Annotated in this window: 49 protein-coding genes (2 of these 49 running past the window's edge); 32 read left to right on the top strand and 17 right to left on the bottom strand. The window is 71.7% G+C overall.

Features of this window, described 5'->3' with window-relative positions; translation table 11 throughout:
• Positions 1-155, bottom strand: partial view of a hypothetical protein gene (locus ACWCQK_RS17340; protein WP_451155990.1) — the 5' portion only. Its footprint begins 250 nt before the window's first position; only the first 155 of its 405 coding nucleotides appear in the window; the start codon lies at positions 153-155; its stop codon lies off the left edge, out of view.
• A 112-nt stretch (positions 156-267) separates the two neighbouring features.
• Here ACWCQK_RS17340 and ACWCQK_RS17335 point away from each other — a divergent pair, with 112 nt between their 5' ends.
• The 3 genes from ACWCQK_RS17335 (at position 268) to pspAB (ending at position 2178) form a co-directional block, all read left to right on the top strand.
• On the top strand, positions 268-522 hold the full coding sequence (locus tag ACWCQK_RS17335) for an SCO2583/SCO2584 N-terminal domain-containing protein (protein WP_451155989.1): 255 nt from the start codon (positions 268-270) through the stop codon (positions 520-522).
• Positions 523-658: 136 nt separating this feature from the next.
• A complete protein-coding gene (gene htpX / locus ACWCQK_RS17330) occupies positions 659-1582 on the top strand; it encodes a zinc metalloprotease HtpX (protein WP_451155988.1) in 924 nt (307 codons plus the stop codon).
• Between the two features lie 2 nt (positions 1583-1584).
• Positions 1585-2178, top strand: coding sequence for a PspA-associated protein PspAB (gene pspAB, locus ACWCQK_RS17325; protein ID WP_451155987.1), 594 nt, complete (start codon positions 1585-1587; stop codon positions 2176-2178).
• Between the two features lie 37 nt (positions 2179-2215).
• Here the strand turns inward: pspAB and ACWCQK_RS17320 are convergent, their stop codons facing one another.
• Entirely contained in the window at positions 2216-2518 is a 303-nt protein-coding gene (locus tag ACWCQK_RS17320; protein WP_451155986.1) for a hypothetical protein, read from the bottom strand.
• A 132-nt stretch (positions 2519-2650) separates the two neighbouring features.
• Here ACWCQK_RS17320 and ACWCQK_RS17315 point away from each other — a divergent pair, with 132 nt between their 5' ends.
• The gene (locus ACWCQK_RS17315; protein ID WP_451155985.1) at positions 2651-3226 is read left to right on the top strand and encodes a DUF1269 domain-containing protein; all 576 of its coding nucleotides are present in this window, start codon (positions 2651-2653) and stop codon (positions 3224-3226) included.
• Positions 3227-3272: 46 nt separating this feature from the next.
• Positions 3273-4121: an alpha/beta hydrolase gene (locus ACWCQK_RS17310; RefSeq protein WP_451155984.1), complete on the top strand. Its 849-nt coding sequence runs from the start codon at positions 3273-3275 to the stop codon at positions 4119-4121.
• A 53-nt stretch (positions 4122-4174) separates the two neighbouring features.
• Here ACWCQK_RS17310 and ACWCQK_RS17305 read toward each other — a convergent pair whose 3' ends face one another.
• Positions 4175-5515, bottom strand: a complete 1341-nt coding sequence (locus ACWCQK_RS17305; RefSeq protein ID WP_451155983.1) for a DUF2252 domain-containing protein — start codon at positions 5513-5515, stop codon at positions 4175-4177.
• 263 nt (positions 5516-5778) lie between these two features.
• On the opposite strand from ACWCQK_RS17305, the gene ACWCQK_RS17300 reads away from it, so the two are divergent.
• Positions 5779-6978 carry a winged helix DNA-binding domain-containing protein gene (locus ACWCQK_RS17300; protein WP_451156038.1) on the top strand — a complete coding sequence of 400 codons (1200 nt, stop codon included), beginning with the start codon at positions 5779-5781 and terminating at the stop codon, positions 6976-6978.
• Positions 6979-7245: 267 nt separating this feature from the next.
• Here the strand turns inward: ACWCQK_RS17300 and ACWCQK_RS17295 are convergent, their stop codons facing one another.
• Positions 7246-7560, bottom strand: a complete 315-nt coding sequence (locus tag ACWCQK_RS17295) for a hypothetical protein (RefSeq protein WP_451155982.1) — start codon at positions 7558-7560, stop codon at positions 7246-7248.
• A 174-nt stretch (positions 7561-7734) separates the two neighbouring features.
• On the opposite strand from ACWCQK_RS17295, the gene ACWCQK_RS17290 reads away from it, so the two are divergent.
• The 8 genes from ACWCQK_RS17290 (at position 7735) to ACWCQK_RS17255 (ending at position 16309) form a co-directional block, all read left to right on the top strand.
• Positions 7735-8103, top strand: coding sequence for an arsenate reductase family protein (locus tag ACWCQK_RS17290; RefSeq protein ID WP_451155981.1), 369 nt, complete (start codon positions 7735-7737; stop codon positions 8101-8103).
• A 122-nt stretch (positions 8104-8225) separates the two neighbouring features.
• On the top strand, positions 8226-8936 hold the full coding sequence (locus ACWCQK_RS17285; RefSeq protein ID WP_451155980.1) for a hypothetical protein: 711 nt from the start codon (positions 8226-8228) through the stop codon (positions 8934-8936).
• Positions 8937-9413: 477 nt separating this feature from the next.
• The gene (gene glnII, locus ACWCQK_RS17280) at positions 9414-10451 is read left to right on the top strand and encodes a glutamine synthetase (protein ID WP_451155979.1); all 1038 of its coding nucleotides are present in this window, start codon (positions 9414-9416) and stop codon (positions 10449-10451) included.
• A 420-nt stretch (positions 10452-10871) separates the two neighbouring features.
• Positions 10872-11459 carry a winged helix-turn-helix domain-containing protein gene (locus ACWCQK_RS17275; protein ID WP_451155978.1) on the top strand — a complete coding sequence of 196 codons (588 nt, stop codon included), beginning with the start codon at positions 10872-10874 and terminating at the stop codon, positions 11457-11459.
• A 110-nt stretch (positions 11460-11569) separates the two neighbouring features.
• A complete protein-coding gene (locus tag ACWCQK_RS17270) occupies positions 11570-12589 on the top strand; it encodes an SDR family oxidoreductase (protein ID WP_451155977.1) in 1020 nt (339 codons plus the stop codon).
• 52 nt (positions 12590-12641) lie between these two features.
• On the top strand, positions 12642-13928 hold the full coding sequence (locus ACWCQK_RS17265; protein ID WP_451155976.1) for a sensor histidine kinase: 1287 nt from the start codon (positions 12642-12644) through the stop codon (positions 13926-13928).
• Positions 13913-14566, top strand: a complete 654-nt coding sequence (locus tag ACWCQK_RS17260) for a LuxR C-terminal-related transcriptional regulator (protein ID WP_451155975.1) — start codon at positions 13913-13915, stop codon at positions 14564-14566. Before ACWCQK_RS17265 ends, ACWCQK_RS17260 begins: the two co-directional genes overlap by 16 nt.
• Positions 14567-14737: 171 nt before the next feature.
• Positions 14738-16309: a DUF1996 domain-containing protein gene (locus ACWCQK_RS17255; protein WP_451155974.1), complete on the top strand. Its 1572-nt coding sequence runs from the start codon at positions 14738-14740 to the stop codon at positions 16307-16309.
• 94 nt (positions 16310-16403) lie between these two features.
• Here ACWCQK_RS17255 and ACWCQK_RS17250 read toward each other — a convergent pair whose 3' ends face one another.
• Entirely contained in the window at positions 16404-16811 is a 408-nt protein-coding gene (locus tag ACWCQK_RS17250; RefSeq protein WP_451155973.1) for a hypothetical protein, read from the bottom strand.
• A gap of 121 nt (positions 16812-16932) precedes the next feature.
• On the opposite strand from ACWCQK_RS17250, the gene ACWCQK_RS17245 reads away from it, so the two are divergent.
• The 5 genes from ACWCQK_RS17245 (at position 16933) to ACWCQK_RS17225 (ending at position 22291) form a co-directional block, all read left to right on the top strand.
• Positions 16933-17433: a tetratricopeptide repeat protein gene (locus ACWCQK_RS17245; RefSeq protein ID WP_451155972.1), complete on the top strand. Its 501-nt coding sequence runs from the start codon at positions 16933-16935 to the stop codon at positions 17431-17433.
• Positions 17434-17562: 129 nt separating this feature from the next.
• Positions 17563-19476: a hypothetical protein gene (locus ACWCQK_RS17240; RefSeq protein WP_451155971.1), complete on the top strand. Its 1914-nt coding sequence runs from the start codon at positions 17563-17565 to the stop codon at positions 19474-19476.
• A gap of 66 nt (positions 19477-19542) precedes the next feature.
• Positions 19543-20457, top strand: coding sequence for a metal-dependent hydrolase (locus ACWCQK_RS17235; protein ID WP_451155970.1), 915 nt, complete (start codon positions 19543-19545; stop codon positions 20455-20457).
• Positions 20457-21518, top strand: a complete 1062-nt coding sequence (locus ACWCQK_RS17230; RefSeq protein ID WP_451155969.1) for a PDR/VanB family oxidoreductase — start codon at positions 20457-20459, stop codon at positions 21516-21518. The genes ACWCQK_RS17235 and ACWCQK_RS17230 overlap by 1 nt, the downstream gene beginning before the upstream one ends.
• A 56-nt stretch (positions 21519-21574) precedes the next feature.
• A complete protein-coding gene (locus ACWCQK_RS17225) occupies positions 21575-22291 on the top strand; it encodes a TetR/AcrR family transcriptional regulator (RefSeq protein ID WP_451155968.1) in 717 nt (238 codons plus the stop codon).
• A gap of 9 nt (positions 22292-22300) precedes the next feature.
• Here the strand turns inward: ACWCQK_RS17225 and ACWCQK_RS17220 are convergent, their stop codons facing one another.
• The 8 genes from ACWCQK_RS17220 to ACWCQK_RS17185 form a co-directional block, all read right to left on the bottom strand.
• Positions 22301-22657, bottom strand: a complete 357-nt coding sequence (locus tag ACWCQK_RS17220) for a 5-carboxymethyl-2-hydroxymuconate Delta-isomerase (RefSeq protein ID WP_451155967.1) — start codon at positions 22655-22657, stop codon at positions 22301-22303.
• Between the two features lie 29 nt (positions 22658-22686).
• On the bottom strand, positions 22687-24312 hold the full coding sequence (locus ACWCQK_RS17215) for a SpoIIE family protein phosphatase (protein WP_451155966.1): 1626 nt from the start codon (positions 24310-24312) through the stop codon (positions 22687-22689).
• Positions 24313-24389: 77 nt separating this feature from the next.
• Positions 24390-29801 carry a pullulanase-type alpha-1,6-glucosidase gene (gene pulA, locus ACWCQK_RS17210; protein ID WP_451155965.1) on the bottom strand — a complete coding sequence of 1804 codons (5412 nt, stop codon included), beginning with the start codon at positions 29799-29801 and terminating at the stop codon, positions 24390-24392.
• 238 nt (positions 29802-30039) lie between these two features.
• On the bottom strand, positions 30040-31416 hold the full coding sequence (locus ACWCQK_RS17205) for an alpha-amylase (protein WP_451155964.1): 1377 nt from the start codon (positions 31414-31416) through the stop codon (positions 30040-30042).
• Positions 31417-31551: 135 nt separating this feature from the next.
• Positions 31552-33213 (bottom strand): glycoside hydrolase family 13 protein, encoded by a 1662-nt coding sequence (locus ACWCQK_RS17200; RefSeq protein ID WP_451155963.1) that lies wholly within the window; start codon positions 33211-33213, stop codon positions 31552-31554.
• Positions 33214-33395: 182 nt separating this feature from the next.
• Positions 33396-34304 carry a sugar ABC transporter permease gene (locus tag ACWCQK_RS17195; RefSeq protein ID WP_451155962.1) on the bottom strand — a complete coding sequence of 303 codons (909 nt, stop codon included), beginning with the start codon at positions 34302-34304 and terminating at the stop codon, positions 33396-33398.
• 13 nt (positions 34305-34317) lie between these two features.
• Entirely contained in the window at positions 34318-35322 is a 1005-nt protein-coding gene (locus ACWCQK_RS17190) for a carbohydrate ABC transporter permease (protein WP_451155961.1), read from the bottom strand.
• A 136-nt stretch (positions 35323-35458) separates the two neighbouring features.
• The gene (locus ACWCQK_RS17185; RefSeq protein WP_451155960.1) at positions 35459-36730 is read right to left on the bottom strand and encodes an extracellular solute-binding protein; all 1272 of its coding nucleotides are present in this window, start codon (positions 36728-36730) and stop codon (positions 35459-35461) included.
• Positions 36731-37153: 423 nt separating this feature from the next.
• On the opposite strand from ACWCQK_RS17185, the gene ACWCQK_RS17180 reads away from it, so the two are divergent.
• Both ACWCQK_RS17180 and ACWCQK_RS17175 read left to right on the top strand, forming a co-directional pair.
• On the top strand, positions 37154-38188 hold the full coding sequence (locus tag ACWCQK_RS17180; RefSeq protein ID WP_451155959.1) for a LacI family DNA-binding transcriptional regulator: 1035 nt from the start codon (positions 37154-37156) through the stop codon (positions 38186-38188).
• A gap of 131 nt (positions 38189-38319) precedes the next feature.
• Positions 38320-39186, top strand: coding sequence for a phosphatase PAP2 family protein (locus tag ACWCQK_RS17175; RefSeq protein WP_451155958.1), 867 nt, complete (start codon positions 38320-38322; stop codon positions 39184-39186).
• Between the two features lie 1305 nt (positions 39187-40491).
• On the opposite strand, the gene ACWCQK_RS17170 is transcribed toward ACWCQK_RS17175, so the two are convergent.
• A complete protein-coding gene (locus tag ACWCQK_RS17170) occupies positions 40492-43509 on the bottom strand; it encodes a bifunctional [glutamine synthetase] adenylyltransferase/[glutamine synthetase]-adenylyl-L-tyrosine phosphorylase (protein WP_451155957.1) in 3018 nt (1005 codons plus the stop codon).
• A 171-nt stretch (positions 43510-43680) separates the two neighbouring features.
• On the opposite strand from ACWCQK_RS17170, the gene ACWCQK_RS17165 reads away from it, so the two are divergent.
• The 5 genes from ACWCQK_RS17165 (at position 43681) to ACWCQK_RS17145 (ending at position 48069) form a co-directional block, all read left to right on the top strand.
• The gene (locus ACWCQK_RS17165) at positions 43681-44196 is read left to right on the top strand and encodes a pyridoxamine 5'-phosphate oxidase family protein (RefSeq protein WP_451155956.1); all 516 of its coding nucleotides are present in this window, start codon (positions 43681-43683) and stop codon (positions 44194-44196) included.
• A gap of 47 nt (positions 44197-44243) precedes the next feature.
• The gene (locus ACWCQK_RS17160; protein ID WP_451155955.1) at positions 44244-44684 is read left to right on the top strand and encodes a VOC family protein; all 441 of its coding nucleotides are present in this window, start codon (positions 44244-44246) and stop codon (positions 44682-44684) included.
• A 109-nt stretch (positions 44685-44793) separates the two neighbouring features.
• Positions 44794-45684, top strand: a complete 891-nt coding sequence (locus ACWCQK_RS17155; RefSeq protein ID WP_451155954.1) for an alkaline phosphatase family protein — start codon at positions 44794-44796, stop codon at positions 45682-45684.
• A 1-nt stretch (position 45685) separates the two neighbouring features.
• Positions 45686-47053: an MFS transporter gene (locus ACWCQK_RS17150; protein WP_451155953.1), complete on the top strand. Its 1368-nt coding sequence runs from the start codon at positions 45686-45688 to the stop codon at positions 47051-47053.
• Positions 47050-48069, top strand: a complete 1020-nt coding sequence (locus tag ACWCQK_RS17145) for a TolB family protein (RefSeq protein ID WP_451155952.1) — start codon at positions 47050-47052, stop codon at positions 48067-48069. Before ACWCQK_RS17150 ends, ACWCQK_RS17145 begins: the two co-directional genes overlap by 4 nt.
• Before the next feature lie 145 nt (positions 48070-48214).
• On the opposite strand, the gene glnA is transcribed toward ACWCQK_RS17145, so the two are convergent.
• Positions 48215-49576, bottom strand: a complete 1362-nt coding sequence (gene glnA, locus ACWCQK_RS17140; protein ID WP_385787051.1) for a type I glutamate--ammonia ligase — start codon at positions 49574-49576, stop codon at positions 48215-48217.
• A gap of 313 nt (positions 49577-49889) precedes the next feature.
• Between glnA and ACWCQK_RS17135 the strand changes: the two genes are divergently transcribed.
• Complete coding sequence (locus ACWCQK_RS17135) at positions 49890-51077, top strand: globin domain-containing protein (protein WP_451155951.1); 1188 nt, start codon at positions 49890-49892, stop codon at positions 51075-51077.
• 87 nt (positions 51078-51164) lie between these two features.
• On the opposite strand, the gene ACWCQK_RS17130 is transcribed toward ACWCQK_RS17135, so the two are convergent.
• The gene (locus tag ACWCQK_RS17130; RefSeq protein ID WP_451155950.1) at positions 51165-52121 is read right to left on the bottom strand and encodes a LysR family transcriptional regulator; all 957 of its coding nucleotides are present in this window, start codon (positions 52119-52121) and stop codon (positions 51165-51167) included.
• A gap of 123 nt (positions 52122-52244) precedes the next feature.
• On the opposite strand from ACWCQK_RS17130, the gene ACWCQK_RS17125 reads away from it, so the two are divergent.
• A complete protein-coding gene (locus tag ACWCQK_RS17125) occupies positions 52245-52739 on the top strand; it encodes a DUF2871 domain-containing protein (protein WP_451155949.1) in 495 nt (164 codons plus the stop codon).
• A 52-nt stretch (positions 52740-52791) separates the two neighbouring features.
• Here ACWCQK_RS17125 and ACWCQK_RS17120 read toward each other — a convergent pair whose 3' ends face one another.
• Positions 52792-53226, bottom strand: coding sequence for an RrF2 family transcriptional regulator (locus ACWCQK_RS17120; RefSeq protein ID WP_451155948.1), 435 nt, complete (start codon positions 53224-53226; stop codon positions 52792-52794).
• Between the two features lie 196 nt (positions 53227-53422).
• On the opposite strand from ACWCQK_RS17120, the gene ACWCQK_RS17115 reads away from it, so the two are divergent.
• The 4 genes from ACWCQK_RS17115 to ACWCQK_RS17100 all read left to right on the top strand — a co-directional run.
• The gene (locus tag ACWCQK_RS17115) at positions 53423-54082 is read left to right on the top strand and encodes a DUF3105 domain-containing protein (protein WP_451155947.1); all 660 of its coding nucleotides are present in this window, start codon (positions 53423-53425) and stop codon (positions 54080-54082) included.
• The gene (locus tag ACWCQK_RS17110) at positions 54079-54702 is read left to right on the top strand and encodes a DUF305 domain-containing protein (RefSeq protein WP_451155946.1); all 624 of its coding nucleotides are present in this window, start codon (positions 54079-54081) and stop codon (positions 54700-54702) included. The genes ACWCQK_RS17115 and ACWCQK_RS17110 overlap by 4 nt, the downstream gene beginning before the upstream one ends.
• A gap of 214 nt (positions 54703-54916) precedes the next feature.
• Positions 54917-56857 (top strand): S53 family peptidase, encoded by a 1941-nt coding sequence (locus ACWCQK_RS17105; RefSeq protein ID WP_451155945.1) that lies wholly within the window; start codon positions 54917-54919, stop codon positions 56855-56857.
• Positions 56858-56984: 127 nt separating this feature from the next.
• Positions 56985-57041: the beginning of an NAD(+) synthase gene (locus ACWCQK_RS17100; RefSeq protein ID WP_451156037.1), read on the top strand. Its footprint extends 1989 nt past the window's final position; the window shows 57 of its 2046 coding nt (coding positions 1-57); its start codon is at positions 56985-56987; its stop codon lies beyond the right edge, outside the window.

The following is a 57041-nucleotide window of genomic DNA, read 5'->3' as shown; positions in this document are numbered from 1 at the left end:
GCGAACTGGTCCGGTGACTCGATCTCGGCGGTGCCTCCGAAGCTGAGCGCAATCAGCAGCCCGGCGAGCAGGACCAGGACCCCAGCCAGGCAGCCCCCGGCGTGCTTCGAGGCCGGGGGCGCTGTCGGAGTTTCAGCCGAGTCGGTTCGCTTCACCCGCTCACTCAACCCGACATACGGTGTTCCGTACAACCTTTCGAGGCTCGCAGGCCTCCTACACAGGGGGGTCGATTCCCCGGATGCTTGCGGAAGGCGAGAGGTGACGGGGATGGCCGAACAGAACGACTCCGAGTACGAGTTCGACCACAGGTGGGCGAGCGCGGCCGAGCACAAGGAACCCTCGGCCCGGGCCCGGATGCTCGCCGCGCGCTGGAAGGACAACCCGCCGGGGCCGGTGCCGTTCCGCGCGGGCCCGGGGCCGGCCGGACCTCGCCGCTCGTCGTGGCTGTCGACGGTGCTGGTGCTCGGCTGTGTCGTCGGGGTGATCCTGCTCCTGGGGTACGCCGACCTGCGGTCGTACTGAGAGGCGGCAGCGGGCCTTCGCCGCTTCCGACGGGGGCGGGTCTTTGCGGCTCCTAGAGCCGCGCGCGACCGCTTCATGGGCCAGGTCAGGTGCACACTGGGCAGTGGGACGAGTGCCTGACTGCGGGGTGATGCAGATGCAGAGCCGATTCCGGAGCGACCGGCGGCTGACCGTGCGGATGACGGTCACGCTGTTCCTGCTCGGACTGCTGTACGTGGCGTTCGTGGCCGCGTTGATCGTGTTGCTGAAGTCGTGGGTCCTGGTCGTCGTCGTCGCGGTGGGCGCGCTCGCCGCCCAGTACTGGTTCTCCGACCGGATCGCGCTGTACGCGATGCACGGCCGGATCGTGGAGCGGGAGGAGCGTCCCGAGCTGCACGCCGTGGTCGACCGGTTGTGCGCGATCGCGGACATGCCGAAGCCGGTGGTCGCGGTGTCCGAGCTGGACATGCCGAACGCGTTCGCGACCGGGCGCAACCCCGACCACGCGGTGATCTGCGTGACCACCGGGCTGCTGCGCCGGCTGGAGCCCGCGGAGCTGGAGGGCGTGCTGGCGCACGAGCTGTCGCACGTGGCGCACAAGGATGTCGCCGTGATCACGGTGGCGTCGTTCCTCGGCGTGGTCGCGGGGCTGGTCGTGCGGTTCGCCTTCTACTCCGAGCTGTTCGGCGGGCGGGGCCGCAAGGACCAGAACACCCTGGCCGTGTTCGCCGTCGTGATGGGCGTCTCGGCGGCGGTGTACGCGATCAGCTTCCTGCTGATCAGGGCCCTGTCCCGGTACCGCGAGCTGGCCGCGGACCGGGCGGCGGCACAGCTGACCGGGCGGCCCTCGGCGCTGGCCTCCGCGCTGACGAAGGTCTCCGGCGACATCGCCCGGATCCCGACGAAGGACCTGCGCACGGCCCAGGCCTTCAACGCCTTCTACTTCACCCCGGCGCTGGGCGCCGAGCCCGGCCTCGCCAGGTTCTTCTCCACCCACCCGAGCCTGGAGCAGCGGCTCGACCAGCTGGGGCGGATCAGCGTGGAGCTGGGTGAGGCCGCGGCGCCCGGGAAGGCGATCTGAACATGGGGCTGTTGGACATCCTGCTCGGCCGTACGAAGCCGGTCGCCCCCGATCTCGACCAGTTGTTCGCGCTGCCCTCGGCGGCGGTGACGCTGGAGGCGGCGGCCGGTTTCACGCCGACCGGGCAGGGTGCGGTGTGCTTCGCCACGGTCGAGGGCTCGGCCTTCGAGCAGACACACCGCGAGGTCCAGGCGCTGCTCGACGCGGACGCCGACCGGACCGGCCCCCCGGTCGAGCTGACGCAGGACGAGTACGGCTACTCCTGGCTGATCTCCCGCCGGGCGCCCGACGAGCTGGCGCTCCTGGTCAACGACCTGCACGCGGTGAACACCTCGATGGAGGCCAACGGCTTCGGGCCGCAGCTGCTGTGCTCGCTGGCGGGGTTCGAGGGACGGGGTGGCGACGCGGGTCGCGGGCTGGCGCTGGTCTACCTCTACAAGCGCGGGACCTACTTCCCGTTCGCGCCGCTGCCCGGTCAGGGGCAGCGGCGCGACAACGCGCTGGAACTCCGGGTCAAGGCGGCGCTCGCGAACGATCTGCGCATCGAGGCGGACCTGAACCGCTGGTTCCCGGTGTGGGGCGCCCCCGGTCTGTGACCCCCGGGGGCGCGTGGACGACGGCCGGTCGGCCGGTTCATCGGTTGCCGCGGTCCTGACGGCGGGCCTCCAGGGGGCGCTCGCGACGGTAACGGCGCTCCCACTTGGCCTGCTGGTCACGGCGGGCACGGTACGCCCGGTAGGTGGCGGGCGCCGCTCCCGTCGGGGTGCCGGGGCCCGGCGTGGTCGCCGAGGTGGTGCCCTGCCCCTGCCCCTGCCCATTGGGCCGCGCGTGGCGCGCGTATCCGAGGAGCAGAGCGGCGGCGGCCAGCCACCAGACGTGGTTTCCGAACCCCAGGACCACCAGGACGACGGCTCCGGCCACGATGACGGTGCTCATGACTGGTGCCTCCTTGTCCATGGATGGATGAGCGTGTCGTGTGCTCAGCGTAGCGATGCGGTCACTCGGGGTGCATCCCCTTTTCCCTGGACCTAGAGTCGTAGCAAAGTGACTCAAAAGGGGTGTTTCGGGATGAGCAATCTCTTCGTTGTCGCGTACGACGACCTGGCCACCGCCAACCAGGTGCGCGAGAAGCTGTTCGAACTGTCCAAGCAGCATCTGGTCGAGCTGGAGGACGCCGTGGTCGTCGAGCGGCACGCCGACGGCAAGATCAAGCTCCACCAGGCCGTCAACCACACGACGATGGGAGCGGCGGGCGGCGCGGTGTGGGGCGGCGTGATCGGGCTGCTCTTCCTCGCTCCGCTGCTCGGCGCCGCGGTGGGCGCGGCGGCCGGCGCGGCCGGGGGCGCGTTCACCGACACGGGCATCAACGACAACTTCATGAAGGATCTCAGCCAGAACCTGCGCCCCGGCGCGGCCGCCCTCTTCGTCCTGGTCAAGCACGCGGCCGGGGACAAGGTGGTACCGCAGATCGCCTCCTACGGCGGCCAGTTGGTGCAGACCTCGCTCAGCAAGGCCGACGAGGAGGCGCTGCGCGAGGCGATCGAGGCGGCCCGGGCACCGCAGGCGAAGACCGCGCAGGAGCCGGCCGCACAGCAGCAGAAGCCCGCGCAACAGAAGGTTCCGCAGGAGAAGTTCTCGTCCTGAAGCCCCTGAACCGGGTGCGCCGGACGCGCCGTGAGTGAATGGGCGTATGAGCGCGCTCTCCCCCTTCAGGCACGACACCGACGGTGAACGACTGAGCGGCATGTACGGCGGCGGCGGTGCGCACGACGGCGACGGTGGTCCGGGCCGGACCACCGTCGTCCTGCTGCACGGCGCCGGCAACGGCAGCAAGGCACGGCTCCTGCCGCTCCTCGCGGAGTTCGCCGCCCGTGGCCGCCGCGCCCTCGCCTTCGACTTCTCGGGGCACGGCGAAAGCAGCGGAGCGCTGCGGGAGTCGAGCCTGCGCCGCCGTTTCGGGCAGGCGGTGTCCGTGATCGACGCGCACGCGCCGGACGGCCCCCTGGTGCTGGTGGGCTTCAGCATGAGCGGGCAGACGGTGGCCGACCTGACCGCGCACTACGGGGACCGGGTGGCGGCGCTGGGGCTGTGCGCCCCCGCGGTGTACGCGGCCGAGGCGTGGGGGGTGCCGTTCGGGGACGGCACCGGCCGGTTCAGCGAGATCATCCGTAGGCCCGGAAGCTGGCGCGGGGCGCCCGCGCTCGACGTGCTGCGCGCGTACCCGGGCCGGGCGGTGCTGGCGGTCCCGGGGAGCGACGCGGTCATCCCGCCGGCCGTGACCGAGGCCGTACAGGACGCCCTCTCGACCCGCGCTCGGTACACCCGCCTCGAACTCCCCGACGCCGAGCATCAATTGGGCCGATGGCTGCGCGATCACCCGGCGGACCGCGAGAAGTTGGCGACGGCCGTACTGACCGGCCCCGGCGACCACGGCCGGACGGAACCGGTGCCGGGGGCCCCGGCGACACCGGAAGTGCCCAAGGCGGCGGGCAGTCGGCCGGAGGCGTCCGTGCGGAGGTCGGCCGAGCGGGGCGGGTGAAGCGGGGCGGGGCGGGTGAGGCGGGGCGGGTGAGGCGGGGCGGGTGAGGCGGGTCAGCCGCCCGGGGCGGCCGACACCACTCCGGCGGCCACGGCCGCGCCGAGGGCCGCGTGGTCGGCGACGATCTGGCCGGCGTAGCTCAGCGCGAAGTCGGCGACGGCCTGGTCGAAGGTGTCGGCGCTGCCGAGGTAGGCGGCGATGGCGACCCGGTCGCCGGAGCGGGCGTGCCCGCGGGCCAGAGCGGTGCCGCACAGCCGGACGTAGGCGTGCAGGAGCGCCGGGCCCATCCCGGCGACGTCCGCGGAGCACTTCGTGTCGCGCAACTGCCGCCAGTAGAAGGCGCGGCCCTGCGGCCCGGTCGTCCAGCCCAGGAAGATGTCACCGGCGGCCTGGAGCAGCCGCTGCCCGGCGACGATCCGGTGGCCCGGGTGGACGTACGGTCCGCTCGGCAGATGCGCCTCCAGGACGGACTGTCTGGCCTCCTTGATCTGGAGGAGCAACGGGTCGTCGTCGTCCCGTCCGGCCAGCAGCACCAGGAAGCAGCGGGTGCCGACGCTGCCGACGCCGGCCATCTTGCGGGCGGCGTCGACGAAGCGGTAGCGGTCCAGCAGCAGCCGGCGCTCCTCGGTGAGCGTGGAGCGGTAGTCGCTGAAGATCTTGCGCAGCGCGGCGGTGTCGGAGGCACCGGCCGACTCCAGCAGCGGCGGATCCTGGATGATGCGCCGCCGGCCGTCGACGATCTCGGTCAGCTTGCCGACCGCCTGGAGGCTGGTGCGGCGGCGGGCGCGGGTGAGGCTGGACGCGGCACGGCGGCGTTGGCGCCCGGAGCGCACCAGGGGCAGCAGCAGGTCGGCCTCGATGCACTCGTACCAGACGGCGAGCTCTCCGAGCCGGGCCAGCCGTCGCATGCTGGTGCGGTACCCGGCCACCGCCGCGAGGACGCCCTCGCGCACCTTGGTCTCGGTGTAGCCGTTCTCCCGGGCGGCCACGGCGACGGAGACCGCCAGCCGTTTGACGTCCCACTCGAAGGGGCCGGGGAACGTCTCGTCGAAGTCGTTGAGGCCGAAGAGCAGGGTGCGTTCCGGGGAGGCGTGGAGACCGAAGTTGAGCAGATGGGCGTCCCCGCACAACTGCACGGTCAGTCCGGTGTGCGGCTGGGCGGCGAGGTCGGCCGCCAGTACGGCGGCGGACCCGCGCAGGAAGGCGTACGGGGAGGCGATCATGCGCCCGTAGCGGATCGGCAGCAGCTCCGGCAGCCGGTCCCGTCCCTGCCGCTCAAGGACGACGACGGGGTCGGGCCGTTCGACGGACGGCAGCCAGAGGCCGTGCGCGGAACGCGCCACGTATTTGCGGGCGTCCCTGCCGCGCTGGGCGCGGTCGACCGGGCTGGTCACGAGCCGGTGTCCGGCCGTGCCGTGCCCGCGAACCCGTTCCGTTCCCCGCGCCGCGCACCGTGCAGCCTCATCCGACCTCCCTGCCGAATCCACCCTCGGAAACCCGCCCGTCGAACTCACCCTCTGAGGGCAGTGAAAGCCCTGGGCGGGGGTGCCGCATGCCCAGGACGGCGATCGTGTGACGGTCCGCGGCGGCCCCGGTTGTCAGTGGCGTGGGCGAGGATGCCCCCAGGACGGTGGTGTGCGGGCGGGCGGAGGTCGGCATGGGCGGCGAGCGGTACATCGGCGTGACGGAACGGCGGGCGCGGCTGGCGCTGCGCCACCGGCTGGCCGGTTCGGCACGGGGGGCGGCTCCGGAGGACATCGCCCGCTCCCTGGTCGCCCTGCACGGCACGGACCCGGCGACGGTGTACCTGGCGCTGGGCGCGCGCCTGGCCGACCCGGCGACGACGGTCGCCGCGGCCGAGCGGGCGCTCTACACGGACCGCACGCTGGTCCGGATGCACGGCATGCGGCACACGGTGTTCGTCTTCCCCAGCGACCTGACCGCGGTCGTGCACGCCTCGACCGGCCTCGACGTCGCCGCCCGGGAGCGCGCCTCGCTGCTGAAGGACATGGGCAAGGCCGGAGCGCCGGACGCGGCCTGGCTGACGGAGGTCGAGGAGTCGGCCCTCGCCGCGCTGGCCCGGCGCGGACAGGCGACGGCGGCCGAACTGGCCCGGGACGAGCCCCGGTTGCGGGAGCAGTTCGTGTACGCGGCCGGGAAGAGCTACGAGGGCGTCCACACCGTCTCCACGCGGCTGCTGCGGGTGCTGGGCGTGGAGGGGAAGGTGGTCCGGGGCCGCCCGCTGGGCTCGTGGACGTCCAGCCAGTTCCGCTGGGCACCCGCCCCCGAGCACCCCGAACTGGACGCCGCCGAGGCCCGCGCGCGACTCCTGCGCCACTGGCTGGCGGCCTGCGGACCGGCGACCGAGGCGGACCTGAAGTGGTGGACGGGGTGGCGGGTGACGGACGTGCGCCGGGCGCTGGCCGCGATCGGGGCGCGGGAGGTGCTCCTGGACGAGGGCCCGGGTCACGTCACCGACGGCGACGTCGATCCCGTGACCGGACCCGAGGAGCCGTGGGCGGCGCTGCTGCCGGGGCTCGATCCGACGGCCATGGGCTGGCGCCAGCGGGACTGGTACCTGGCGCCGGAACTGCGTCCGTCGTTGTTCGACACGAACGGGAACGTGGGGCCGACGGTGTGGTGGAACGGGCGGGTGGTGGGGGGCTGGGCGCAGCGGCCGGACGGCGAGATCGTCTGGCGGGTGCTTGCGGGGGACGGCGTGGGCCGGGAGGCGCGGACGCTGATCTCGGCCGAGGCGGAGCGGCTGCGGGGGTGGTTGGGCACGACCAGGGTGACGCCACGGTTCCGGACGCCGCTGGAGCGGGAGTTGGCCGGACCCGTCCCGTCCGGCGCCTGAGGGCGCGGGCGATCAGGGGCGGGGACACGGGGGCGAGGGGGCACGGGGGCGGGGGGCACGGGGCGCCCGCACGGCGTACGGCACCTCCCACGACGGGACGGCCGGACGGCGGCACCTCCCCCGATGAACCGGTCGGCCACGGAACGCCAGCGGCAAAACGCCGGCCACGGAACAACAGAGCAGCCGCCCCGGTACGACGGACAGCAGCCGCGCGGAGCGGACCGGCGCCGGGCGCGGCCGGTGCGAGACCGTGCCCGGCGCCGCCGCTCACCTCGCGTAGCGCATCAGCGCGCGCACCATGTGGCACGTCGTGTCCGACGGCGGGTGGACGCCGATCTCTTCCGCCGTGCTCCGTATGGTCTCGTTGCGTGCCTGGTTCGGCACGTAGACACCGGAGTCGAGCAGGGCGATGGCGAGGCGCATCGCCTTGAGGCGGCGGTTGTGCGTGACGTACCACTCGCGCGGGCGCCCGGGGGGCAGCGGCCGCTTCTCGACCGGTGCGTAGGGCGTGTCGAGCAGGACGGCACGCTTGGCGGTGGACTGGGTGGGCAACGGCTTCGGCTTCAGTGCGGCAGCGGGCACAGGCATCCTCCTGTCGCGGTCAGGGTGTCTCCCCCGGGGTCCGACCACCCCGGCGACACCCTCGAACACTGCTTCTATTCTACCGCCCGGCACTGACAAAAGCCCCTGGCCACAAGGGCTTTCGGGGGCACAGTGACGCCTGAGGAACACGGGTTTTCGCGTACCGTGGGCGCCATGGAAATCTGGATCAATCCGGCCTGCTCCAAGTGCCGCGGCGCCGTCGCGCTGCTCGACGCCGAGGGCGCCGACTACACCGTCCGCCGCTATCTGGAGGACGTGCCGACGCGGGACGAGATCAGCGCCGTACTCGACCGTCTCGGCCTCGAGCCGTGGGACATCACGCGCACCCAGGAGGCCGCCGTCGAGGAGCTCGGCCTGAAGGAGTGGGCGCGGGAGCCCGGTTCGCGCGAGCGTTGGATCCGGGCGCTCGCCGAGCATCCGAAGCTCATCCAGCGTCCGATCATCACCGCGGACGACGGCACGGCGGTGGTGGCCCGCACCGACGAGGCCGTCCGGGACGCCATGTCCCGCACCGGATCGTGAACCCGCACGTCAACTGCGCTGTGACACAGGTTACTTGGGTGACTCCTGTAACCCACTGAGCAACTTCGTTCGGCATCTCGTACATAGCGGCGTACGCACCCCTACCTCTCAGGATGGCGCGCATGTCACGCAGGAAAACACTCAGCACGAAGAAGAAGCTCGCGGTGCTGGTCAGCGCAGCGGCGGTGGCGGGAGGGGGCGCCTTCGTCATGGCGAGCACCTCGAACGCCTCCCAGTCCCCCAAGACCCTGTCCGCGGGGAACTCGACCGTCTGTCTGGGACTGGCCACCGCCATCGGCAACAACCAGTCCTTCATCGACGGTCAACGGGCCAACCCGGACGCGCAGTCCGCGGCCCGGATCGCCAATCGCGAGGCGGTCATCGCGCAGATCAAGGTGCAGCAGAAGGCGTCCGGTTGTGCGGTTGGGGAATCGGCTCAGGGCTCCCAGACCACTCAGCCGGTTCAGACCGCTCCCGCACAGACCGCCCCCGCGGGTAACGCCGGTAACGCCGGTAACGCCGGTAACGCCGGTAACGCCGGTAACGCGGGAAACACCGGCAACAACGCCGGTGGTGCCGCTTCCGGTCAGCAGGTGTGCAACGGCTCGACGGTCACCCTCTCCGGAGAGGCCGGCGCTCCGGCCGCGTCCAGCAACCAGTTCCCGGCGGGCACCAAGCTGAAGGTCACCAACCTGGACAACAACAAGTCCACGACGGTGCAGGTCACCGGGGTCTCCGGCAGCTGTGCCCTGCTCAACAACGCGGCCTTCGAACAGGTCCGTGAGCCCGGCAAGTTCCTGATCCGCCGGGCACTGATCGAGAAGGTGGGGTGAGGCCCGACGCGGGACAAGATCCTTGAGGTGGCACCCCGGCCCGGGGACGCGGCACAGCGCGGCGTCCGACCGGACGTCCGGACGGGTTCGCCCCCTCGTACGTGTCACCGGTCCTGCTGCTCCCGGCCAGGGGCAGCAGGACCGGCATGTCCGGGTCCGGTACCGCGTCGGCCTGCCCGCGCGAGCGCCGCTCACACCCATCGCATACGAGCCGGCCCACCGGCCCGGCCCGCCGGCCCTTCTCGCCCGTCCTCGCGACCGCGACCGGCGACCGCGACCGGCGACCCGCCGCGGAACGGGCCCGCGCACACCGTGAACCGCGCCACAGCAGGCCCGGTAACACGGGGTTCACAGTCGGGCAATGATCGGGAAATCGCCTGTTGACAGGCTTGCGCGCATCAGGTGCGGCGCCCCGGTGCCGCAGCACCGCAGCACCCGCAAGTGCGCCTAGAGACCCACCCCCGAAGGATGTGGCCCGTGACCTTCAAGGCTGAGTACATCTGGATCGACGGCACCCAGCCGACGGCCAAGCTCCGTTCGAAGACGAAGATACTGGCGGACTCCGACAAGTCGGCGCAGGCTGCGGAACTGCCGATCTGGGGCTTCGACGGGTCCTCCACGAACCAGGCCGAGGGCCACGCCTCGGACCGCGTGCTCAAGCCGGTCTTCACCTGCCCCGACCCGATCCGCGGCGGCGACGACGTGCTCGTCCTGTGCGAGGTCCTCGACATCGACATGACGCCGCACGAGTCCAACACGCGTGCCGCGCTCACCGAGGTCGCCGAGAAGTTCGCCGGCCAGGAGCCGATCTTCGGCATCGAGCAGGAGTACACGTTCTTCGACGGTCCGCGCCCGCTGGGCTTCCCCGAGGGCGGCTTCCCCGCTCCCCAGGGCGGCTACTACTGCGGTGTCGGCGCCGACGAGATCTTCGGCCGCGAGATCGTCGAGGCCCACCTGGAGAACTGCCTGCAGGCGGGCCTGGGCATCTCCGGCATCAACGCCGAGGTCATGCCCGGCCAGTGGGAGTTCCAGGTCGGCCCGCTGTCCCCGCTGGAGGTCTCCGACCAGCTGTGGGTGGCCCGCTGGCTGCTCTACCGCACCGCCGAGGACTTCGGCGTCTCCGCCACCCTCGACCCCAAGCCGGTCAAGGGCGACTGGAACGGCGCGGGCGCGCACACCAACTTCTCCACCAAGGCGATGCGCGAGGGCTACGACGCGATCATCACCGCGTGCGAGTCGCTGGGCGAGGGCTCCAAGCCGCTCGACCACGTCAAGAACTACGGCGCCGGCATCGACGACCGGCTGACCGGTCTGCACGAGACCGCCCCCTGGAACGAGTACTCCTACGGGGTGTCGGACCGTGGCGCCTCGGTCCGTATCCCCTGGCAGGTCGAGAAGGACGGCAAGGGCTACATCGAGGACCGCCGCCCGAACGCCAACGTCGACCCGTACCTGGTGACGCGTCTGATCGTCGACACCTGCTGCACCGCGCTGGAGAAGGCCGGCCAGGTCTGATCCCCCGCCCACCCGTGAAGGGGCGTCCACCGATCCGGTGGGCGCCCCTTCGCGTCGGCCGCGTCGGCCGCGTCGCCCTGTCGTCCAGCGGGCACGCGCAGCGCGGCCGTGTGGCGCGAAGGCGTCCGGTCCTTGAGAGGAGTCTCCTGCCGGGCTCCGGCTTCTGCTTCAATGGGTTCATGGCCAGCTTCAGGAAGTGCACCGCGACGGGTCGCCATGACCTCGAGCCCTTCTGGCCTTCCCGTCAGCACCACGACTTCGACCGGGTGTGTTGCCGCGCGATGAACGCGCCGGCCCTCTAAAGCCGTACACCCCGGCCTTCGGCCAGCGCGCACGACGTACGTCCTCGGCGGACCCGACCACGAACTCGCGGTCGTCGAGCTTCCCGACGAACTTCTCGCGCGAAAGAGCTGATCTCTCATGGCGACCACTCGTTCCTTCTCCCCCGTCGCGACGACCGCCACCACCTCCCCCTCCCCCGGGCGGCACCGACTGCGTGCCGTCGACCGGGACGAGGTGGTGGACGTAGCCGGCCTCCTGCCGCCGGGTGCCACCTGGCTGCCCGCGCCGCAGCACACCCTGCCCGTCCTGCCCGGCCATCCGCCGATGATCGGCTACCTGGTGCTCGTCCCGGCCGACCAGCAGCCGCCGTTCCTGCCGGTGGCGGTGCCCGACCCGGCGCAGGCCGAGGAGCAGGCCGCCCCGGCCGGGGGCGAGCCGGTGGTACGCGTCGATCCCGTGCAGCGCACCGTCGCGGTGAGCGGGCGGGCGCTCGACCTCACATACCTGGAGTTCGAGCTGCTCGCGCACCTGGTCGCGCACCCTCACCGGGTGCACACCCGCGACCAGTTGGTCACCACGGTGTGGGGCTACGGCCACGTGGGCGACGGCCGTACCGTCGACGTCCACATCGCCCGGCTGCGGCGCAAGCTGGGCGCGGAGTACCGCGGCTCGATCCAGACGATCCGCCGCGTCGGCTACAAGTACTCCCCGCCGCTCACCCACTGAGCCCCCCACTCGCCCCTCCGCGCTCTCCGTCGTCTACCGCCCGCCGCCCGCCGTCTGCCGACAGCAGACGGGGGTTCCCCGCCGGGGCAGGACCGGGCAGAGTCACCGGCATGAGACTTCTGGTGCTGGGTGGTACGGAGTTCGTGGGGCGGGCCGTGGCCGAGGCGGCGCTCGGACGCGGCTGGGAGGTGACGGTGTTCAACCGGGGGCGGCACGCGGCCGTCCCCGGCGCCCGCTCCCTGGTCGGCGACCGCACCGCGCCCGACGGGCTCGCCGCCCTCGCGGACGGCGAGTGGGACGCCGTCGTCGACACCTGGTCCGCGGCACCGCGCGCGGTACGGGACACGGCGCGGCTGCTGCGGGACCGCGTTCGGCGCTACGTGTATGTGTCGAGCTGCTCGGTGTACGCGTGGGCGCCGCCCGCCGGGTACGCCGAGGACGCGCCCCTGGTCGAGGATGCCTCGGCCGACGCGGAGCGGACCGACTACGCGCGCGACAAACGGGGCGGTGAGCTGGCCGCGGTGGCGGAGTTCGGGGCCGAGCGGTCGGTGCTGGTGCGGTGCGGGCTGATCCTCGGCCCGTACGAGAACATCGGCCGGCTGCCCTGGTGGCTCACCCGGATGGCGCGGGGCGGGCCCGTCCTCGCGCCCGGGCCGCGGGATCTCGGGCTCCAGTACGTCGACGTCCGTGACCTCGCCGCGTGGGTGCTCGAAGCGGTCGAACGGGAGTCGAGCGGCCCGTACAACCTGGTGAGCGAGCAGGGTCAGGCCACCATGGGCGAGTTCCTCGACGCGTGCGCGGAGGTCACCGGCGGGTCGGCCGAACTGCGGTGGACCGAGCCGGACGTCGTCCTCGGCGCGGGCATCGAGCCGTGGACGCAGTTGCCGGTGTGGGTGCCGCCGGACAGCGAGCTGCACGGCGCCGTGTACCGCGTGGACGTCTCCCGGGCGCTGGCCACGGGCCTGGTGTGCCGGCCGGTCACCGAGACCGTGGCCGACACCTGGAAGTGGCTGCGGGACATCGGCGGCACCGCGCCCCTGCGTCCGGACCGCAGCTTCACGGGGCTCGATCCGGCGGTGGAGGCCAAGGTGCTGGCGGCCGGTACGGGTGTACCTGGCACCACCCCCTGAGCGGGGGCCTCGGCCCAGTGACCGCCGTCCGGCGGTCCACGAGACTGACGCCATGGACATCGACACGAAGAAGGACGCGGGGCGTCAGCGACTGCGGGACGTCACGCTCGCCGCGGTCCGGGGGCTCGTGCTGGCCCTGGCGATGCTCCCGGTCGCGGTGTTGTGCTTCACGCTCGCCTTGGTCTCCCTCGCACTCGTTCCGATCGGCGTCGGCCTGGTCACCACCCCCTGGATACTCGGTGGCGTACGGGACTTCGCGGACGTGCGGCGCAGGCTCGCGGCGAAGTGGTGCGGGGTGCACATACCGTCGGCGTACCGGCCGCCGCCGGAGAAGACCGATCCGTGGACGCGTACCTTCGCGCTGTTGCGGGATCCCGCGACCTGGCGGGACCTGCGCTGGCTGCCGGTCGACATGACGGCGGGGTTCGTGACCGCGCTGGCGCCCGCCGTCCTGCTGCTCTATCCCCTGGAGGGGTTCGCGCTGGCCGCCGGGCTGTGGCGGACCATGACGGGCGGCCCGTACGGCGAGTACGGCCCCTACTGGTACGGCTTCGTGCCGGTCAGCGACCAGACGACCGCCTTCGGAGCCGCCGCGCTGGCCGCCGTCCTGCTGGTCCTCGCCCACCGGTTCACCCCCCGGCTGCTGACCGCCCACTTCCGGCTCACCCGGGCCGTCCTCGCTCCCGGTCCCGCCGAACTGGCCGAGCGGGTCCGCGTCCTGACCGAGACCCGGCGGGACGCCGTGGACACCTCGGCCGCCGAACTGCGCCGCATCGAACGTGACCTGCACGACGGGGCGCAGGCCCGGCTGGTGGCGATGGGCATGGACCTGGGAACCATCGAGATGCTCCTGGACAAGAACCCGGAGAAGGCGAAGCTGCTGCTGGCGCAGGCCCGGCAGTCCTCCGCGGACGCGCTCGCCGAACTGCGCGACCTGGTGCGGGGCATTCATCCGCCGGTGCTGGCGGAGCGCGGGCTGGGCGACGCCGTACGGGCGCTGGCGCTGCGGTTGCCGATCGCGACGGAGGTGACGGTGGAGCCGGGCGGCCGGGCGGACGCTCCCGTGGAGTCGGCCGCGTACTTCGCCGTCAGCGAGGTCCTCACCAACGCCGTCAAGCACGCGGACGCCGACCGTGTCTGGGTGGACCTGCACCACGCCGACGGCATGCTGCGGATCTCGGTCACGGACAACGGCCGGGGCGGTGCCGCGATCGGGGCCGGCTCGGGCCTGACCGGGGTCGAACGACGGCTCGGTACATTCGACGGCGTCCTGGCCGTCAGCTCTCCCGCGGGCGGTCCCACCATGGTGACCATGGAGATCCCGTGCGAGTTGTCCTAGCCGAGGACCTGTTCCTGCTGCGTGACGGACTGGTCCGACTGCTGGAGGCCTACGACTTCGAGATCGCCGCCGCCGTCGAGTCCGGCCCCGAGCTGGACCGGGCGCTGGCCGAAGCGCGCCCCGACGTCGCGATGGTGGACGTACGCCTGCCGCCGACGCACACCGACGAGGGCCTCCAGTGCGCGCTGCGGGCCCGTCGGGACCGGCCCGGCCTGCCGGTGCTGGTCCTCTCGCAGCATGTGGAGCAGCTGTACGCGCGTGAGCTGCTCGCCGACGGCACCGGCGGGGTCGGCTATCTGCTCAAGGACCGGGTGTTCGACGCTGACCAGTTCGTGGACGCCGTACGACGGGTGGCGGCCGGCGGTACGGCGATGGACCCGCAGGTGATCCAGCAGCTGCTGGCGCGGCGGACGTCGGAGGACCGGCCGCTGGGGCGGCTGACCCCGCGGGAGCGGGAGGTGCTGGAGCTGATGGCACAGGGGCGGACCAACGCGGCGATCGCCGGCAAGCTGGTGGTGACGGAACGGGCGATCGCCAAACATACCGCCAACATCTTCGCCAAACTGGGACTCGAGGTGTCGGACGATGACAACCGTCGCGTCCTGGCGGTGCTCGCCTATCTGGACCAGGACCGCTGATCATCACAACCCGAGTGGCTGATGCGGGAGTTGGGGAGGGATTGTGTCCCGGCTCTCTCATCAATTTCTGAGACGTTTGAACACCCGTGGGACCGCCTCCGTATGGATGGGAGCCGCTTCACTCCTGTCGGGCGCCTCGAAGCTGCCCCTCAAGGAAGTCAGAGGAGTTCCATGGGACGCAATACACGTAAACGCCGTACGCCGTTGGCCAACAAGGCCATTGCAGCATCGGCGGCCCTAGCGCTCGGTGGGGGCGGGCTGATCTGGGCGAACTTCTACGCTTCGGCGCATGAGTCGAACAACAGCAACGGCTGGAACCAGACGAAGGCCGCCGCAGCTCAGGTCGCCACGGTCTCCTGCCCGGACATCGGTCAGAAGCTGACGGACGTGCCGGCCCAGGCCCGCGCCGACGTCGACGGCGAACTGGCCAACCTGGACCGCCAGATCACCGAGGCCTACCAGCGCCTGGCCACCACCCGCGACGCGCAGGCCAAGGATGCGAGTTTCGTTCAGAACTCCATCCTCCAGCCGCTCAAGGAGCGCCGGGCGAACATCATCGACCGGATCAAGCTGGAGATCACCAGGGTCGGCGGCACCACGCCCGCCGGTCTGGAGACCCTCGCCTCCTGCACCGCGACTCCCGCCAGCCAGACCAACGCGGGCGGCCAGAACGGCGGTCAGCAGAACAACGGCGGCCAGAACAACGGCCAGCAGAACGGCGGCCAGAACAATGGCGGCCAGAACAACAACGGCAACACCGCGAGCCCCAGCGCGGCCCCCGGCAACGGCCAGAACGGCGGTCAGACGGGCAACGGCGGTCAGGCCGGCAACGGCCCGAACGCGGCCGACTTCGTGGACATCACGAAGGTCAAGGCGAACGTCGCCGCCAAGCCCCGCAACAACCGCCAGGCGTCGACCGGTACGTTCGTCACCAAGTGCGGTGTCAACGCCAACGGCAACCACAACACGGACAACGTGATCGTGGCGCCCGGCGTGACCAACGGCGCGCACCACCTGCACGACTACGTGGGCAACCAGTCGAACGACGCCTTCGCGAACAACGACAAGTTCGCGGCGGCCGAGTCGACCTGCCAGAACCAGCAGGACAAGTCGTCGTACTACTGGCCGGTGATCCGTCTCCAGAACGGGACGCAGGACTTCGACCAGAACAACGACGGTGGTGGCAAGGAAGGCAACGTCGGCAAGATCCTCGTCCCCAAGCAGGCGGAGATCAAGTTCGTCGGCAGCCCGAAGGCCAAGGTCGTCGCGATGCCGCAGTTCCTGCGCATCATCACCGGTGACGCGAAGACCACCACCAACGGTCTGGCGAACGCCAACGCGCACTGGAGCTGCACCGGCTTCGAGAACAAGGTGCAGCTCACGCAGCAGTACCCGATCTGCCCGAGGGGCAGCAGCGTGGTGCGTACGTTCGCCTTCCAGAGCTGCTGGGACGGCCAGAACGTCGACAGCGCCAACCACCGCACGCACGTCGCCTTCGCCGACGCCAACGGCAACTGCGCCAATGGCTTCAAGGCGATCCCCCAGCTGACGATGCGCCTGGTGTACAACGTTCCGGCCCCGGTCCTGCAGAACGGACAGGTCAAGAACCCCTACGCGGTGGACGGCTTCCCGGAGCAGCTCCACAAGGCGGCGACCGATCACGACGACTTCATCAACGTGATGACGGGGAACCTGAACAACAAGATCGCCAACTGCATCAACCGGGGTCAGCGCTGCCAGTGACGGCAGCGGGCTAGCCCGACACGAAGAGAACCGGCGGTGGGAGATTCCCACCGCCGGTTCTTTTCGCGTGCCGTACGCGCCGTCCGCCGTCAGTTCAGTGACCGGTGTGCGCCGCGTGGTCGGTGCCCTGCTCGATGTCCCCGCCGAGCGTGGTGCGCAGCGCCGCCACGGTGCTGTCCTCGCCGACGGCCACCCACTTGCGGCCGACCAGGTAGTGGCCGCCGTAGTCCTTGGCCGAGTTGATCCACTCGCGCTGGCCGCGGTCGGTGGCGAAGGTCGCCAGGATGAACTTGCCGTCGGAGTTCTTGCACACCGCCTGGCGGATCTCGTCGGCGTCCGTCTGCATGTCCGGCGCGCACTTCACCTCGGCTGCCAGGTGTTCCAGGCTGCCGGTCGCCGTCACCGGCACCGCCGCCTTCGTGTCGGAGCCGGAGCCGCAGCCCGCCAGCGACAGCACCGCCACGGCGGCGGCCGCCGCGAGCATCGGTCGGGTCACCTTCATCTGTCCTCCCTGCAAGAGCCTCGTCCTGGATACGGCTCCGGCGCGCGGCACACTCAAACCGGGTGCGAGTGGCCCAGAATTCCACGTGCCACTGTAGGCACACACGTGCGAGGGTGGGCCGGTGAACCAAGACTGGGAAGATCGCGTGACCGCCGCCTGGGCGACCTTCGACGACTACGCCGAGGAGGACGCGGCCGCTTTCCGGTCCGTGATCGACGCGCTCGTCGCCGAACTGCCGAAGGACAGCCCGCTGGGGCCGTTCGAGCAGGCCTGCGCCTGGGACTCGACGGGGCACTCCGACCGGGCGGTTCCGCTGTACCGGGAGGCGCTGGCGCGCGGCCTCGACGGCTACAAGGGCCGGCGTACCAAGATCCAGCTGTCGAGCTCCCTGCGGAACGTGGGCCGGGCGCAGGAGGGCGTCGAGCTGCTGACACCCGAACTGGACGCCCCCTCGGACCCGTTGGACGACGCGGTGCGCGCCTGTCTCGCGCTGTGCCTGTCCAGCCTCGGCCGGGACCGCGAGGGACTCTCCCTCGTCCTGGGCGCCCTGGCCCCCCACCTGCCGCGCTACCAGCGGTCGATGACGAACTACGCGCGAGCGCTGGTCGACCCGGCGGACTGACCCGGCGGACCGGCGGACGGACCCGGCGGGCTGCGAGACGCCCGCGAGGCGGCCCGCTCCACCGACGGCTCGGCACACGGCTCGCCCGGATGGCGGTGACCAACCACCGATTCGCTCGTTCTGCTGAACGTGCAGTCACAGCATGTCGCCCCGCGCCCCACACCGTCCGCCACCGACGTCGACGTCGAGCAGGCCGAGGCCGCGCTCGTCGAGCACTACCCACGGCTCGTCCGGCTCGCCTATCTGGTGCTGCCGCCGGGCCTGGGCCGGGGCCGGCGCGTCCTGACCGCGCACGCCCTGACCCAGCGCGCGCTGCCCGGCAAACGCGCGTCGGCGCCCGCCATCCCGGCCCAGTCGACCGGCCGGGACGGCGACCCGGGCTACGCCTTCGTCCGGCTCCAGGTGGTGCGCACGGCGCTGGAAGCCGGGCTGCCGCTGCGCCGCCTGGCCTGGCCGAAGCGCTCCCAGCTGCCGCCGCTGCTGCCCCACGTGTGGGGTCTGCGCCTTTTCCCGCGCTCGGGCGGCGCCGACGAACTCGCCCTGGACCAGCGGCTCTCGGCCCTGTCGGGGCCGGCCCGTGCCGCGCATGTGCTGCGCGGTCTGGAGAAGCTCCCCGACGGCGATGTGCGCAGGGTGCTCACGGCGGCGGGCGTGAGCGACCCGGACGCCGCGCTGCGCGAGGCCGACACCGTGCCCGCGCCGTACGCACTGCTCGACTCCCCCGAGTTCGACCCCTGCGCGCTCCAGGCCCGGCCGACCGACCTGATGCGCCGCCGCCAGCACTCCCGGGCCGCGCTCGCCGCGGCCGCCGCGCTCGCGGTGTGCGGCGCCCTGGTGGCCCTGCCGGGCGACGGCTGGGGGCCCGACGGCGCCGCCGCCCCGGCGTACGCGCAGAACCCGGCGGCCGAGGCGGCCCTGGACCCGGGCAAGCTGCTCCGCGTCGCCCCCCTGGCCTGGGAGTCGTCCGCACGCACCGACTTCTCCGTGTGGCCCGCGCGCGGCGACCTCACCGGCGACACCGCCCTGCTGCGCCGCGCCCTCGCGGTCTGGGCCCGTCCCGGCGAGAGCGTCCAGGTCTCCGTCACTCCCGGCACCCCCTCCGGCGGCCCGGCCGGACCGCCCCAGCTGCTGTACGCGGGAACCGTCGACAGCGCGCGCGTGGTGATCCTGTACGACGGTCTGCGCATCGCCCGCTACGCCGAGCCGAAGGACGGCACGCGGGGCGCCGCCCTCGACTTCGCCCGGGTCGACGGCGCGACGGCCGCCGAGGCGGGCGCGGTGGTGCTCGGCCGGACCGACGGCAACGTGCGCTATCTGACCGCGCCGTGGGTGCGCAAGGCGGCGGAGCGGGACCTGATGAAGCCCGGCGCCGGGGTGATGGACCTGGACCTGACCGGCGGGATCACCGCGCCGCTGGCCAGCCCGGCCGTCCGTACCGGCGACTGCACCTCCTGGAACGTGCTCCAGCTGACCGACGGGTCCGGCTCCCGGCTGCTGACGGACCTCGGCGAACTGGTGCCGGCCCGGCTGACCTCGGGCCGGCCGACCGCGCCCCGCGAGGTGAGCGGCGCGGGGGCGCTGCGCACCTGGGCGCCGTTCGCGTGCTCGCTGGCCGACGCGCGCGGCCAGGGCGTACGGTCGGTGAACGCCTGGAAGTACGCGGAGCAGTCGCTGCCGGACGCGAACGGTTCGGCCACCTGGGTGTGCACGCGGGCCGAGACCTGGCGCGGCGGCGGTCCTCGGGTGCTGGCGCAGTTCCACACCCCGGGCGGGAAGTACGGGGCGGTCGCGGCGAAGGCGGAGAACGTGTCGGCGTGCGGCGAGCGTGATCCGCACGTGCTGGCGGGTGTGCTGTGGAAGGCGGAGTCCGGGTCCTGGTACCTGCTGGCGGCCGGGAGCCGGGACACCGCGTCGATCCGTGCGACGGGCGGGGTGCGGGCGACCGCCCGGGGCAGTCTGCTGGCGGCGCGCACCGAGGAAGGGGCGCAGGCCGGGCTCAAGGGAACGCTGGACGACGGGCGGTCGATCAGCGCGCTGCGCTGAGCCGGGCGGCGAAAGAAGTACGCCACGAGGGTTCCACCCGGGCATACCCGTCAGTACATTGACGCCATGTCTAACAAGCAGGCCCGGGTGCCCCGTCCGGTCGAGGACGAGCGGATCCCGCTCAAGGCGCGCCACGTGTCCTTCTCCTGGGAGGCCACCCCGCTGCACTGGGTGCCGGGTGACCCGTTCACCACGCACACCATCAACGTGCTGCACCTGCTGCTGCCCGCGGGCGAGCGGTGGTTCGTGCACGTCTACAAGCAGGTGCTGCCGTACATCCGGGACGAGCGGCTGCGCGAGGACGTCATCGGGTTCATCGGGCAGGAGGCGATGCACTCCCAGGCCCACGACGAGGTGCTGCCGCGTCTGCGGGAACTGGGGCTCGACCCGACGCCGTACACCGCACAGGTCGACTGGCTCTTCGAGAAGCTGCTCGGCGACCGCACGCTGCCGCCGGGCCGGGCCCGCAGGTGGTGGCTGCTGGAGCGGGTCGCGCTGATCGCCGCGATCGAGCACTACACGGCGTTCCTGGGCGACTGGGTGCTGAACGCCGAGGAGCTGGACCGGCGCGGCGCCGATCCGACCATGCTGGACCTGCTGCGCTGGCACGGCGCCGAGGAGGTCGAGCACCGGTCCGTCGCCTTCGAGCTGTTCCAGCACCTCGACGGCGGCTACCGGCGGCGCGCGCGGACCTGGGCGACCGCGTTCACGGCACTGGTGTTCCTCTGGCAGCGCGGGACGCGCTTCTTCATGGCGAACGACCCGACGCTCGTGGACGGCAGGGCCACCTTCAAGGATTTCCGCGTCCGCGGCCGCAGCGGTGTCCTGCCCTCGGCCGGCGCCATGGCCCGGTCCATCCCGCGCTATCTGAGCCGCGACTACCACCCCTCGCAGGAGGGCAGCACCGCGCAGGCCGTCGCCTACCTGGCCGGCTCCCCCGCCGCCCGCGCCGCGCTCGCCGCCGAGAAGGGTTCCGCCTGATGCCGAAGCTGCGGACCGTAGCGGTCCTCGCCGGCACGGCGCTGCTCGCCCGGCGGGCGCTGCGCCGCCGGATCCAGGTCTCGCCGCTGTGGCCGCTGCCCGCCCTGGAGCGGCCGGTCTCCGGACGGCCGCGGTCGCGGGCGCTGCGGCTGTCGGTCACCTCCCGCGAGACGGTCGCCGACGGGGTCGTACGCCTGCGCCTTCAGGGGCGGCGGTTGCCGCGCTGGGAGCCGGGCGCGCATCTCGACCTGGTGCTGCCTTCCGGGCTGGTGCGGCAGTACTCGCTGTGCGGCGACCCGGCGGACACCTCGTCGTACAACGTGGCCGTGCGGCTGGCCGAGGACGGACGGGGCGGTTCGCGCGAGGTGCACGCGGGGGTGCGGGTGGGGACGGAGCTGGAGGTGCGGGGGCCGCGCAACCGGTTCGCGCTGGTCGAGGCGGAGTCGTACGTCTTCGTCGCGGGCGGCATCGGGATCACCCCCGTCCTGCCGATGCTGCGGGCGCTCCCGCCGGGAGCTCGGTGGCGGCTGCTGTACGGGGGCCGTACGCGCGCCTCGATGCCGTTCCTGGAGGAGATCGGGGAGATCACGCGTGGGTTCGGCGCGGACCGGGTCACCGTCGTCGCCGAGGACGAGGACGGGCTGCCCGATCTCGACGCGCTGTTCGCGGACCTGCCGGCGGGTGCCGCCGTCTACTGCTGCGGGCCCGAGGGGCTGATGGAGGCGGTCGCCGCACGGCTGCCGGCCGGGGCCACGCTCCATCTGGAGCGGTTCGCGCCGGGCGGTTCCACCGGCGGCGACGGCCCCTTCGAGCTCGAACTCAGGCGCAGTGGGCGGACGTTGACGGTCCCGGCGGCCACCACCGTGCTGGCCGCCGTGCGCGCCGAGCTGCCGGGCACCGCGTACTCGTGCGAGCAGGGCTTCTGCGGGACCTGCCAACAGCGGGTGCTGGAGGGTGAGATCGACCACCGGGACGCGCTGCTGACGGACGCGGAGCGCGCCGACTCGATGCTCATCTGCGTCTCGCGGGCAAAAAGTGAGCGACTTGTGTTGGATCTGTGAACACGTGCGGCACGTCCGGTCCGTTCGGTTCCGGTTCGGGTCGGTAAGGTGTTCGTATGACTACCGGGGTTCGCCGCAGAATGGGAGTCGACGAGCGTCGGCAGCAGTTGATCGGTGTCGCCCTGGAACTGTTCAGCCGCCGCTCGCCCGACGAGGTCTCCATCGACGAGATAGCGGCCGCCGCCGGCATCTCCCGACCGCTCGTCTACCACTACTTCCCCGGCAAACTCAGCCTCTACGAAGCCGCGTTGAAGCGTGCCTCGGAGGATCTGGCCGGCCGGTTCGCCGAACCGCACGAGGGTCCGCTCGGAGCGCGGCTGCTGCGGGTGATGCGCCGGTACTTCGATTTCGTGGAGGAGCACGGCCCCGGCTTCTCGGCCCTCATGCGCGGCGGCCCCGCGGTCCCCGCGGGTGAATCCCGCCCGATGAGCCACGTCTCGGCCACCAACGCGCTCATCGACTCCGTTCGCCAGGCCGCCTACGAGCACATCCTCGCGCATCTGGGGGTCACGGACCCGCCCGCGCGGCTGGAGCTGGTGATCCGCTCCTGGATCTCGCTCGCCGAGTCGACCGCGCTGATCTGGCTGGACGGCCGGCGTATCGCGCGGGCCGAACTGGAGATCCAGCTCGTGCACGACTTCGCCGCGCTGACCGCCGTGAGCGCCGCGTTCGACGACGAGATGCGCGCGCTGCTGCGGCCGATGCTCGAGAGCGAACCGGCCGACGGCCCCTTCAGCGACCTGGCCGCCCGGCTGATCGCGCTCGCGTCCTGAGGGACGCGCTCAGCTCTCGTACTTCCGGTACGACGGGTCGAGGTCGCGGACCTCGGCGGAGGCGTGCAGGACGACTCCGTCGACGGGCTTCACGTGCCGGCGCAGCAGGTCGAGCGCGGTCTCGGTGAGCCGGGCCTTCGTCTCCTCGGTGCGGCCGGCCAGCAGGCCGATGTGGATGTGCACGACGGCATGCCCCTCGGTGTCCGGGCCGACCACGTCGTCCTCGGTCCGGCGGAACCGCGTCTTGCACGCCGGCTGCTTCGCGGCCGCGATCTCGACCGTGGCGGTGTGCAGCGCCCGCGCGAAGCCGGGCCGGTCGAAGCCGTCGGCCAGCCGTGCCGAGTAGTCGACGGTGATCTGCGGCATGGGGAACTCCTGTTCTGGGGGGACAGGCTTCACCCTAACCGCAGGGCCAGCATCGCGATGTCGTCCTCCCGCTCCTGGCCGAAACAGTCCAGCAGCAGGTCACACAGGGTGTCGAGGCCGGGCGGGGTACCGGCCGCGGCGGTGCGCAGATGGCGCATGGAGGTCCCGAGGTCGGTGCCGCGGGTCTCGATCAGACCGTCGGTGATCATGAGCAGCCGGTCGGTGGGGCGCAGCACCACCTCGGTGGGGGCCGGCCGGTCCAGACCGAGCCCCAGCAGGGGCCCGGCGACGTCGACGTACTCGGCCCCGCCCTCGCCGCGCAGGATCAGCGGCGGGATGTGACCGGCGTTGGCGATGCGCAGCCGCCCGCTGTCCGGGTCGGCGAGGGCCAGGCAGACGGTGGCGGTGATGTCCGGGTGGTAGTGCTGGAGCATCCGGTCGAGCCGTCCGGCCAGCACGGCGGGGTCGCCGTCCTCGACGCAGTAGGCGCGCAGCGCGTGCCGGATCTCCACCATCACGGTGGCCGCGTCCAGCGAGTGTCCGACGACGTCGCCGACCGCGGTCAGCACCCCGGCGCCGGTGCGCAGCACGGCGTAGAAGTCGCCGCCGATCTCGGTGTCGTGCGACGCGGGTACGTAGCGGACCACCAGGTCGACGCCGGGCAGTTCGGGCAGGCGGTCCGGGCGGGGCAGGAAGCTGCGCTGGAGGGTGAGGGCGACATGGCGCTCCACCTGGTACCTGAGCAGGGGTTCGGCGGCGAGCGCGGTCGCCTGGGCGAGGCGGGCGAGCGGTCCGTCGCGCTCGGTGTCCGCGCCGTGGGCGGAGCGCGCCGGCGTGGCGATGCAGACCGGCGTACGCCGGCCCGGGGTCAGGGTCAGCACGAGCCGGGCGTCGTCGCGCACACCGGGCCGGAAGAAGCCGACCGGCCACAGCGGCGCGGGCACGACGACGCTCTGCACCCCGCCGCGTCCTTCCGCGATCCGCGGGAGCAGCCGCGCCACGGTCTCCTCCGCGTCCGCGCCCGGCAGTCCGAGGATGTCGAGGTCCCGGGACGTGCCCCGGTACAGCTCACCGTCCGGTCCGGCGACGAACACGACGGCCGGGGTGCCGGTGAGCCGGGCCGCGCCCTCGGCCGCCGCACCGGCCAGCTCCGTCGGGCCGCTCGCGCCCTGCACGGCGACGATCGCCTCGGACAGCAGGGTCAGCCGGTGGACCAGCGTCTGCGCGCCGGCGCCCCGGCGCGCCCCGCGCAGCGCGGCCCGGACCACGGCCTGGATCTCCTGGGGGTCGGCGGGCACGGTCAGATAGGCGTCCCCGCCCGCGTCCAGCCCGCGGCACCGGTCGCCGGGCGCCACCGCGGCGGCGGAGAAGTGCACCACGGGCAGGGCGGCCATCGGCGGGCGTGCCTTGACCTGGCGGCACAGTTCGAAGCCGCTCATGTCCGGCAGTCCCACGTCGACCAGCGCCACGTCGGGCAGGGTGCCCGAGCGCAGCCGTACGTCGAGTTCGACGAGCGCCTCCTCGCCGCTCGCCACGGGCACCACCCGGTGTCCGGCGCGGCGCAGCACCGCGCCCATGGCGTAGCGGCCGGCCGCCGTGTCGTCGACGACCAGCACGGTGGTGTCCGTCGTCTGCTGCTTGCCGTTCCCGTTCATGTGCCGACGCCCCTCAAGGGCAGGTGCGGATGGGGGCGGACCCGCGCCGGGCCTGCCCCCACCACGCTAGTGCGCCGTCACGCGGTCCGGGAGAACACCGCCACAGTGCGACCCGGAACGGCGAACGTGCCCGATTCCCGCTCGTAGCGCGCCGACTTGACGGTAGGGTCCGCGCCCGACGCCTGCGCCGGGTGCAGGCGGTAGCCCGTCCCGGCGAGCGCGCCGACGGTCTGCCGCTGGGTCGTGGGCGTCGCGTTGAACACGACGACCAGGTCGCCCAGCCGCATGGTGATCACCCCGGGCGTCTCGTCCTTCCCGGAGAGCGGGAAGGAGAGTTTCGACTGCACCTGCCCGGCGCTGCCGAGCGAGAACACCCGCTCGGTCGTACGGATCCGCAGCAGGTCCCGGTAGGCGGCCGAGGCTCCGGTGATCTGCGCGCAGCCCACGCTCACCGAGCTCAACAGGGGTTTGGCGTAGGGCCACTTGTCGGCGTTGTCGGCCGCCATCGGCAGGCCCCGGCCGAAGCCGTTGCCGTCGGCGCAGTTCCAGTGGACGGCGTTGAACCAGTCGCCGCTGTCGTAGGAGTTGCGGTCCAGCGACTTGGAGCGCAGCAGGTCGGAGCCCGCCTGGGACAGGGACGGCCCCTGGGAGAGGGCGGCCGTGGCCATCGCGAGGACCTGCATCCGGGCCCGGTCGGACGCGGAGGTGTCCTTCGGCAGCTTGAAGGCCAGGGCGTCGAACAGCGACTCGTTGTCGTGCGCGTCCACGTAGGCGAGGGCGTCGCCCGGCGCGTCCGCGTAGCCGGCGGGCGCGCCGTTGTAGTCGACTCCGGCGCCGGTGACGTCCTTGCCCGCGGTGTCCGTGAAGCGGTACCCGGCGAGGTTGCCGGTCAGGCCGACCTTGATCAGGTCCTGGTAGTGCAGGAGGCGGGCCTTCTGCTCGGCCGGTGTCCCGTTGCCGGTCGAGGAGTTGGGGTCGGTGTACAGGCCGGAGGCGAAGCCCTGTACGCCGGGGTCGGAGTCGAAGGGGCCGCCGCCGCGCACCGCGTCCCGGGCCCGGTCGGAGAAGGTGGCGACGCCCGTGCCGGCCATGTTCTTCTGCGTGGCCTGCACGAACCGGGCGTCGTCGGCGACCTCGCCGAAGTTCCAGCCCTCGCCGTAGAGGATGATCTTCTTGCCGTCGACGCCGTCCTTCGCGAGGGTCAGCGCGTCCAGCGCCTTGCGCACGGCGAGGATGTTGGCCTTCGGATGGTGGCCCATGAGGTCGAAGCGGAAGCCGTCGACCTTGTACTCCTTGGCCCAGGTGACGATCGAGTCGACGACGAGCTTGCCCATCATGGCGTTCTCGGTGGCCGTGTTGGCGCAGCAGGTGCTGTCGGCGACCGAGCCGTCGGCGAGCAGGCGCTGGTAGTAGCCCGGTACGACCTTGTCGAGCACGCTCGTGTCGGCCTGGCCCGCGGCCGCGGTGTGGTTGTAGACCACGTCCATCACGACCCGCAGCCCGTCGTCGTTGAGGGCCTTGACCATCCGGCGGAACTCGACCGTGCGGGCCGTGCCGTCGGGGTCGGTGGCGTACGAGCCCTCGGGGACCGTGTAGTGGTACGGGTCGTAGCCCCAGTTGTAGGCGTCCTTCGCGGCGATCTTCGCCACGCACTCCTGCTGCCGGTCGGAGTCGGCCGGGTAGGAGGCGAGGTCGCAGTCCGTGCTCGCCTGGTCGGACCTCTTCTCGGCGATGGTGGCGATGTCGAAGGCGGGCAGCAGGTGCACGTACGACGTGCCGGCCTTCGCCAGCGCGCGCAGGTGCCTGGAGCCGTCGCTGTCCTTGTCGGTGAAGGCGAGGTAGGTGCCGGGGTGCGCGGCCGTCGGGTCGGCGACGGAGAAGTCCCGGATGTGCAGCTCCTGGATCTGCGCGTCCTTCAGCGGTACCGCCTCGGGCTTGGTCAGGGTGGACCAGCCGCGGGGGGCGAGGGAGCGGTCGTCGAGGTCGACGACGAGGCTGCGCTCCGAGTTCGCGGTGAGGGCGACGGAGTAGGGGTCGGTGACCTGGTTGGTGACGATCTGCCGGACGCTGGGCGCCCAGACCTTGACGACGTACCGGTAGGGCTTGTTCTTCCAGGAGGCCGGACCGGTGACGGACCAGACGCCGGTGGTGTCGTCGCGCCGCATGGGAACGGTGGTGCCGTCGAGGTCGAGGCGGACGGACTGGGCCGTGGGGGCCCAGACGGACAGGGTGGGTCTGCCGTCGCGGAAGACCGGGCCGAGCTTCGCCCCGGTCGCGTCGTACAGGTCGTCGAGCGCGCCCGCGATCTGGACGCCGGTGGCGGACAGGACCGCGCCGTTCGCGGCGAGCTGGGAGGCGACGACCTGGCCGCGCAGCGCCTCGCGCACCCGGTCGCGGTCCCGGGGGTCGACGGACCAGGCGGTGTAGTCCTTCAGGTGCGGGAACTTCGCCTTCTGGGCGTCGGTGAGCGTGGTTCTCGTCAGCCGCAGCCAGCGCTCGTCGTCGCTGGTGAGGGCGCCGTCCCGGACGGCGATCGAGCCGTCGTGCGAGGAGCGCAGCTGGGTGGAGGCGGCCGCGTCGGAGCCGTTCCAGGCGACCGTGTACCGGTCGATCCAGACCGCCTTGGAGGTGGTCAGGTCGAGGGCGCCCGCGGAGCCCGCGGGCTGCGGCAGCAGGTACTTCTCCTGGCCGTTCAACAGCCACACCTCGTGGCCGTTCGCGGTGAGGTCCAGGGACTGGTCGGTGGCGAGATCCTTCTCGTCGCCCTTGTGGATGATGTAACTGAGGCTGCCGGCACCCTCGGTGAGCGGTACCTCGAAGACCGCGCCATAGGCGTCAGTCTTCACCGGCTTCAGGGGGTTCGACCAGTCGGTGGGGTGTGCGGCGCCCGTCCAGGTGTGCAGGCCCCAGCCGTCGTAGTTCCCGTCGGCGCGGTGGTAGTGCAGGACCGCCTTGGTCGTGTCCTGGTCGGGGTAGTCGGCCGTCGGCCTCTCGGTGCGGACGGTCTCCTTGCCCTGCTCGATCCAGATCTCACCCGTTCTGGTGACATCGATGGTGCGGTCGGCGGAGACGTCCTTGTCGCCGTCCTTGTCGATGACGAGGAAGCCGACGCCGGAGGCCCCGGGCCTGAGCTTGACGTAGGCGAAGGCGCCGTAGGCGTCGCGGCCGGTGAAGGGGTGGCTGTCGGGCCAGTTCGTGGCCTCGCCGTCGGCCAGGTCGCCCCAGGCGTACAGACCCCAGTCGGCGTAGTCGCCGTCGGTGCGCTTGTAGTGCACGACCGCGTAGTCGCGGGAGGAGGCGGTGGGGATCTCCGGGGCGGGCGGGGTGCCGGTGACCGAGGCGGCGGTGGCGCTCGCGGTGCGGCCGGCCGAGTCGACGACGACGGCCTTGTAGCGCAGCGCGGTGCCGGCCGGTACGTCCTCGCCGAGGGTCTGGGTGACCTTGTAGGGGGCGTGGTCGGCGGAGCCGAGGGTCCGCCACTTCCCGTTGCCGGTCTGGGCGGCGAAGACCACCCGGTTGAGGCGGCCGCCGTCGATGTCGGCGGTGAGCTCGACCGTGCCGGTGGCTCCGGCGGCCGGCGCCTCGATGGCGATCGTCGGCTTCGTCGCGGGCGGGGCGAGCCGGCCGGCCGCCTTGAGGACGATCGCGGAGCCGGCCGGGACGGTGACGGTGATCTTCTTGCCGGCGTCGGAGCGGACGGTGGCGTCGGTGCCGTACAGGCCCCGGAAGGTCATGCCGGCCGAGCCGGTGGCGAAGGTGGCCGTCCTCGCCTCGCCCGCGTTGTTGAGGGCGACGACGTATTCGGTGGTGTCCTTGCCGGTGCCGGTGCGGGAGAACGCGTAGACACCCGGTCCGTCGGCCGCGTAGCGCTGCTCCTGGACTCCGTCGGTGAGCGCCGGGTTGGCCTTGCGCAGCTTCGCGAGCGCGCTGATCTGCCGGTAGAGCGGTGCGCTCGGGTCGTAGGCGTCGGCGGCGTGGGTGCGGTCGGTGCCGAGTTCGTCGTCGTCGAGGTAGTCGGCGACGCGGGAGGCGAACATGGTCTGGCGGGCGTCCTTGTCGCCGCCCGCGCCGGTGAAGCCCTGCTCGTCGCCGTAGTAGACGACCGGGTTGCCGCGGCTGAGGAACATCAGCTCGTTGGCGAGCTCGTCCTTGCGCAGGAGTGCGGCGTCGCCGGCGCCCGGGTCGTCCTGCTTCAGGAAGTACCCGATCCGGCCCATGTCGTGGTTGCCGAGGAAGGTGACCTGCTCGTACGCGTTGGCCTTGTCGGTCGTGTACTTGTAGTCGTCGCCGAAGACGGCCGCGAGCTTCCGGGCGCTGCCGCCCTGGGAGGCGTACTGCCGGGCCGCCTCCTGGAAGGGGAAGTCGAGCGTGGCGTCGAGACGGCCCCGGGTGACGTAGGGGGACGTGATCGAGGTGTCGGCGGAGTAGACCTCGCCGAACATGAAGAAGTCGTCCCGGCCCTGCCGGGCCGCGTAGGCGTCCAGAGCGGTGGCCCACTGGGTCCAGAACTCCATGTCGACGTGCTTCACGGTGTCGATCCGGAAGCCGTCGACGTCGAAGTCCCCGACCCAGCGCTGGTAGATCTTCTCCATGCCCCGCACGACCTCGGGCCGTTCGGTCCACAGGTCGTCCAGGCCGGAGAAGTCGCCGTACGTGGTGGACTCGCCCGCGTACGTCGAGTCGCCCCGGTTGCTGTACATCGTCGGGTCGTTGAGCCAGGACGGGACCTTGACGTTCTTCTTCGCCGCGGGGACGACCGGGGTCCGGGGGAAGGAGTCCTCGTCGACGGCGGGGAACGCGTCGCCGGCGCCGGCGTGTTCGGCGTCGTCGAAGGGCTCGCCGTCCTCGGTCAGGTACGGGAAGGCGCCCTTGGAGAGGTAGCCGTAGGACTTCTCCTGATAGTCGACGACGTCCGCGGTGTGGTTGGTGATGACGTCGAAGAAGACCTTCATGCCCTTGGCGTGCGCCTTGGAGATGAGGGTCTGGAGGTCCTTGTTGCTGCCGAAGTGCGGGTCGACCTGGGTGAAGTCGGTGATCCAGTAACCGTGGTAGCCCGCCGAGGCGTCGGCGCCGGTGCCCTGCACGGGCTGGTTCTTGAAGATCGGGGCCATCCAGATGGCGGTGGTGCCCAGGCCCTTGATGTAGTCGAGCCGCTGTGTCAGACCCTTGAGGTCGCCGCCCTGGTAGAAGCCCTTGTCGGTGGGGTCGTAGCCGGTGCTGAGGCGTGAACCGGTCAGCCCGCCGCGGTCGTTGGCGGAGTCGCCGTTGGCGAAACGGTCCGGCATGACGAAGTAGAACTGCTCGCGGGTGTCGTCGTGCCGGGCGGGCGCGGCGGCGAGCTTCGCGTCGGACGGGGGCGGGGGCGGGGCGTCCGCGTGGGCGGCGAGGGGCTGGACCAGGGCTGCGGCGAGCGCGGCCACGGTGACGGCCACGATCCGTCTCGCATACGCGGTGCGGCGCGTCCGGGGCGCCGGCCATCTCGGTATCACAGGCGTGAACTCCTAGCGATTACGGCTCAAAAGGACCCGTCAGGGCCCTCACAGGGTCCGACCCCTGCGCCGCGGGACGGCTTCGTCGCCGGGCGCCGGCGCGACCGTATCGCTAACGAAAGGTTTACAGCAAGGGTCTTGAAACCCATGGAAAGAACTTTCACACCGGCGTTCAGGCGTGCCGCCGACCGGGCCGCCCGGCGCCGGGAAGGGCACCGGGCGCCCCGGTCGGGGCGGTTCAGCAGCTCGTCCTGCCGGAGTAGAGCGCCAGGGCCGTGTTGGCGCCCAGGGTGGCGGTGAACTGCCCGCCGGAGTTCACCGAGACCGTCGTGTTGTTCTGCACGTTGCAGTACGTGCCCGCCGGCAATGAGGTCTGGTAGGTGCGGGTCAGACCGCCGGACTCGTGGTTGATGGCCACATAGCCCTTGCTGCCCCGGCCGAAGGCGATCGCGTCGCCCCCGTTGTCCCACCAGTTCGTCACCGACTGGCCCCGGGTGGCGTTGCGGAAGGCGACCATGGACTTGATCTCGGGCCAGGCGTGCTGGCACTTCCAGCCGTTCTGCCAACAGGCGCTGACGGAACCGCCGTTGGGCGGACCGGCGTCCGCGTCGGACCACTCGTAGCCCGAGTTGATGTCGGGGGCGCCGTAGGGGTAGGCGAGCATGAAGACGTTGGCGAGGGTGTAGTTCGCGCCGTCCTTGTAGGTGAGGGTGCTGCCGTTGCGCTCGGTGTCGTGGTTGTCGACGAAGACACCGGCGACCGAGTTGCTCAGATAGCCCCAGCCCTCGCCGTAGTTCTTCAGGTACGCGAGGTTCTCGTTGTTGAAGACCCGCTTGAGGTCGTAGGCGTAGCGGAACTCCTGGACGTCTCCGTTGCCGGTGTACTCGGTGGGCTGGACCGCCTCGCCGGAACCGTAGATGACCTCCTGCTTCCAGTACACCGACGGGTTGCTCAGCCGGGACTTGATGTTGGCCAGGTCGGCCGCGTCGATGTGCTTGGCCGCGTCGATGCGGAATCCGTCGACGCCCAGGGTGAGCAGGTCGTTCAGGTAGCCGGCGATGGCCCTGCGGACGTAGTCCTCACCGGTGTCGAGGTCGGCGAGGCCGACCAGTTCGCAGTGCTGGACGTTCCAGCGGTCGCTGTAGTTGGAGACCTGGGCGGTGCAGTCGTCGAAGTCGAAGGAGGAGTACAGACCGGGGTAGTTGTACTTCGTGTACGACGAGCCGCCGGTGCCGGTGCCGCCGTTCGCCGCCATGTGGTTGACGACCGAGTCCGCCACGACCTTCACACCCGCCGCGTGGCAGGTGTTCACCATGTTCTGGAACGCCGTGCGATCGCCCAGCCGGCCCGCGATCCGGTAGCTGACGGGCTGGTACGACGTCCACCACTGCGAGCCCTGTATGTGCTCGGCGGGCGGGGAGACCTGGACGTAGCCGTACCCGGCCGGGCCGAGAGTGTTGGTGCACTCCTTCGCCACCGAGGCGAAGTTCCACTCGAAGAGGACGGCCGTGACGTCCTTGGTGCCGGGCGGGGCGGCCTGGGCGGTGCCGGGCGCCATGACGGCCGCCGCCGCGGCGAGGGCGAGCGCGCCCGAGACGGTTCTGCTAGTGGCCATGTGGGGGTTCCTTCTCCATTGAAGGTTCTTGCTGAAACACCGCGGAAACCTCGCGGTTGCGCAGATGTTAAAGGCCCGCCACCCAAAAGGGCAGCGGGCCGTAGGAAGTTGCAGCAAGAACTTTCGGAGCGGCGCCTACGCGGTCGCCCACCACACCGTCGTGTCCGCGGGCACCTTCGCCTCGCCGCCGGCCTCCGTCACCTCACCGCTGCTGAGCAGCACACGGCCGTACGCCGGAATGTTCACCGACTCGCCCGTCGTGTTGGCGACGCACACGAACTCCCCGCGCCGGAAGGCGAGTACGCCCTCGGGGGCGCGCAGCCACTGCACCGACCCGCCCGCGCCCAGGTCGGACCGGCCGCGGCGGACGGCGAGGGCGGCGCGGTACAGCTCCAGGGTGGAGCCGGGCACGCCCTGCTGCGCCTCGACGCTCGACCCGCCCCAGGAATCCGGCTGCGGCAGCCAGCTGCCACCGCTGCCGAAGCCGTACGAGGAGCCCTCGCGGGTCCACGGGATCGGCACCCGGCAGCCGTCGCGGAAGCCGTCCTGACCCGCGCCGCGGAAGTACGCCGGGTCCTGGCGCACCTCGTCCGGCAGGTCCACGACGTCCGGCAGGCCGAGCTCCTCGCCCTGGTAGACGTAGGCCGAGCCGGGCAGCGCCAGCATCAGCAGGCTGGCCGCGCGGGCCCGGCGCAGACCCAGTTCGCGGTCGCCGGCGGTGCGGATCTGGGTGCCGAGACCGGGCGGGTTGGCGAACCGGGTGGCGTGGCGGGTGACGTCGTGGTTGGACAGCACCCAGGTGGCGGGGGCGCCGACCGGGCGCATGGCCTCCAGGGTGCTGTCGATGACCGCGCGCAGCGCCGCCGCGTCCCATTCCGTGCCCAGGTACTGGAAGTTGAAGGCCTGGTGCAGCTCGTCGGGGCGGACGTAGTTGGCGGTGCGCTCGACCGTCGGGGTCCACGCCTCGGCGACGAAGATGCGCTCGCCCGCGTACTCGTCGAGGACCGTGCGCCACTGCCGGTAGATGGCGTGCACGCCCTCCTGGTCGAAGAACGGCATGACATCGTTGCCCAGCAGCTTGAGCTGCTCGTGCGAGCCGAGGTCCGGCAGGCCCTTCGCCTTCACCAGGCCGTGGGCGACGTCGATGCGGAAGCCGTCGACACCCATGTCCAGCCAGAAGCGCAGGATCGAGCGGAACTCGTCGCCGACCGCCGGGTGCTCCCAGTTGAAGTCAGGCTGTTCCGGGGCGAACAGGTGGAGGTACCACTCACCGTCCGCGGCACGGGTCCAGGCCGGCCCGCCGAAGATGGACTCCCAGTCGTTGGGCGGGAGTTCGCCGCTCGCGCCCTTGCCGGGGCGGAAGTGGTAGCGCTCGCGCAGCGGGGAGCCGGGGCCCTCCTCCAGCGCGCGCTTGAACCACTCGTGCTGGTCGGAGGAGTGGTTCGGGACCAGGTCGACGATGATCCTGAGCCCCAGTGCGTGGGCGTCGCGGATCAGCGCGTCGGCGTCCAGGAGGCTGCCGAACATGGGGTCCACGGCCCGGTAGTCGGCGACGTCGTAACCGGCGTCGGCCTGCGGCGAGGCGTAGAAGGGGCTGAGCCACACGGCGTCCACACCGAGGTCGCGCAGGTAGGGGAGTCTGGAACGTACGCCCTCCAGGTCGCCCATGCCGTCACCGTTGCTGTCGGCGAAGCTGCGCGGATAGACCTGGTAGATCACCGCGTCCCGCCACCAGTCGCGCTGGGCGACGGTGGCGACGGCGGTGTTTTCGGCCGGGTCGGCGGAGTGCTGGCTCATGGCTTCCTTGCTGCGATGGGTCCCCCCGCTCGATCGCAGTCGAGAGTGGGGGAAGGGGGTCGGGTCGTCGGGGTCTGCGAAGGGTGACGAGGCGGCCGCGGTGCCTGCGGGGTCGGATGGGGCACCGCGGCCGCCACCCGCGCGGTCAGGCGCGCGGGAGCCGGGGTGGGACGGCCTGGGCGTCAGCCCTTCGTGCCGCCCGCGGTGAGGCCGGTCACCAGGTTCTTCTGCACGAGGTAGAAGAACGCGGCGGCCGGTATCGCGATCAGCACGGCGGTCGCGGCCATCAGGTTGCGCTGGGCGTCGTGCTCGCTGACGAAGGACTGCAGACCGACGGCGAGGGTGTACTTGTCGTCGCTGAGCATGAACGTCGAGGCGAAGGCGACCTCACTGAAGGCGGTGAGGAAGTTGTAGAACGCGGCCACCGCGAGTCCGGGCTTGGCGAGCGGCAGGATGAGCCGGAAGAAGGTGCCGAAGGGGGTGAGCCCGTCGACGCGTCCGGCCTCGTCGATCTCGAAGGGGATGGTGTCGAAGTACCCCTTGAGCAGCCAGGCGCTGTACGGAATGACCGTCGTGCAGTAGACGAGGACGAGACCGAAGTAGTTGTCGATGAGTTTCAGGTCCGAGAGGATCTGGTACATCGGCACCATCAGGACGGCGACCGGGAACATCTGGGTCACCAGCAGCACCCACATGAACTTCTTGTAGCCGGGGAAGCGCATGCGGGACACGGCGTAGCCGGTGGTGGCGGCGATCAGCACACCGATGGACGTGGTGCCGAGGGTGACGATCAGCGAGCTCTTCAGCCAGTCGAAGAACTTGGTGTGTTCCAGGACGAACGTGTAGTTGTCGAACGTCATCTTGCCCCAGATGCCGCCGGGGTGCAGGTAGTCGTCCTTGTCCGGGCCGAGGGACAGATAGAACAGCCAGCCGATCGGGAAGAGCGCGATCAGGCTCGCGACGGTCAGGACGCCGTGGGAGGCGAGGGAGCCGGCGAGGCCGGTCTCGCCCCGGCGCCGGGACCTGCGGGGGGCCTCGCCGGGGGTCTTCTCGGTCACCTTGGCGGAGGTCTCGACTGTGGTCGTACTCATGGGATCTCCTGCCTCAGATCGCGAGCTGCTGCTCGTTGCGGTTCAGCCAGCGACGGTAGAACGAGGTGAAAACGATCAGGATGGCCAGCAGCAGGATGCCGTAGGCCGCCGACTGCGCGAAGTCACGCGGCTGCTGTCCGAAGCCCAGGAAGTACGCCCATGTCACGAGGATCTGGGCATCGGGGGCGGTGTTGCCGAACAGCAGGAAGATGACGGCGAACTGGTTGAAGGTCCAGATGATGCCGAGGAGCACGACGGTGGAGCTGACCGAGCGCAGACCCGGCAGGGTGACGTACCGGAAGCGCTGCCAGGCGCTCGCGCCGTCCATCTCGGCGGCCTCGTAGAGGGAGCCGTCGATGGACTGGAGGCCGCCGAGCAGCGAGACCATCATGAACGGCACACCGCACCAGGTGTTGACCATGATCGCGGCGAAGCGCTGCCAGAAGGTGTCCTCCAGCCACAGGGGCGAGGGCAGATGGAGCGCGTCGAGCGCGGAGTTGATGATGCCGCCGTCGGCGAGCATGAACCGCCAGCCGAACACGGTGACGAAGGTGGGCACGGCCCACGGCAGGACCAGGATCAGCCGGTAGAGGGTGCGGCCGCGCAGCTTCTGGTTGAGCAGCAGCGCCAGCCCGAGGCCGATGCCGTAGTGCAGCGCGACGCAGAGCGCGGTCCACACGATCGTCCAGATGAAGTGCGACCAGAAGCGGTCGTACGACGTCGGGCCGAACAGGATGTCCTGATAGTTGTCCAGGCCGATGAACTTGTAGGTGGCGTCGATGTGGTTGACGCCGATCGTGCGGGCCGTGTTGAGGCTGTTCGCGTCGGTGAGGGTGAGATAGAGCCCGTACACCAGGGGGTAGATCACGAGGACGCCGAGCACGACGGCCACGGGGGCGATCATCGCGTACGCGTACCAGTGCTTCTGGTATCCGTGCTTCAGGCGTTGGCCCAGCCCGGGCCGCGGCGCGCGGTCACCGTGGCGCTTGCCGGTGGCGCGGTCGATGGCGACTGTCATGTTCGACACCTTCTGGAAGTTCTTCGGCTCTGAGAAGTGGCTGGGCGGACACCGCCTCGGTGGCCGGACCGGGTCAGGCCGGTGGCCGCCGGATCCTTCCCCCCATGAGTCAGGAGGATCCGGCGGCCACTCGGGGTCACTTGCTGAAGTCCGGCACCAGCTTGGCGATGGCGGTCTCGACGTTGCTCAGGCCCTTGTCGAGGGGCTCCTTGCCACCCGCGATCTTGGGCAGCTCGGTGTCCAGCGGACCCCACAGGGAGCTGTACTCGGGCAGCGCGGGGCGCGGCTGGGCGGCGGCGAGGACCGTGCCGTAGCCGGCGATGCCCGGGTCGGCCTTGACCTGGTCGGTGTAGGCGTCGTCACGCGTGGGCAGCGTGGAGTTCTTCAGCGCGATGGCCGCCTGGCTCTTCGCCGAGGTCATGAAGTTCACGAACTTCAGCGAGGCCTCCTGGTGGGCCTTGTCCGAACCGGCGTAGACCGAGAGGTTGTGGCCGCCGGTCGGGGCGCCCGCCTTGCCGCTGGAGCCGGCCGGGACGGTGGCGATGCCGAGGTTGGCCTTGTCGGAGAACGCCGAACCCTTGTAGAAGTTCGTGATCTCCCAGGGGCCCTGGACGATCGCGGCGACCTTGCCGTTGACGAACGCGTCCTGGATGTGGGCGTAGGCGTCGGCGGTGGTGTCCGCCTTGTGCAGGCCCTTGCCGGAGAACAGGCCGAGCCAGGTGCCGTACGCCTTCTTCGCGGCGTCGGAGTTGACCGTGATCTTCTTCGCGGCGGCGTCGACGGTGTCGGTGCCCTCGCCGTAGAGGAAGTTCTGCGCGTAGTAGGCCTGGGTGGAGCCCCAGTAGCCGTCGACGCCGGTCTTGGCCTTGATGGTGGCCGCGTCCTTCTTCAGGTCGTCCCAGGTCTTGGGCGCCTCGGCGATGCCGGCCTTCTGGAAGAGCTGCTTGTTGTAGACCAGCGCGAGGGTGTCGGTGACCAGCGGCACGCCGTAGGTCTTGCCGTCGTACTGCGCCTGCGTGATCAGGTTCGACTTGAACTTGGCCTGGTCCGCGAGCGCCTCGGTGCCGTCGAGCGGCAGGAAGAAGCCCTTCTTGGCGAAGGCGGGGGTCCAGCCGACCTCGGAGCGCAGGATGTCCGGGGCGCCGGAGGCACCGGCGGCCGTGTCGAACTTGTTCTGCGCCTGGTCGAACGGCACGTTGACGTACTTGACCTTGATGTTCTTGTTGGCGGCCTCGAACTCCTTGACCAAGGCCTGGTACGTCGGTGCCTCGTTGGTGGCGTTGGACGTGTCCCACCACGTGATGGTGACCGGACCGTCGGCCTTGTCGCCGCTGTCGCTGCCGCCGCAGGCCGTCGCCGCGAGGGCGAAAGACGCCACCAGCGCGCTGGCCGCTATGCCACGCCGCATGAGTTCTCCTTGAGGGTGAAAGCCCGTGTGCTACAGGTGGCGGTCCCGTCCGCCGCCCCTGTGACTTGCCGACTGCGCCGTTGCGGCCGCCGGGCGTCGAGAACGTAACAGCCATGTAAGCGTTGCGAAAGACCTTGCAGAAAAAAAGCGCAAGAGGTCACGGAAGTTACGTCGCCGTGACCTCTCGTCGACCGTCGCGAGACCCGTGGAACCAGGGGCTGAGCGGGATCGGACCCGGTTGTGCAAGACTCTGCAAGCTCTTGCTGACCGTGACCCGCGCGGGAATCATCCCTTGCGGGACAGGACGCCGACCAGAACACGAGGACCGCGATGACGCAGCAGCCCGGGGCGGGGCGGCCAACCGCTCGCACACGGCGTCCGATTGGTGTGCAAGGCGGCTTCCGACCGGTACAGTCCGGTGCCGTGACCACACGGCTTGCCGACATCGCAGCGCAGGCGGGGGTGAGCGAGGCGACCGTCAGCCGGGTCCTCAACGGGAAGCCGGGCGTCGCCGCCACCACCCGTCAGTCCGTGCTGGCCGCGCTCGACGTGCTGGGCTACGAACGTCCGGTGCGGCTGCGGCAGCGCAGCGCGGGCCTGATGGGCCTGATCACCCCGGAGCTGGAGAACCCCATATTCCCGGCCCTCGCCCAGGTCATCGGCCAGGCGCTGACCAGGCAGGGCTACACCCCGGTGCTCGCCACCCAGACCCCCGGCGGGTCGACGGAGGACGAGCTGACGGAGATGCTGGTCGACCGCGGGGTCGCCGGGATCATCTACGTCTCCGGGCTGCACGCGGACACCACCGCCGACATGCAGCGCTACGAGCAGCTGCGGGCGCAGGGCGTGCCGTTCGTGCTCGTCGACGGCTTCTCCCCCAAGGTGCAGGCGCCCTTCATCTCCCCCGACGACCGGGCCGCCATGACGCTCGCCGTCACGCATCTGGTGTCGCTCGGCCACACCCGGATAGGGCTGGCGCTCGGCCCGAAGCGGTTCGTACCGGTCCAGCGGAAGATCGACGGCTTCGTCCGGGCGGTGCAGGACCAGCTGGGGCTCGCCGCCGAGACCATCGAGACCGAGCTCGTCCAGCACTCGCTGTACACCCTGGAGGGCGGCCAGGCCGCCACCACGGCGCTCATCGACCGCGACTGCACGGCGGTCGTCTGCGCCAGCGACATGATGGCGCTGGGCGCGATACGGGCGGCACGGCAGCGGGGGCTGAGCGTCCCGCAGGACGTGTCGGTGGTCGGCTTCGACGACTCCCCGCTGATCGCCTTCACCGATCCGCCGCTGACCACGATCCGCAAGCCGGTCCCGGCGATGGGGCAGGCGGCGGTGCGCACGTTGCTGGAGGAGATCGGCGGGACGCCCGCGCCGCACAGCGAGTTCGTGTTCATGCCGGAGCTGGTGGTGCGGGGGTCGACCGCTTCGGCCCCTGGGGACCGGAATCGTCCTTAGGGCGGAGAATCGGGCGGATTTCACCGTACGTCGGTAGGAGTGGCGGGAATCCCATGGCAGTAGGACATGCGGCCCGTGACCGACCAGGGGATGATCGGCGCCGGAACGCTTTTCTGGCAGACTTTGTGCCTATGGGTGAACCGACCGTGACGACACAGGAAGGCCGCGAACGGGCGGCCGTTCCCCAGTCCGTCGCGGACGGCCCGAGGCGGGGTCCGCTGCGCCGGCTGCGCACTCCGCGCCGGCCCCGGCTCTGGTTCGAGATCCTGCTGATCGGGGTGAGTTACTGGACGTACTCACTGATCCGCAACGCGGTCCCGGAGCAGCGGGCCGAGGCGCTGCGCAACGCCGACTGGATCTGGCGGTCCGAGAACCGGCTGGGCATCGCGGTCGAGCAGTCGGTCAACCACACCGTGAATTCGGTGACTTGGCTGATCGTCGGCATGAACTACTACTACGCGACGCTGCACTTCGTGGTGACGCTGGCGGTGCTGGTGTGGCTGTACCGCGGGCATCCCGGACGCTACGCGGCGACGCGGCTCGCGCTGTTCGCGACGACGGGGGTGGCCCTGGTCGGCTACTACCTCTACCCGCTGGCGCCGCCGCGGCTGATGAACGGCGGGGGCTTCGTCGACACGGTCCTGGTGCACCACACCTGGGGTTCGATGGCGTCCGGCGACCTGAAGCACATGTCGAACCAGTACGCCGCGATGCCGTCGATGCACATCGGCTGGTCCCTGTGGTGCGGGCTGACGGTCTTCGCGCTGGCGCGGGTCCCGTGGGTACGGGTGCTGGGGCTGCTGTATCCGGCGGCGACCCTGGTGGTCATCGTCGCCACGGCCAACCACTTCTGGCTGGACGCGGTGGGCGGCCTGCTGTGCCTCGCCTTCGGTTTCGCGGTGAGCCGGGTCTGGTACGGCGCCCTGCCGTACGCCCTTCCGAGCACGCCATGGAGCGAACGCTTCCGGCACGTCCGCCCGGCGGACCCGGTCGGCTGAGACGCCGTTCGTCCGGACGGCACTGACTCTCCCTCGGCCCGGGCGCGCCGAGCGCGCTGGCGCACCGCGCGCCACCGGCACCCACCCGCGAGGCGGGTCGCGGTGGCGCCGTCGCGGAGCCCAGCACCGCACCTAGCGCCACCGGCGCCCACCCCCGCCGCCATCCGCGGGGCCGGTCACGGTGGCGCCGTCGCGCGTGCGGCCGCGCGGATCGAGCGCACCGACTCCTGCGCGCCTCGCGACACCGGGACGGCGGCCGCGCAGGCCCGGCACGGGGTCAGGGGCACGCCCCAGGCCCGCTGCGGGGTCTCAGCGGCACGCCTGGGCCGGCCGCGCGCGCGGAAGCCCGCGACGAGCCGAGCGGACAGGCTGAGCCCGGGCCGCTCGCTGACCACACCGCCGACGGTTCGGCACCCAGGCCGGCGCGGACCCCGCACCGCTCGGTAAGCGAGAGCACAGCGAGGCAGAGGCAGAGGCAGAGACCACCCAGGAGACATAACAGCCGAACCTCGCCGGGTAAGCCCGCCGCGCCCCGGTCCGGAGGGGACTGAGGCGCGGGAGCGGCCGGGGGAACGGGGGTGCCGGGGCCCAGGGTCTGGGGCGCGGGGGGCTTGGGTGCCCCAGAGCCCAGGGGGTGCCCCGGAGTCCGGGAGCGGCCGGGTCGCGGGGTGCCGGGGGCGCAAGGAATCCGGGTCCCGAAGTGCCGGGGGGCCGGACTGCCTGGGGCCGGGGCACGGCGGGTGCTCGGAAGTCAGGAGCGGCCGAGGGCCGGAGTGCCCGGGTCCCGGGGTGCCGAGGCACGGGGTACGGCGCAAGCCCGGGGTGCCCGGAGTCCGGGAGCTGCCGAGGACCGGGGTGCCGGGGTGCCGGGCCGCAGGGAGTCCAGGTCCCCGGGTGCCGGGGACCGGGGCACGACGGGAGCCCGGAGTGCCCGGGAATCGGGGAGCCGCCGAAGTCACGGAAGCGGCCGAGGGCCAGAGTGCCGGGATCGCAAGGAGTCCAGGGCCCCGGGTGCCGGGGACCGGGGGCCGAGGCACGGCAGGAGCCCGGGGTGCCCGGAAGTCCGGGGAGCGGCCGAGGGCCGGGGTGCCCGGGGCACGGCCGAAGCCCGGAATGCCCGGGAGGCCGGGAGCCGCCGAGGGCCAGGGAGTGCCCGGGGTGGCCCGGAGACCAGGGTGGCCGGAGGCCGGGGTGCCGGGGGTACCCGGTCATCTGTTGCCGGTGGGGGTGGGGTGGGCTCGGCTTCGGGTGGGGGACTTGTTCGGTTTGTGCTTTTCTCGGGTTTCGGCTCGGCCGCGGTGTCGGCTAGCGTTCGCCCGCCGCGCCGTAGAACAGTTCCTCGACCACCGCCCGCGCCCTGCGGGCCGTACGCCGGTACGCGTCGAGCATGTCGCCCACATGACCGGGGCTGTAGCCCAGATACCGGCCCACGGCGGCCAGTTCGCGGGGGTCGGAGGGGAAGGTGTCGCCCGCCCGGCCGCGTACCAGCATCACCGCGTTGCGCACCCGGGTCGCCAGGATCCACGCCTCGTCGAGGGTCTCGGCGTCCTCGCCGGAGAGCAGTTCGGCGGCGCGGGCGGCGGCCAGCGCCTCCCGGGTGCGGGTGGTGCGCAGGCCCGGCTCCGCCCAGCCGTGCCGCAACTGGATGAGCTGCACGGTCCATTCGACGTCGGACAGACCGCCGGGGCCGAGCTTGGTGTGCAGCTTGGGGTCGGCACCGCGCGGGAGCCGCTCGGACTCCATCCGCGCCTTCAGCCGGCGGATCTCGCGCGCCGCCTCGTCGCCGAGCCCCTCCGCCGGATAGCGCAACGGGTCGACGAGCTCGATGAAGCGGCGGCCCAACTCCTCGTCCCCGGCGACCGGTTCGGCCCGCAGCAGGGCCTGCGACTCCCAGATCAGCGACCAGCGGCGGTAGTAGGCCTCGTAGGAATTCAACGTCCGTACCATCGGGCCGGACTTGCCCTCCGGGCGCAGGTCGGCGTCGATGAGGAGGGGCGGGTCGGCGCTGGGGATCTGGAGCAGTCTGCGCATCTCGGAGACGACCTTGTTGGCCGCGTCGGCGGCCTCCCGGTCGCTGACGCCCTCGCGCGGCTCGTGCACGAACAGGACGTCGGCGTCGGAGCCGTAGCCGAGTTCGTGGCCGCCGAAGCGGCCCATGCCGATGACGGCGAAGCGGGTGGGGAGCTCGTCCCCCCAGGTCTCGCGGACGGCGGCGCGCAGGGTGCCGGCGAGGGTCGCGGCGGTCAGGTCGGAGATCGCGCCGCCGATCCGGTCCACCAGCGCGCCCTGGTCGGCCTCGATCGGCTGGGCCTCGGTGCCGTAGGAGCCGACGATGTCCGTGGCGGCCGTACGGAACAGTTCACGGCGGCGGACGCCACGGGCGGCCCTGACCCCCTGCTCGGCGTTCTCGGCGCGGCCGACGGCGGCGAGTATCTCCTGCTCCAGGTGGGCGCGGGGACGAGGGCTCAGTCCGCCCCCGCCGCCGTCTCCGTCGCCCAGCAGGGCCACGGCCTCGGGCGCGCGCATGAGGAGGTCCGGGGCGAGGCGGCCCGCGGACAGGACCCGGGCGAGGTTCTCGGCGGCGGCGCCCTCGTCGCGCAGCAGCCGCAGGTACCAGGGCGTCTTGCCCAGGGCGTCGGACACCTTGCGGAAGTTGAGCAGACCCGCGTCCGGTTCGGCGGAGTCCGCGAACCAGCCCAGCAGGACGGGCAGGAGGGTGCGCTGGATGGCGGCCTTGCGGGTGACGCCGGAGGCGAGGGCCTCCAGGTGGCGCAGGGCGGCGGCCGGGTCGGCGTAGCCGAGCGCGATCAGCCGCTCGCGGGCCGCCTCGGCGCTCAGCCTGGCCTCGACAGGGGCGAGTTGCGCGACCGCGTCGAGGAGCGGGCGGTAGAAGAGCTTCTCGTGCAGTCGGCGTACGACGCCGGTGTGCCGTTTCCACTCGCGGATCAGCTCGGTGCCCGGGTCGGTGCGCAGGCCGAGGGAGCGGCCGATGCGGCGCAGGTCGGCCTCGTCCTCGGGGACGAGGTGGGTGCGGCGCAGCCGGTACAGCTGGATGCGGTGTTCCAGCGAACGCAGGAAGCGGTAGGCCTCGTCGAGCTGGACGGCGTCCGCGCGGCCGACGTAGCCCCCGGCGGCCAGGGCGTGCAGGGCGTCGAGGGTGGTGCCGCTGCGCAGCGAGACGTCCGCCCGCCCGTGCACCAGCTGGAGCAGCTGGACGGCGAACTCGACGTCCCGCAGGCCGCCCGGACCCAGCTTCAGTTCGCGGTCGACCTCGGCGACCGGGATGTTCTCGACGACCCGGCGGCGCATCTTCTGCACGTCGGCGACGAAGTTCTCGCGCTCGGCGACCTGCCAGACGAGGGGCTCCAGGGCGGCGACGTACTCCTCGCCCAGCGCGAGGTCACCGGCGACCGGGCGGGCCTTGAGCAGCGCCTGGAACTCCCAGGTCTTGGCCCAGCGCTGGTAGTAGGCGAGGTGGCTGGCGAGGGTGCGCACCAGCGGGCCGTTGCGGCCCTCGGGGCGCAGGTTGGCGTCGACGGGCCAGATGGAGCCCTCGACGGTGGTCTCGGAGCAGATCCGCATCAGGTGGGAGGCCAGTTTCGTGGCGGACCTGAGGGCCTTGCCCTCGTCGGCGCCCTCGACGGCCTCACCGACGAAGATGACGTCGACGTCGGAGACGTAGTTGAGCTCGTGGCCGCCGCACTTGCCCATCGCGATCACGGCGAGCCGGCAGCGGGCGGCGTCCTCCGGCGCGGCGGCCCGGGCCAGGGCGAGGGCGGCGCGCAGGGTCGCGGTGGCCAGGTCGGCGAGCTCGGCGGCGGTCTCGGCGAGGCCGGTGGTGCCGCACACGTCCCGGGCGGCGATGGACAGCAGGCAGCGGCGGTAGGCGACGCGCAGCGAGACGGGGTCGTCGGCCTGCGCCAGGCCCCGTTCGAACTCCTCCACCCCGGGGTGCAGGTCGCGCGGTTCGTAGGTGACGAGCGTCTCCCAGTCGCGCGGGTGCCGGGCGAGGTGGTCGGCGAGCGCGCTGGAGGCGCCGAGCACACCGAGCAGCCGGTCGCGCAGCGGCTTGGCCGCTATCAGCGTGTCGAGCAGTTCACGGCGGGCCGTGGCGGGGCCGGGCTGTGCCTCCAGCAGCCGGACCAGGCCGTGCAGCGCGAGGTCCGGGTCCGCGGTCGCGCCCAGCGCCTCCAGGAGCACCGGGTCGTCGCGGACGCCCGCGAGCTCCGGGCTGTCCAGGAGCCGTTCCGCGGCCGAGGGATCGGTGAAGCCGTGCCGCAGCAGCCTCATGAAGGTGCTGCTCCTGCGCCCCGGCGCCGTCATCCCCGGCCTCCCATCGGATCAAGGGATCGGATCAAGCGATCGGATCAAGGTCGTGCTGGCCCGAGCCTAACCGCAGTCCCCGGCCGAAGCTCCGGGGCCGCCGCCGATGCGTCACGCCGACGGGCGGGGCCGGGCCCGGTGGAGGAGGATCCTGCCTCGGAGGGAGACGCCATGACGCACGAGGATCCGAAGACCGCTCTCGACCCGCGCTACAGCAGCCCCGCCGCCCGGCCGACCCCCTGGCCGCAGGCCGTCGAACGGCTGGCCGCGGCCGAGCTCTACTGGCTGTCGACCGTACGGCCGGACGGACGGCCGCACGTGACCCCGCTGATCGGCGTCTGGCGGGACGGAGCGCTGCACTTCTGCACCGGCGCGCGGGAGCGCAAGGCGCTGAACCTCGCCGGGAATCCGTACGTCGTGCTCACCACGGGCACCAGCGCCTGGGCACAGGGACTCGACCTGGTGGTCGAGGGCGAGGCGGTGCGCGTCACCGACGACGCCCGGCTGCGGGAGCTCGCCGGGGCGTGGGAGGCGAAGTACGGCCCCGTGTGGCACTTCGAGGTGCGGGAGGACGGCGCGTTCCAGGCGAAGCACGGGCCCGCGTACGTGTTCGCCGTGACGCCCCGTACCGCTTTCGGCTTCGGCAAGGGAGAGTTGTTCAGCCAGACGCGCTGGCGGTTCGCGTGACGTACCGCGGACTTCCGCGCGGCTCTCGCCCGGCGAAGGAGTCGCTCATGGACATGACCCTCGAAGTGATCCTGCTGCCCGTGTCCGACGTGGACCGGGCGAAGGAGTTCTACCGGGACAAGGTCGGCTTCCACGTCGACCTCGACGGCGAGGTGATGGAGGGCGTGCGGATCGTGCAGCTGACGCCGCCCGGCTCGGGCTGTTCGATCGCGCTGGTGGACGGGTTGCGGGTGCCGACGGGGACACCGCGGCCGGGGACGTACCACGGCATGCAGCTGTGCGTGGCGGACGCGAAGACGGCGTACGAGGAGTTCACCGCGCGGGGGCTCGAGGTGAGCGAGCCGCAGCAGTTCGCGCCGCAGGACGGCGCCACCTTCATGTACTTCAAGGACCCCGACGGCAACGGCTGGGCGGTCCAGGAGTACCGGCGGCGGGCCGCCGAGCCGCTGCACCAGGTGCTGGCGGCCCTGGCGGCACCTAGGGAGTAGTTCATCGGTTCTTCATCCGCCGGGGCGGACGGCGTGGGCCGGGGGAATTTTGGCGTGAGCATGCTCTGTGCGCACCGCCGCCCTCGTCCTTCCCCCACCGGAGGTAGATGTGTCCGGCAGTTCCGTGTACCGCCGCAGTCGTACAGCCGTGGCGTCCGGGCTGGCCCTCGCGGCCGCCGCGGTCGGCCTGTGGACCGGTCTCGGCGGCTCCTCGACCGCGCAGGCCGCGGCCGGAGTGCCGACCCCGGACCACGTGGTCGTCGTGGTCTTCGAGAACCACGCCTACAGTCAGGTCATCGGCTCCTCCAGCGCCCCCTACATCAACTCGCTCCGCACCGGCGGCGCCAACCTGAGCCAGACCTACGCCGAGACCCACCCGAGCCAGCCGAACTACTTCGCCCTGTTCTCCGGCTCCACCCAGGGCGTCACGGACGACAGCTGCTACACGCCCGGCTTCTCGTCGGCCGCGAACCTGGCCTCCGAGCTGATCGCCGCGGGCCGCACCTGGGCCAGCTACAACGAGACGCTGCCCAGCCAGGGTTCGACGACGTGCAGCAGCGGCAGATACGCCCGCAAGCACAACCCGTGGTTCGGCTTCAGCAACGTCCCCACCTCGACGGCGAAGACGTTCGCGCAGTTCCCGGCCGACTACTCCACCCTGCCGAACGTCTCGTTCGTCGTCCCCAACCTGTGCAGCGACATGCACGACTGCTCGGTGTCGAGCGGTGACACCTGGCTGAAGAACAACCTGGGCGCGTACGCCACCTGGGCCAAGACCCACAACAGCCTGCTCGTCGTCACCTTCGACGAGGACAACCGGCTGGCCGGCAACCGCATCCCGACGGTTCTGTACGGCCAGCCGGTCACGGCCGGGTCCAGCTCGGCGACCAGGTACAACCACTACAACCTGCTGCGCACCCTGGAGGACTCGCAGGGCCTGAGCACCCACGCGGGCAACGCGGCCTCCGCCGCGGACATCACGGGCATCTGGGCGTCCTGACGTGTACGTCGCGGACAGCCGTGCCGGGGCTCCCGGCACGCCGGTGTCCGCGGACGGCGCCGTCCGGCCCTCCGCCGGGCGGCGCCGCGCCGCGGTCGCCCCCACGGTCCTGGCGCTCGGCACGGTCAGCCTGATCACCGACGTGTCCTCGGAGATGGTGACGGCGGTGCTCCCGCTGTACCTGGTGGCGGGCCTGGGCCTGTCCCCGCTGGGCTTCGGGCTCCTGGACGGCGTCTACAACGGCTTCTCCGCGCTGGTGCGGCTGGCCGGGGGCCATCTGGCCGACCGGGGCGGCGGCCGGCACAAGTGGGTGGCGGGCATCGGCTACGGCATCTCGGCCCTGTGCAAACCGCTCCTGCTGCTGGCGCACACGCTCACCCCCATCGGCCTGGTGCTGGCCGCCGACCGCACCGGCAAGGGCCTGCGCACCGCCCCGCGCGACGCGCTGATCTCCCTGTCCAGCACGCCCGAGACCCGCGGCCGCGCCTTCGGCGTGCACCGCGCGATGGACACCGCGGGCGCGCTGCTCGGCCCGCTGGCGGCCTTCCTGATCCTGCGGGCGACGGTGGACGGCTACGACGCCGTGTTCACCGTGAGTTTCTGTGTGGCGGTCACCGGAGTGCTGGTCCTGGTCCTGTTCGTACCGAACGGCGCACCGACCGCCGCCCCGACGACCATGGCTCCTGAGGCGCCCGGGGTGTCTGAGGCGCCCAGGGTGTCTGAGGCGTCCGCGGTGCCTGACGCGCCTGGGATGCCCGCCCCGGCCACGCGCCCCACGCTCCGCGCCGCCCTGGGGCTGCTGCGCCGCCGCGACCTGCGCCGCCTCACGCTCTGCGCCCTGCTGCTGGGCCTGGCCACGGTCAGCGACTCCTTCGTCTACCTGCTGCTGCAACACCGTCTGGGCGTCCCCGACCGCTGGTTCGCGCTGCTGCCGCTGGGCACGGCGGCGGCCTTCCTGCTGCTGGCGGTGCCGCTGGGGCGGCTGGCGGACCGGATCGGCGGGCGCCGGGTGTTCCTGGCCGGACACGGCGCGCTGCTCCTGGCGTACGGCGTCCTGCTCTCCTCCTGGCACGGCACGGCGCTGCCGTACGCCGTCCTACTCCTGCACGGCGGCTTCTACGCGGCCACCGACGGCGTGTTGATGGCGGCGGCCTCGGACAGCGTGCCGCAGGCGCTGCGCTCGTCGGGCCTCGCCCTGGTGCAGACGGGCCAGGCACTCGCCCGCTTCGCCTGCTCGCTGGGGTTCGGGGCGGCCTGGACGCTGTGGGGCGACCGTACCGCGCTGCTGGCCTCGACGGTGGCGCTCGCGGTGTGCGCGCTCTGCTGCTCCCGGGTCCTGCGTCCCGTCTCCGTGGAGGACATCTCATGACCGGACGTCACCGCGTCCTCGTCCTCGTCTCGGCCGTCGCCGTCCTGGCGGCGGTCGCGGTGGGCTCGGTCCTGCACGCCTCGGCGCGTGCCGAGCGCCGCGACCAGGTACAGACGGGCGGCCCCGAGGTCACGCCGGGACCGGTCACCCTGACCGCCGGCGGCCGCCTGGTCTTCCGCAACATGGCCTGGGGCCCGCACCGCGACGAGCTGACGACGGTGCCCGCGTCGGACCCGGCAGGACCCCGGACCGCCTCCGGCGTCAGGTGCCTGCGCTTCTACGCCGCCGCCGGCACCGGAGTGTGCCTCCAGGCGGTACACGGCGCGGTCTCGGACACCTACCGCGCGCTGATCCTGGACGCCCGCCTGAAGGAGAGGGCACGCTACGACGTCCCCGGCATCCCCTCCCGCGCCCGGGTCTCCCCCACCGGCCGCTTCGCCGCCTGGACGGCGTTCGTCGGCGGCGACTCCTACGCCGGGACGAACTTCTCCACCCGGGCGGCGATCGTGGACACCCGGACGGGACGCCTGATCCCGTCCCTGGAGGCGTTCCGGATCATGCGGGACGGTCACCGCTACCAGGCGGCCGACGCCAATTTCTGGGGCGTGACCTTCGCTGCGGACGACCGCACGTTCTACGCGACGCTGGCGACCAGGGGGAAGACCTATCTGGTCCGCGGCGACCTGCGCACCCGCACGGTGACGACGCTGCGCACGAACGTGGAGTGCCCGTCCCTCTCCCCCGACGGCACCCGGATCGCCTTCAAGAAACGCGTCCCGGGCCTGCCCGCCGACGCCCCCTGGCACCTGTACGTCCTCGATCTGCGCACCCTGCGCGAGCGGCCGCTGGCCGAGCCTCGCAGCGTCGACGACCAGGCCGTCTGGCGCGACGACCACACCCTCGTCTACGCCCTGCCGGGCGACTACGGAGCCGACCTCTACGCCATCCCGTCCGACGGCACGGGCCGGCCCCACCGCCTCAACACGGCGGCGGTGTCCCCCGCGTACATCGACTGACCCGGCGAACCGGCAAGGCGACCCGCCCTCTCCGCCACCGCCCGACGCCCCGGACGGCCCCGGGGCGGAGACATGAGCGGGGCCGACGGTCCATGACCGTCGGCCCCGTTCGTCGCGGCGGCGGGAGAGCCGCTGCGGCACGCGGCTACAGCACCGGCAGGTTCTTCCGCAGCTCGAAGGCGGTGACCTCGCTGCGGTACTCGTGCCATTCCGCGCGCTTGTTGCGCAGGAAGAAGTCGAAGACGTGTTCGCCGAGGGTGTCGGCGAGGAGGTCGCTGCGCTCCATGAGGCTCAGGGCCTCGCCGAGGTTCTGCGGGAGGGGCTCGATGCCCATCGCGCGGCGCTCGGCGTCGGACAGCGCCCAGACGTCGTCCTCGGCACCGGGCGGCAGTTCGTAGCCCTCCTCGATGCCCTTGAGGCCGGCGGCGAGGAGGACGGCGTAGGCCAGGTACGGGTTCGTGCCGGAGTCGAGGGAGCGGACCTCCACGCGGGCGGAGCCGGTCTTGCCCGGCTTGTACATCGGGACGCGGACCAGCGCGGAGCGGTTGTTGTGGCCCCAGCAGATGTACGAGGGGGCCTCGCCGCCCGCGCCCGCGGTGCGCTCGGAGCCGCCCCAGATGCGCTTGTAGGAGTTGACCCACTGGTTGGTGACCGCCGAGATCTCCGCCGCGTGCCGCAGCAGGCCCGCGATGAAGGAGCGGCCGACCTTGGAGAGCTGGAACTCGGCACCCGACTCGTAGAACGCGTTGCGGTCGCCCTCGAACAGGGAGAGGTGCGTGTGCATGCCGCTGCCCGGGAACTCCGAGAACGGCTTCGGCATGAACGTCGCCTGGACGCCCTGCTCCAGCGCCACCTGCTTCATGACCAGGCGGAACGTCATGATGTTGTCGGCCGTGGACAGCGCGTCCGCGTAGCGCAGGTCGATCTCCTGCTGGCCGGGGGCGCCCTCGTGGTGCGAGAACTCGACCGAGATGCCCATCGACTCCAGCATGGTGATCGCCTGACGGCGGAAGTCCATGCCGACGTTCTGCGGAGTGTGGTCGAAGTAGCCGGAGTTGTCGGCGGGGGTCGGGCGGGAGCCGTCGAGGGGCTTGCTCTTCAGCAGGAAGAACTCGATCTCGGGGTGGGTGTAGAAGGTGAAGCCGAGGTCGGAGGCGCGGGCCAGGGCGCGCTTGAGGACGTAGCGCGGGTCGGCGAAGGACGGGGAGCCGTCCGGCATGAGGATGTCGCAAAACATACGGGCGGTGCCGGGGGCCTCCGCGCGCCACGGCAGGACCTGGAAGGTGGACGGGTCCGGCTTGGCGATCATGTCGGACTCGTAGACCCGGGCGAAGCCCTCGATCGCCGAGCCGTCGAAACCGATGCCCTCGTCGAAGGCCTGTTCCAGCTCGGCCGGGGCCACGGCGACGGACTTGAGGAAGCCCAGCACGTCCGTGAACCACAGGCGTACGAAACGGATGTCGCGTTCCTCCAAGGTCCGGAGCACGAACTCCTGCTGCTTGTCCATCTTCCGCTTCCCCATCCTTGCTGGTCAGGCCGCCTGTCTCCCGCAGCACGGGAAGCGGTCGGGCACCTGAGCATCCCACCACAACAGCGTTTCACGCGCGTTGCGGACCTTGATCGCCCGGACGTAATCGGCCTGAACGACTCACGTACGGCAGGTGTACTGCTCTGCCGCCCATCTTGCCTGTTCGCACCGGCATTCGTCATGGCCGCCCACGTCCGTCCCCGCCCCGCTCTTTAATTTGCATTGCAGATGCAAGTTTAACTACCGTGCAGGTGTCCGAGCGTCGTTCCCACCGAGGCCGAGGAGCCCCCCGATGCTGTCCGAGCAGTCCGCAACCACCGTCCGCGCCACCCTCCCCGCCGTGGGCGCGGCCCTCGGCGAGATCACCGAGCGCTTCTACGCCGGGCTGTTCGCCGCCCGTCCCGAGCTGCTGCGCGATCTGTTCAACCGCGGCAACCAGGCCGCCGGCACCCAGCGCGAGGCGCTGGCCGGATCCATCGCCGCCTTCGCGGCGCACCTGCTGGAGCACCCGGACCGGCGCCCGGACGCGCTGCTGGGCCGCATCGCCCACAAGCACGCCTCGCTGGGCGTCACGCCCGAGCAGTACGCGCTCGTCCACGAGCACCTCTTCGCCGCCATCGCCGACGTGCTCGGCGAGGCCGTCACCCCCGAGGTCGCGGCCGCCTGGACCGAGGTCTACTGGCTGATGGCGAACGCGCTGATCGCGATCGAGAAGCGGCTGTCCGAGGAGACCCGCGAACCCGGACACCGGGAGTGGGAGGTCGTGGCACGGGTCACGGAGACCGCCGACGTCGTCACCTTCCGGCTGCGGCCCGTCGACGGCGGCCCGGTGCCCGCCTTCCGGGCGGGGCAGTACGTCTCCGTGCAGGTCGAACTCCCCGACGGCGCCCGCCAGATACGGCAGTACAGCCTCTCCGGCGCACCCGACGCCACGCAGCGGCAGATCAGCGTCAAGCGGGAGCCCGGCACACCGGGACCCGAGGGCGAGGTCTCCAACCACCTGCACGCGCACGTGGTGGAGGGCAGCGTCCTTCGGCTGTCGGCGCCCCGCGGCGACCTCGTGCTCGACGGCACCGCCGGCACCCCGCTGCTGCTCGCCTCCGCGGGCATCGGCGTGACCCCGATGATCTCGATGCTGGCGCAGCTCGCGGACGCCGGGCACCCGGCTCCGGTCACCGTCGTGCACGGCGACCGCTCCCCCGCCCACCACGCCCTGCGCGACGACCACGAGGCCTACGCGGCGAAGCTGCCTGAGGCGGCGGTCCACTTCTGGTACCAGGACGACGCCGCCGGGGCCGCCCGCCCGGGCCTGGTCGACCTGACCGATGTCGCCGTCCCCCCGGGCACGCGCGCGTACCTGTGCGGTCCGCTGCCGTTCATGCGGGCGGTCCGGGGACAGCTGCTCGACAAGGGGGTGGCCGCCGCGGACATCCACTACGAGGTGTTCGGCCCGGACCTGTGGCTGGCGGGGGCCGCCTGACACCAGGACGCGCGGGGGCGGGGGCGGGCGGCCCGGGCTGGGTACGACGGGCGGCCCGTCCAGGCGCGTGTGGCCGGGAGGTCCGGGCTAGGCCCGGGGGGCGGCCCGTCCGGGCGTGTTCGAGGGCGTCGTCGCCGTCGGCAGCGAGCGCCGGCGGGTCTCCTCGCCGGACGGCGGCGCGTCGGACACGGCCTGGACGAAGGACCGCAGGAGGGGCGTCTCCGCTGCCGTACGCCAGACCAGGGCCCACCGGCAGGGCGGGGCGTCGGTGATCGGCACGAAGGCTAGGTGGGGCCAGGGGTAGAAGTCGGCCGCCTCGGCGGAGACCGCGGCCACGGCGTCGCCGGTGGCGACCGTGTTGAGGATCTCCTGCCAGGTCGACACCTCGGGCCCGCGCGGGACGGGCCGCCCGGAGGGGGTGTGGAAGGGGTTGAGCGCCACCTCCATCGACACGGGCAGCGAACGGCCGGCCACGATCACGCAGTCGCCGAGGTCCTCCAGGACGACGGCCTCGCGCCGGGCGTAGGGGTGCGTGGTGCCGGTCATCAGCACGACCCGGGAGACGTGGACCACCGGCCCCACGGTGACATCGGGTTCGTCGACCGGCAGCCAGAGCACCGCGACGTCCACCTCGCCGGAGCGCAGCAGGTCGAGCGGGGCGGGCGGCTGGATCTCCCGGAACTGCACCCGGACCGTCGGCAGCCTGTCCTGGAACCGTGCCACGGCGTCCGCGAGCATCCAGGAGTGCGGGCCCATCGTGCCGAGGGTCAGCGCCTGTGTCCCGTGGGCGGCGGCGGTGGCGGCCGCGATGCCCTCGGTGATCTCCCGGTACCCCGCGCCGAGATGACGGTGCAGCAGCTCGCCCAGCGGGGTCAGGCGCACCACGCGGCTGGTGCGCTCGAACAGCAGGCCCCCGATCCGCCGCTCCTGCTTCTTGATCGACTGGCTGACCCGGGCCTGGGTGACATGCAGCCGCCGCGCGGTGCGGCCGAAGTGCAGCTCCTCGGCCAGGGCGAGGAAGATCTCGATGTCGCGCAGCTCCACGTGCGGTCCTTCGGACGTATTAGCCGCCGGTTATGACTCGTTGCCGGGTTCATCGTTGATGGCCGGACGGGCGGTGCGCAAGGTGGGGGGATCACTCACTCGACGCCCAGGGGGACGGCATCCATGCGGAAGATCCTCAACACGGCACACCTCTACATGGTCATCGGTGTGGTCAGCGGCCTGTACTACCGCGAGCTCACCAAGGCCGAGGACTTCACCGGCGACACCCAGCTCGCCGTCGTGCACACCCATCTCCTGGCCCTCGGCATGCTGTTCTTCCTCATCGTCCTGGTGCTGGAGAAGCAGTTCACCCTGACCTCCAGCCGGCTCTTCGGCTGGTTCTACTGGATCTACAACGCCGGTCTGGCGGTCACCGTCGCCATGATGACCCTGCACGGCTCGCTCACGGTGCTGGGGCACACGAGCGGCGAGGGCATCGCCATGGTCGCCGGGCTCGGCCACACGCTGCTGACCGCGGGGCTGGTGCTCCTCTTCGTCACGATCGGCAAGTGCCTGCCCGCCGCCGGATCCGGCGACAGCGCCGGCACCGGCGGGGACGAGGGTGAGGGTGCCGGCGGCGACCACGTCTCCGTCGCGGCGCGGCACACGGGTCACTGACCGGCGGGCCTCCACGTGCCGGCACCGGCGGCCGCGGACACCGCTCGGCGCGTCACGTCGGCCGGGAGATCTCCAGCAGCAGCGGGCCCGTCGGCGCCGCCACGATGTCCTCCAGCGTGACCGGGTCCAGCGAGGCGTAGAACGCCTCCTGGGCCCGGCGCAGGGCTCCGCGCAGCCCGCAGGCGGTGTTCAGGGGGCAGGGCGTGGCGCCCTCGCAGTCGACGACGTCGCCCGTGCCCTCGAAGCTGCGGACGACGGCGCCCACGGACTCCGTACGGCCCTTCGCGGTGAGCGCGAGTCCGCCGCCCCGGCCGCGGCGGGCGTCGAGCAGCCCCATGTGCTGGAGTTCGGCGACGACCTTGGCGGTGTGGGTGTACGGCACGTCCATGTCCGCCGCCACCTCGCGGGTCGTGGGACTGGACCCGTCGGTGACGGCGAGCCGCATGAGGACGCGCAGGGCGAGATCGGTGGAACGCAGCAGCCGCATACCCACAGGGTAGATAATGCGCAAATTATCTGCCCCGCGGGATCGCCCCGCCGGATCGCCCCGCCGGATCGCCCGGCCCGATCGTATCGATCCGGACTTTCCTGTGACCTCTCTACGAGTGGCCGGGGCCGTCCCATTACGATCAGCGGACCCGATGGACCCCGTCGTCCCGCCCCTTTCCCCAGAAGGACATCCCATGGCTTCCGCCAAGAAGAGCAGCGGCGCGGCGCGCCAGGCCCGTATAGCGGAGATGCGACGTGCCGAGCAGGCCCGTGAGCGGCGCAACCGGATCCTCGTGGTCGCGGCGAGCGCGGTCGTGGTCGCCGGGCTCGTGGCCGGTGGCGTGTTCGTCGTGCGGTCGCAGTCCGGCGACGACACGGCGAGCGACGCGAAGACCTCGGGGCACTTCGTCACCGGCAAGGACGGGGTGAAGACGTGGAAGGGGACGCTGGGCCGGACCCACGTCGCCAAGACCGTGAAGTACCCGACCGAGCCGCCGGTCGGCGGGGACCACAACCAGGTCTGGATGAACTGCAACGGTGACGTCTACGCCAAGGCGCTGAACGACATGAACGCCGTGCACTCGCTGGAGCACGGCGCGGTGTGGGTGACGTACAACAGCAAGGCCGCCAAGGCCGACGTCGACGCGCTGGCGGCGAAGGTGAAGAAGACGCCGTACACGCTGATGAGCCCCGACGACGGCCAAAAGGACCCGATCATGCTGACCGCGTGGGCGAACCAGCGCACGGTGACGAGCGCGAGCGACCCGGACGTCGACGCGTTCTTCGAGAAGTTCGTCCAGGGCGCGCAGACCCCCGAGCCGGGTGCGGCCTGCACGGGTGGGCTCTCGCAGTGAGGCACGTCGGACTGGTCGCGGGGGCCGCGGCGGCGTTGCTCGTCGCGGCCGGCGCGATCACCTACTCGGTCGCCGAGGAGCACGGCTCCGGGGACGCCGTCCCCACCGCGGACTCCGCGGACGCCGGGTTCGCGCGGGACATGGCGGTGCACCACCAGCAGGCCGTCGAGATGTCGTACATCGTGCGCGACCGCACGAAGGACCCCGAACTGCGGCGGCTCGCCTACGACATCGCGCAGACGCAGGCCAACCAGCGCGGCATGCTGCTGGGCTGGCTCGACCTGTGGGAGCTGCCGAAGGTGTCCTCCGACGCGCCGATGACGTGGATGGGCATGGGCGACATGGCCTCCGGCAAGGACGGCGCGCTGATGCCGGGCATGGCGACCAACACCGAGATGAAGAAGCTCGGCACGCTCAGCGGCAAGCAGGCCGAGGTCTTCTACCTCCAGCTCATGACGGACCATCACAAGGGCGGTATCCACATGGCCGAGGGCTGTGTCGCCAAGTGCGCGGTCGGGGTGGAGAAGCGGCTCGCGCAGGGCATGGTCGACTCACAGCAGTCGGAGATCGATCTGATGGCGGACATGCTCAAGGAGCGCGGCGCGACGGCGCGTTCGTAGCACGGCCCGGTCGAAGGCAGCGCGGCGCGACGGCGCGTTCGCAGCACGGCCCGGTCGGGGGCAGCCCGCCGCGGACCGGACCAAAGCCTCAAATCAGCACGGACAGCGCTTCCTTGGGGTCTTCTTGGTCTGTTTATTCCCCTGACATGAACGGTTCATCGAAAGAGTGGCCACCACGAGTGATCCACTCGCCACGAACCGCACAGGGGGTTCCATGAGATCCAACCGCGCCAAGGTGCGCGCCGGCGTGAGCCTGGCAGCGACACTGCCGATGCTCGCGGGCGCGCTGGCGATCGGCATACCCGCGGCGCAGGCCGTGGACAACCCGGGCCGCGACACGCTCGCGGGCACCAAGCCCGCCTGGGCCACGGCCAAGGCCGACAAGGGCGCGACGTCGAACGCCGCCCAGGTCTCCGCCCGGGTCTACCTGGCCGGCCGGGACGCGGCCGGTCTCGCCGCGTACGCGAAGGCCGTGTCCGACCCGGCCTCCGCCGCCTACGGCACGTATCTGAGCGACGACCAGGCCCAGGCCCGCTTCGGCGCGAGCCCGGCCCAGGTGAAGGCGGTCAAGTCCTGGCTGGAGTCGGCCGGACTGAAGGTCACGGGCACGACGCGGCACTACGTCTCCGTCACCGGTGACGTGGCCGCCGCCGAGAAGGCGTTCGGCACCCAGCTGCACAACTACGCCAAGGGCTCGCGGACCTACCGCGCGCCGCAGAAGGCGGCCTCGGCGCCCGAGGCGCTGGACGGCGCCGTCCTGACCGTCACCGGCCTGGACAACGCCCCGCACCGGGCGAGCGCCAAGGACCAACTGCCGCCGCCGGACGCCGTGTTCAAGAACGCCGGGCCGTTCTCCTCGTACTACGGCTCGAACATCGCGGCCACCCTGCCGAAGGCGTACGGCAAGAAGATCCCGTACGCCGTCCAGGGCTACACCGGCAAGCAACTGCGCGCCGCCTACGGCGCGGGCGGCTACACCGGCAAGGGCGTGCGTATCGCCATCACCGACGCGTACGCCTCGCCCACCATCGCCCACGACGTCGCCACCTACGCGAAGAAGCACGGCGACGCGGGCTGGAAGACCGGCCAGCTGCGCCAGGTGCTGCCCGGCACCTACACGAAGACCGAGGAGTGCGGGGCCGCCGGCTGGTACGGCGAGGAGACCCTCGACGTCGAGGCCGTGCACGCGGTCGCGCCCGCCGCCCAGGTCACCTACGTGGGCGCCGCGTCCTGCTACGACGACGACCTGCTCGACTCGCTCAGCAAGATCGTCGACAACCACCTGGCCGACATCGTCTCCAACTCCTGGGGCGACATCGAGGCCAACCAGACGCCGGACCTCGCCGCCGCCTACGACCAGGTCTTCCAGTTCGGCGCGGTCGAGGGCATCGGCTTCTACTTCTCCTCCGGCGACAACGGCGACGAGGTCGCCAACACCGGGACGAAGCAGGTCGACACCCCGGCCAACTCGGCATGGGTGACGGCGGTCGGCGGTACCTCGCTGGCGGTCGGCAAGGGCGACACGTACCTGTGGGAGACCGGCTGGGGCACCGAGAAGGCCACCCTGTCGGCCGACGGGAAGAGCTGGACGGACTTCCCCGGCGCGTTCACCTCGGGCGCGGGCGGCGGCACCAGCGCGACGGTGGCGGAGCCCTTCTACCAGAGGGGTGTCGTCCCGAACGCGCTCGCCAAGGCCAACAGCGCCGCCGGCAACCGCGTGGTCCCGGACATCTCCGCGATCGCCGACCCGAACACCGGCTTCAAGGTCGGCCAGACGCAGACCCAGGCGGACGGGACCGAGGCGTACAGCGAGTACCGCATCGGCGGCACCTCGCTGGCCGCGCCGGTCATCGCGGCCGTGCAGGCTCTCGCCCAGGAGGCCCGCGGCGGCAAGGCGCTCGGCTTCGCCAACCCGTCGATCTACGCGAAGTACGGCACGAAGGCGTACCACGACGTCACGGACCACCCGACCGGCTCCGGACTGGCCGTCGCCCGACTGGACTTCGTGAACGGCTACGACGCCACCGACGGCCTGGCCACCTCGGTGCGCAGCCTCGGCGCGGACAGCTCTCTGAAGGCCGTGAAGGGCTACGACGACGTGACCGGCGTGGGCTCGCCCGCGAACGGCTACGTCCAGTCGTACCGTCGCCACTGAGCCACGGGCGGCACACCGCACGCGAAGGGGCGCGGGACGCTGTCGTTCCGCGCCCCTTCGCGTGCGCGGGGAAGGCCCCGTCACCCCATCGCGTCGCTCTGACGATTACACTGGACCCGTGCCTCCTCTGAACTTCCGGTCGCTCTACCAGCACGGCTTCGCGCGCGTCGCCGCCTGCACGGGC

This window comes from Streptomyces sp. NPDC002306 (assembly GCF_053593435.1).
This window is presented reverse-complemented; position numbering and strand designations above follow the sequence as displayed.

Bases quoted from the DNA above. Each gene is read 5' to 3' on its own strand.
- ACWCQK_RS17335 (WP_451155989.1), top strand. From the start codon at position 268: ATGGCCGAACAGAACGACTCCGAGTACGAGTTCGACCACAGGTGGGCG.
- htpX (WP_451155988.1), top strand. From the start codon at position 659: ATGCAGAGCCGATTCCGGAGCGACCGGCGGCTGACCGTGCGGATGACG.
- pspAB (WP_451155987.1), top strand. From the start codon at position 1,585: ATGGGGCTGTTGGACATCCTGCTCGGCCGTACGAAGCCGGTCGCCCCC.
- ACWCQK_RS17320 (WP_451155986.1), bottom strand. From the start codon at position 2,518: ATGAGCACCGTCATCGTGGCCGGAGCCGTCGTCCTGGTGGTCCTGGGG.
- ACWCQK_RS17315 (WP_451155985.1), top strand. From the start codon at position 2,651: ATGAGCAATCTCTTCGTTGTCGCGTACGACGACCTGGCCACCGCCAAC.
- ACWCQK_RS17310 (WP_451155984.1), top strand. From the start codon at position 3,273: ATGAGCGCGCTCTCCCCCTTCAGGCACGACACCGACGGTGAACGACTG.
- ACWCQK_RS17300 (WP_451156038.1), top strand. From the start codon at position 5,779: ATGGGCGGCGAGCGGTACATCGGCGTGACGGAACGGCGGGCGCGGCTG.
- ACWCQK_RS17290 (WP_451155981.1), top strand. From the start codon at position 7,735: ATGGAAATCTGGATCAATCCGGCCTGCTCCAAGTGCCGCGGCGCCGTC.
- ACWCQK_RS17285 (WP_451155980.1), top strand. From the start codon at position 8,226: ATGTCACGCAGGAAAACACTCAGCACGAAGAAGAAGCTCGCGGTGCTG.
- ACWCQK_RS17275 (WP_451155978.1), top strand. From the start codon at position 10,872: ATGGCGACCACTCGTTCCTTCTCCCCCGTCGCGACGACCGCCACCACC.
- ACWCQK_RS17270 (WP_451155977.1), top strand. From the start codon at position 11,570: ATGAGACTTCTGGTGCTGGGTGGTACGGAGTTCGTGGGGCGGGCCGTG.
- ACWCQK_RS17265 (WP_451155976.1), top strand. From the start codon at position 12,642: ATGGACATCGACACGAAGAAGGACGCGGGGCGTCAGCGACTGCGGGAC.
- ACWCQK_RS17255 (WP_451155974.1), top strand. From the start codon at position 14,738: ATGGGACGCAATACACGTAAACGCCGTACGCCGTTGGCCAACAAGGCC.
- ACWCQK_RS17250 (WP_451155973.1), bottom strand. From the start codon at position 16,811: ATGAAGGTGACCCGACCGATGCTCGCGGCGGCCGCCGCCGTGGCGGTG.
- ACWCQK_RS17235 (WP_451155970.1), top strand. From the start codon at position 19,543: ATGTCTAACAAGCAGGCCCGGGTGCCCCGTCCGGTCGAGGACGAGCGG.
- ACWCQK_RS17230 (WP_451155969.1), top strand. From the start codon at position 20,457: ATGCCGAAGCTGCGGACCGTAGCGGTCCTCGCCGGCACGGCGCTGCTC.
- ACWCQK_RS17225 (WP_451155968.1), top strand. From the start codon at position 21,575: ATGACTACCGGGGTTCGCCGCAGAATGGGAGTCGACGAGCGTCGGCAG.
- ACWCQK_RS17220 (WP_451155967.1), bottom strand. From the start codon at position 22,657: ATGCCGCAGATCACCGTCGACTACTCGGCACGGCTGGCCGACGGCTTC.
- ACWCQK_RS17215 (WP_451155966.1), bottom strand. From the start codon at position 24,312: ATGAACGGGAACGGCAAGCAGCAGACGACGGACACCACCGTGCTGGTC.
- ACWCQK_RS17205 (WP_451155964.1), bottom strand. From the start codon at position 31,416: ATGGCCACTAGCAGAACCGTCTCGGGCGCGCTCGCCCTCGCCGCGGCG.
- ACWCQK_RS17200 (WP_451155963.1), bottom strand. From the start codon at position 33,213: ATGAGCCAGCACTCCGCCGACCCGGCCGAAAACACCGCCGTCGCCACC.
- ACWCQK_RS17195 (WP_451155962.1), bottom strand. From the start codon at position 34,304: ATGAGTACGACCACAGTCGAGACCTCCGCCAAGGTGACCGAGAAGACC.
- ACWCQK_RS17190 (WP_451155961.1), bottom strand. From the start codon at position 35,322: ATGACAGTCGCCATCGACCGCGCCACCGGCAAGCGCCACGGTGACCGC.
- ACWCQK_RS17185 (WP_451155960.1), bottom strand. From the start codon at position 36,730: ATGCGGCGTGGCATAGCGGCCAGCGCGCTGGTGGCGTCTTTCGCCCTC.
- ACWCQK_RS17175 (WP_451155958.1), top strand. From the start codon at position 38,320: ATGGGTGAACCGACCGTGACGACACAGGAAGGCCGCGAACGGGCGGCC.
- ACWCQK_RS17170 (WP_451155957.1), bottom strand. From the start codon at position 43,509: ATGACGGCGCCGGGGCGCAGGAGCAGCACCTTCATGAGGCTGCTGCGG.
- ACWCQK_RS17165 (WP_451155956.1), top strand. From the start codon at position 43,681: ATGACGCACGAGGATCCGAAGACCGCTCTCGACCCGCGCTACAGCAGC.
- ACWCQK_RS17160 (WP_451155955.1), top strand. From the start codon at position 44,244: ATGGACATGACCCTCGAAGTGATCCTGCTGCCCGTGTCCGACGTGGAC.
- ACWCQK_RS17145 (WP_451155952.1), top strand. From the start codon at position 47,050: ATGACCGGACGTCACCGCGTCCTCGTCCTCGTCTCGGCCGTCGCCGTC.
- glnA (WP_385787051.1), bottom strand. From the start codon at position 49,576: ATGGACAAGCAGCAGGAGTTCGTGCTCCGGACCTTGGAGGAACGCGAC.
- ACWCQK_RS17135 (WP_451155951.1), top strand. From the start codon at position 49,890: ATGCTGTCCGAGCAGTCCGCAACCACCGTCCGCGCCACCCTCCCCGCC.
- ACWCQK_RS17125 (WP_451155949.1), top strand. From the start codon at position 52,245: ATGCGGAAGATCCTCAACACGGCACACCTCTACATGGTCATCGGTGTG.
- ACWCQK_RS17120 (WP_451155948.1), bottom strand. From the start codon at position 53,226: ATGCGGCTGCTGCGTTCCACCGATCTCGCCCTGCGCGTCCTCATGCGG.
- ACWCQK_RS17115 (WP_451155947.1), top strand. From the start codon at position 53,423: ATGGCTTCCGCCAAGAAGAGCAGCGGCGCGGCGCGCCAGGCCCGTATA.
- ACWCQK_RS17105 (WP_451155945.1), top strand. From the start codon at position 54,917: ATGAGATCCAACCGCGCCAAGGTGCGCGCCGGCGTGAGCCTGGCAGCG.